Below are 57,671 nucleotides of genomic sequence, written 5' to 3'. Positions count from 1 at the left end.
CCAATGCTTCTTCTGCGCTTCGGTGCCGGACTCAAGGATGTAGTGCGCGACGATATGGCTCAGGCCCAGTCCCAGGCCGCTGCCATTGGCGTTCATGGCGTTGATCACGCACACGTAGTGGCCGATGCTGCCACCGGCGCCGCCGTACTCTTCTGATACATCAGGCAGGATCAAGCCCAGCTCGCCAGCCTTGAGCCAGGCAGAGCGATCGGCATAGTGCTGCTCACGCCATTTCAGCTCATTGGGCTCCATGTATTCCTTGGCGAAGCGCAGGACCATGTCATTGAACGGTTCCAGGTCTTCGGTCATCCAGGGTGAGCGATAGTTTTCCAACATTAAAGATTCCTCGGGTTCTGGGGCCTGTCGACCGACGAGGGTCAACAGGCGCGACAACGCATTGGCCCTGCGTTTCAGGGCAGAAACCGCAACGACCTTAGAAGTTGGAACCTGGACCGCCGCCGCAATAGATGACCTGGCCGGAACAGAAGTTGGATTCCGGCAGGCAGAACATCACCACCGCACCCGCGGCTTCTTCTGGCTTGCCCACACGGCCCAACGGGATGGTGGCAGCGACACCATCAAGGCGTGCCTGTTGCACGCCGACCTTGATTTCGCGACCTTCGATGTTCACGGTCTTGCTGTCATCACCGGCCAGGGCCTGGGTCAAGCGAGTGTCGATCAGGCCGAAAGCCACGGCGTTGACGTTGACCTTCAGACGGCCCCACTCCTTGGACAGGGTCTTGGTCAGGCCCAGGATCCCCGACTTGCCCGAGGAATAGTTGGACTGGCCGACGTTGCCGCCAGCGGCGCCGGAGGAAATGTTCACCACTTTGCGCAGTACTTCGCGGCCTTCGGCGGCCTCTTTCTTGGCCAGGGCACTGATCACGGGTTGCGCGGCACGCAGGATGCGGAATGGCGCGGTCAGGTGGCAGTCGATGACCGCGTACCATTGCTCGTCGCTCATCTTCTGGATCACGTTGTCCCAGGTGAAACCGGCGTTGTTGATGATGATGTCGATCGCGCCATAGTTCTTGACGGCGGTCTGCACGAAACGATCGGCAAAATCAGCGGCGGTCACGCTACCGACGCAAGCCACGGCTTCACCGCCGGCGGCACGGATCTCGCTAACCACGGCCTCAGCCGGCTCGGCGTCCAGGTCGTTGACCACGATCTTGGCGCCGTAGGCTGCCAGCTGCAGGGCGACTTCACGACCGATGCCACGACCGGAACCGGTCACCAGAGCTACTTTGCCTTCAAGCTTTTTCATTGTTGTTTTTCCTGTGAAATAAAGGTTTTGGGGTTAGGCCAGGGCCACGACGGCTTCGCCTGCCAGCTTTTCTTCGCCGTACTGGTTGGCGCAACGAATCGCCAGGCGCACGCGTTTCTCACCGTGTTCTTCGAACTTTTCGGTGATGGTTCCGGTACAGGTCGGGATATGCCCCAGTTGGGTGATGCCGGTAAAACGGATCGACAGGCTGCGCACTTGTTGCTGCGGCACCCATTGGGTCAACAGGCGACCGAGGTAGGCGGCGGACAACATGCCGTGGGCAAACACGTCGGGCATGCGCGACTTGCGAGCGAAATCGATGTCGATATGGATCGGGTTGTGGTCGCCCGAAGCGCCGCAGTACAGCGCCAGGGTGGTGCGGTTGACCGGTTGCAGCTTCAACAACGGGATCTCATCGCCGACCTGGATATCGGAGAACTGCGCGTGGGTGGTGTTGGAGAGCGTCATCGAGATTTCCTCAGCGCTGTACGAGGGACGAGCGGACATCGGCGATGTGCACGCCGTCCTGGTTGGTCACACGCGATTCCATGACCACGAATTGCAGGGCCCCGCCCTTTTTCTCGTAGACATCGGTGATGGCGGCATCGAACGTCAGCACGTCACCGGCGTAGGCCATGGCGTGATAGACGAAGGATTGTTCGGCGTGCAGGATCCGGCCGAGGTCGAAATCGACCAGTTTCAGGAACGTGGTCAAGTCACGACCTTCACCTTCCAGGCACTTGAGAAACGTCGGTGGCACCGGCAGGGTTTTGTGGCCAGCGGCAACAGCAGCCGCTTCGTTGGTGTAGACCGGGTCGGTCTCGCCGATTGCCTTGGCGAAGAAGCGCAAACGGCCCTTCTCCACATCGACGCTGAATTTATCGAGCTTGTGCCCGATCAGACTCTTGTCTGCCATTTGCCTCACTCCTCTTGTTGTTATGCGTGCCGTTCCAGGCACGCGCTTGGAAAGACTCAGTTGCGCCCGTACATCGTGACTACGCAGGCGCCGCCCAGGCCGAGGTTGTGTTGCAGGGCGATGTTCAGGCCTTCGACCTGGCGCTTGTCGGCGGTGCCGCGCAGTTGCTGGGTCAGCTCGTAGCACTGCGCCAGACCGGTGGCGCCCAATGGGTGGCCCTTGGAAAGCAGGCCGCCGGACGGATTGGTCACCACCTGACCGCCGTAGGTGTTGTCACCATCGAGTACGAACTGCTCGCCGCCGCCGACACCGCACAAGCCCAGGCCTTCGTAGGTGAGCAATTCGTTGTGGGCGAAGCAGTCGTGCAGTTCTACCGCGCGAACGTCCTGCGGACCGACGCCCGCCTGCTCGTAGACCAATTGCGCGGCGCGCTGGGTCATGTGGAAACCGGCGTAGGCAATCATCGACGGCGGATCGAACGACTCGACCGGGTCGGTGACCATCGATTGGGCAAGAATCACCACGTCACTGCGCAGGCCATGCTTCTTGGCGAAGGCTGGCGAACAGATAATTGCAGCCGCCGCACCGCAAGTCGGCGGGCAGGCCATCAGGCGAGTCATCACACCCGGCCACAGCACCTGGTCGTTCATCACGTCCTCGGTGGTCAGGACGTTCTTGAACAGTGCCAGTGGGTTGTTCGCAGCGTGGCGGCTGGCCTTGGCGCGGATGGCGGCGAAGGTTTCCATGCGGGTGCCGTACTTCTGCATGTGTTCGCGACCAGCACCGCCGAAGGTTTTCAGCGCGCGCGGCAGGTCGACGTCGCGGGTCAGGCCTTCCATCACGTGAACCACACTGGCGCGGGTCTGCGGACGGTCATCCCAATGCGATTTGAGGGCGCCGGCCTGCATCTGCTCGAAACCCAGCGCCAGCACACACTCGGCCTGGCCGCTCTGCACTGCGGCGCGGGCCAGGTACAAGGCGGTGGAACCAGTGGAGCAGTTGTTGTTGACGTTGACGATCGGGATGCCCGTGCGGCCGACTTCGTAGAGGGCGGTCTGCCCGCAAGTGGAGTCGCCGTAGACATAGCCGGTGAACGCCATTTGCACCTTGTCGTAGCCGATGCCGGCGTCCTTCAGCGCGAGGCGTACAGCTTCGGCGCCCATGTCGGTGTAACTGGGGCTTTTGCCCGGCTTGGAGAAGGGAATCATCCCGACCCCGGCGACGACGACTTTTTCACTCATGGATGAATTTCCTTAGGCATACACGTTCGGTTGTCGTACCTGCCGGCCGGCGGGTTCTTGTGGGATTCATCCTAGGTTTGCCCATCGGCACGCTTCGACCGTCGAAGGGATGAAGTTGCGGAGGTAGTGGGAGGCGTTCCAAGGAACGATTGGAGGGAGTAATGCCGAGGTAGTCAGGCGGGGTCAGCCACAAATCCTTGTGGGAGCGAGCAAGCTCGCCCCCACAGAAAAGCAAAGGCAAACAGGTGTACTCCCCCACGGCATCCTTTCGAACGATCCCGCACCTACTCCGCAGCATCATCCCTTCGGCTCTCGCTGAAAATCCGCACTACGCCCAGCATTGCAAGAGTCCCTGTCCCCTGACCTACCGAGGATTGAAATGAGCGAATACAGACCCGCGTGGCTAACTGAAGACCTGGCGATCTTCCAGGAATCGGTTCGCCGTTTTGCCGCCGAAGAATTGGTACCCCACGAGGAACGCTGGGCGCAGCAGAAGCATGTCGACCGAGAGACGTGGCTGAAGGCTGGCGCAATGGGCTTGCTGTGCCCCGCCATTCCTGAAGAGTACGGCGGCAGCGGCGGCAGCCACGCCCATAACGCAATCATTGGCTATGAGCTGGCCCGCGCGATCGCGACCAGCCTGGGCACCAATGTGCACAGCGCGATCTGTGCTCACTACATCCTGCGTTATGCCTCTGAAGAGCAGAAACTGCGTTGGCTGCCTAAGATGGCCACAGGCGAAATGGTTGCCGCCATCGCCATGACCGAACCGGGCGCAGGCACCGACTTGCAGAGCGTCAAGACCAAGGCCATCCGTGACGGTGATCAATACGTGATCAACGGTTCCAAGACCTTCATCACCAACGGATCCCAAGCCGACCTGGTACTGCTGGTGTGCAAGACCGATCCGAGCCTGGGTGCCAAGGGCATGTCGATCATCGTGCTGGAGGTCAACGATCTTCCGGGCTTCCGGCGTGGTCGGATCCTCGACAAGATCGGCCAGAAAGGCCAGGACACCTCGGAGTTGTTCTTTGATGACGTGCGCGTGCCGGTGGCCAATTTGCTTGGCCCGGAGGAAGGCAAGGGCTTCGTCCAGCTGATGCAGCAATTGCCCGAAGAGCGCATGTTCATCACCATGAACGCCCTGGGGTCCATGGAGCGCGCGGTCGAGGAGACCATCAAGTACACCAATGACCGCAAGCTGTTCGGCAAGCCCTTGCTGGACATGCAGAACACTCGTTTCAAACTGGCGGAAATGCAAACCACCGTGACCATTGCGCGCACATTTGTCTTCGATTGCCTGGACAAAATGGTCAAGCACGAACTCGACCCGACCACTGCCGCCATGGCCAAGTGGTGGTCCTCGACTCAAGCCTGCCAGATCATCGATGAATGCCTGCAACTGCATGGCGGGTACGGCTACATGATGGAGTATCCGATCGCCCGCCTGTACGTCAACACCCGACCGATGCGCATCTATGGCGGCTCCAACGAAGTGATGAAAGAGCTGATTGCCCGCACCCTGTAACTATCCCCAATCCCTGTGGGAGCGGGCTTGCCCGCGATGACGGAATCGCATTCGACATTACTGTTGACTGACACACCGCTATCGCGAGCAAGCTCGCTCCCACAGGTTTTTTTTGCGCCTGTGAAAACGAGCACATGTCCATGAACTCAATCCCCGAACCCTTTGCAGCGGCCACCCACGAGGACCGGCCACCCGCCGGCTTCCTGCCAATGGGCCGCGTCGGTTTCGTCGTACATTGCACCGGCCTGTATGTCCACGAAGAACGCTCGGTGCTGGCCGCACGCATCCGCCCCGAGCACCTCAACCCGCTGGGCATTGCCCACGGCGGTTTCCTCGCTACCCTGGCAGACACGGCATTCGGCCGGGCGCTGAGACTGGCCTCAGCCAGCGAACTGCCGCCAGCGACCATCAACCTGAGCATGGACTACTTGAGCCCGGCCAATCTCGGTGCCTGGGTCGAGGCCCACGTTCAGGTACATCGGGTCGGACGCTCGCTGTCTCACGCTAGCCTGGACCTGCTCGATGGCGAGCGTCTGGTCGCCCGGGGCAAGGCGACGTTTATCGCCAACACCCCAAGCCTGCACGGCAAGCGCCGCCAGGACTGATCAAGGCTGCGGGTTGCCAGGGAGTTGCAGTTCCAGGTCGCGGACTTTGGCGATGGCCTCGTCACGCCCGGTGACGCCCAGCTTGTAGAAGATGTTCTTCATGTGCCATTTCACCGTTTCCGGTGACAGGTTCAGTACCCGGGCGATCTTTTTGTTCGGCAGTGCCTGGGCTACCAGGCTGAGCACATCCAGTTCGCGAACGCTGAGTACGTTTGCGGTGCCTGCTGCAGGGGCCTGCTGGTCGTTGCCGTCGCTGGCGCAGGCAATGTCGAGCAGGCGTTGTGCGTAAAACGTCAGCACCGGATCCAGGACCTTTTCGGCCATCAACGCTTCAAGCATCGATGGCACTCCTGGCCATGCATCCAGCAAGCTGCGAACCAGTCCAAGTCGATGTCCCTGGCGCAACGCCTCGATAAGCTGCTCGCGGGCCTCGGTTGGCCGTCCCCTGCCCTGTTCGATCACGGCCATCTGCACGCGCATGGCCACGACCCGACGCCAACGGCGGTTGCTCTGTGAGACATCGATAAGGTCCGGCAAGCGCTCAGCCGCCGACGAGAAGTCTGCGCGGTGCAGGTGCCGCTCAATCTCGGCCCGACGGGCGATGATCCGCACTTCCAGTGGTGTGCCTGATTGCAGCTCACTCTGATGCTGCGCCGTTTGCAGGATCCGCTGCAGTGCACTTTCAGCGCCGGGCTCATCCGCCGTCAATTGCAACCAACGCATGCGCACCAGCAACGCACAGACCAGCAAGCGGTCCAGGTCATAACGGCTGGCGTATTGTTCCAGGCGATCGAGCCAGCTCAGTGCTTCGGTCTGTCGCCCGGCCAGCCAGTGCGCCATGGCCAGCGTCTGCATGCACTGCAACACCGTGTCGGGGATCGCCACCTGTTCCAGCAGCTTCATCCGCCGCTCAAGTAACAGGCAGGCAGCATCGAAATCGCCTTGTTCATACAATGCGGTGCCGAGCAAACCTGCGGCCATGGTGCTGACCACGAGGTAAGCCACCCCGTGCTTCTCAGCTTCTTCCAGCACTTCACGGTAAAGATGCTCGGCCTGGGTCGCGCGGCCTTCGAGGGCCAGGCTCATGCCGCTCATGCATCGCCCCAGCAGGCTGCGGCGCGGCGAACCAAGGCGCTCGCCACCCTCGAGAATCTCGCGGGCCTTCTCGAACTCGCCCTGGTACATGTACAGCCAGGCCAGGGTGTTACTGCGTCCGGACCAGGCAAAATCGTCGGCATTGGCAGGGATTGCCAACAGTTCGGGCAAGATCGCCAGCATCGCGCTCGTGTCGTCCTGATGGATCGCCTGACTGCCCTTGAGCACGGTCAGTGCGTGACGCTGCCTGTGGTCGAGTTTTGCGTGATGGTCTTGCAGATGCTCCAGGGTCTGGTCCAGTGCCTGGAAGTTGCGCGAGTACAGTTGCAGGTGAGCCATGACGATCTGCAGCCCGAAACGTTCGGCGGTCTGCTCCGGCGGCAAGCCCTTGAGCAATCCGGAGATCTGGCTGAGGTTGCCTTTGGCGAGCAGGTCATAGGCGCAGGCTTCAACGATATCCGCTGCGGCCTCGGAGTCACCCGCGCGCACCGCGTGACGTACCGCTTCATCAAGGTGTTCATGCTCGGTGAACCAGCCTCGTGCGACGGCATGCAGGACCTGTTCCTGCTGCGGTCGCGCCGCCAGTCGCGCACGCAATACGCTGCCCAGCAGCGGGTGCAGGCGATACCAGGTTTCGCGGTCGTGGCTCTTGACCTGGGTGATGAACAGATTGTCGGCATCGAGACGTGCCAGCTGGATCATCATGCCGGCGATGGCGTGCGGCTGGCCGAGCAAGGTTGCGCACAACGAGGCGCAGAAACGTTCACAGATCGAGACGCAGGTGAGCAGGCGCAAATCTTCAGGCTCAAGGCGCACCAGCACTTCACGTTCGAAATAGTCGGCAAACCCGACCGCATCGCGAATCTGTACCCGGTCAAAGCGCGTCATCTGTTTGGCTTTGAGATCAACCGCAAACAGCTGTAGACCAGCGACCCAGCCATCGGTCAGTTCATGCAGCGTCGCGGCGTCACGGGCGTCGATAGCGCCCAGGTGCTCCTGGAGGAAGCGTTCTGATTCGGCGCGTGTGAAGCGCAGGTCGCGCAGATCGAATTCACTGACCTGGTCTTTTGCCCGCAAGCGTGCCAGCGGAAACGGCAAGGCGATCCGCGTGCCGAACACCAGGTGCAGGTTGGGGGGGGCGTAGTCGATCAACCATTGCAACGCCTGGATAATTCGCGGCGCCTGCAAGTGCTGCATGTCATCGAGCATCAGCAGCACTTCACGCGAGTGCTGGGCGATGCCTTGAACCAGGGTGATGACCCAGTGTTCCACGGCCATTTGCTGATTGTCGCGACCGAGCAGCACACCTGCGTCGCGAACCTGCTCGGGCACCACTTCAGCCAGGCTGGCTTGCAGGCAATGGCAGAAGCGCCCGATTTCGTCGTCCTCGGCCGCCAGTGACAGCCAGGCGACCTCGAAATTCATCGCCAGCAATTCCCGGCGCCAGGCCAGCAAGGTGCTGGTTTTGCCACTGCCGGCCGGCCCCTGGATCACCACGCAGCGCTGTCGCCGAACGTCCTGCAGTCGCGCCATCAACCCCTCGCGAGGCACCAGCCGACGAGCCCCGCGTGGCGGGACGAGCTTGGTGTCGGCAATCGACTGATCGGCGTCGATCGAGGAACGAAGATCGGTGTCTTGGATAGGAGGTAACGACATTGGAGAACGCTTCCGGAATGGCGAGCCAGGCGACAAACGATGCGGGACAGACGGTGTCACGACTGCATGATATTTCGCAGTGCATTGTAGGGCTTCAGCGCGTTGGCTGCGATCTTTTGATCTGGGGATTGTGGGCTTATCCGTTGGTGGGGTTGTGGCGGGTAATGGTTCCGCCCTTACGGCGGGTCACTTGGAAAAGCCCCAAGTAACCAAGGGCTCTTTCCCCAGGCGTACGGCCCCTCGCTTAGGCTCGGGGTACCTTCGCTACGGTATCCATCCGGGGGCATCGCCTCCGGTTTGCTGCGCTGCACCTCCTCTCGATGTGTGCGGCTTCGCCGCACGGCGCTACGCGCCTCCCCCCAGATGGATACCTTCGCTCAGCCTGCCGATGGGCGTGTGGATCAAGATCAAAAGCAAGAGCACGGCGACCTGACAGTCGGCCTGAGTGGTAAAAGCGGGCGAGGCGGCCTGACAGTCGGCCTGGCTTTTCCTGGTGTACGAGTTTCCCCTGTGGGAGCGAGCTTGCTCGCGATGGGGGCGGCACAGCCAACATTTATGGTCCCTGACACACCGCCATCCAGAGCAAGCCCAGTTCACAGGGGTGCTGGCCGTACGCAAAATTTACGGGCAGCCAGATTCACTGTGTGGCGAACCTGCTAGCAATAAAGTCAGGCGCGCCGCAGTTATCCAGGATCGCAGATCAGGCCTCGGGCAAGCCCTGTGGCCACAGCAGCCGAACGGCATCGCCATCTTCGCGATAGGCATGGCAGGTGCCAATGACCCACGAGCGCACGGCGACGACCTGTTCGGTGCTTGTGGCCCTGCGGCGGGCTGCCTCGGCCCGGTAGGTTGAAAACATCGTCTGCATGGCGGTGGAAGCCATGCGTTCGAGTAGTTCGGTCATGTGCGTGCAACCGTTCACGCCACCGACGATGGCCTTCATTTTCTGTTTGAAACCCGCGGCGATTTTCAACCCGGTCAGCCGCGAATACGCCGCTGCGGCTTCGCCACAAAACTGGCTGGCACCGGTGGCCGTTATCGCTGCGATGTGCTGGATCACTAGATCGGCATCAAGGGTCATCACCAGGCGCATGTCATGGATCGTGCCACCGCTGGGAACCCGGTGAAACGGCAGGTCGGTGGGTTCATTGGTCAAGTCCTGCAAGCGCCCTTCGATGTCGAACAGGCCATCGCTGCGTTGGTAGCCCTTACAGGTGATTTCACGGGTATGCAGCAAAGTCCGGGTAGGCGAATCAGGGGGCGTGGTGGTCATCGATGAAATCCTTCTTTGAACTACTCGATACGCTCAAGAGAACGCCGCGCCAGGCGCGGCGCTGCAGATCACTCAGTTTTTGCCATAAAGCGTGACGACGCAGGCCCCACCGAGCCCGAGGTTGTGCTGCAAAGCGTGTTGCAGGCCGTCGACCTGACGCGCACCGGCCGTGCCGCGCAGTTGGTGGGTCAGCTCGTAGCACTGCGCCAATCCCGTGGCACCCAGCGGATGGCCTTTGCACAACAGGCCGCCGGACGGGTTGGTCACGACCCGGCCGCCGTAGGTGTTGTCGCCATCGAGGACGAATTTTTCCGCTTCGCCGACCGGGCACAGGCCAAGGGCTTCATAGGTCAGCAATTCGTTGTGGGCGAAGCAGTCGTGCAGCTCCACCACACGAATGTCCTGCGGGCCGACGCCAGCTTTCTCGTACACCGCACCGGCGGCGCGTTCGGCCATGTGCGCGCCGACGAAACCGATCATGGTTTTCGGTTCGAACGACTCCACGGGATCTGTCACCAGTGACTGGGCGAGGATCGCCACGTCGGTGCGCAGACCATGTTTTTTGGCAAACGCCGGCGAGCAAATGATCGCCGCTGCTGCGCCGCAAGTCGGCGGGCACGCCATCATGCGGGTCATCACCCCGTCCCACATCAACTGGTCGTTCATCACCTCTTCAGTGCTGACGATTTTCTTGAACAAGGCCAGCGGGTTGTTGGCCGCGTGACGGCTGGCCTTGGCGCGGATCGCGGCGAAAGTGCTCATTTGCGTGCCGTATTTGCGCATGTGCTCGCGTCCGGCACCGCCGAAGGTGATCAGGTTGCGCGGGATGTCGCCGGCGTCGCCACACAGCTCATCCTGAATCGGCAAGTAATCGCCACGGGGCAATGGTCGATCATCGAAGTTGGAACGGGTCGGGCCTGGGCGCATCTGTTCAAAACCAACTGCCAGGGCGCATTCGACCTGCCCGCTTTCCACTGCAGCACGCGCCAGGAACAAAGCGCTGGAGCCGGTGGCGCAGGCGTTATTGACGTTGAACACCGGAATCCCGGTGCGCCCGACCCGATACAGCACGGCCTGGCCGCAGGTGGTGTCGCCGTAGACGTAACCGGCGAATGCCATCTGCACCTTGTCATAGCTCAGTCCGGCGTCGGCCAGCGCCTGGCGCACCGCTTGGGCGCCCATGTCGATGTAGCTTGGGCTCGCGCCTGGCTTGGTGAAAGGGATCATGCCGACCCCGGCTACTAATGCGTTCTGACTCATGGCTAGGTCCTTACTGGTTTGAGGAGTGTCACAGTGCTTGCGCGATGATTTCGTGCATGGCCTTGCCGGTTACCCCGTGATCAAGCGTGGCGTGGGCAATGGAATGAGTGCGTAAACGGCCTTGGGCGGCGCGCAATCGCGAGAGTTCGTCAGCGCATTTGCGCAGGGCTTTACTGGCGTACAGATTGGCGATTGCCGCGTGTTCGGCGCTCAACGGGTGGCGCATGCGCCGGTCCAGGTAGTGATCGACCAGTACGCGCAACGCGACGGCGCGAGCCTTGATGTCGGCGATTTTGTTGCGGGTGTGCGCCAGCTCCCACGAACAATGGCCGCTGGCATCGGGTTGCCGCAGATGAATCAAGGTCAGGTCCAGCAGGTGTTCGAGGCGACTCGCGGCAGAAATAGCCGCCAACAGGCGCTCCTCGTCGCCTGCCCGGTTCAGGTAGTGAAGGCCCCTGCCCGCTTCACCCAGCAGATTGCTCACCGGCACACGTACGTTGTCGAAGCACAATTGAGCGGCACTCGGTTGCAGACTACTTTGCGGGCTGCGGCTGCGTTGCACGCCAGGGCGGTCGGTTTCGACGATGATCAGGCTGATGCCCGTCTCGCCGTCAGTGTCTTCGGTGCGGCAAGCGAGCAGGACCAGGTTGCCGGTCATGCCATTGCCGACCGCGCTTTTACTGCCGTTGATCAGGTAACCGTCGCCGTCGCGCACGGCCTGGGTTTGGATTCTTTTGAGCCCGCCGCCAGGTTCGTCGACCGCCAGGGCCAGGACCACCCCGCCGCTGCAGATGCCCGGTAGCCAGCGACGCTTCTGCTCATCGGTAGCCAACTGGGCGATGCACGGTGCGATGATGTCCGAGTGCAACGATAACGCCCGGTCGCAGACCCCGACCCGGGCAAATTCTTCACGCAGCACCGCAGCGTGGCCAAAGTCACCTCCGCCACCGAATTGCGCCGGCAGCGTTACACACAACAACCCTTCACGGCCGGCCTTCAACCAAACCCGCCGTTCCACATCTGCGGCATGTTCCCGACCATTGAGCTGAGGCAGGTGTTCGCGCTCGAGAAAGCGTCGCACGGCGCTGCGAAACATTTCATGGTCTTCACGGTAGAGAGTGCGCTCAACGTCCATCCGGAACCTTTGGCCATCGCCCGATTGCATAGGGAAACGGGATAGCCCGCTCCAATTTGTCGAGGCAATCGTTGCATGGGACCGGGTGGATCGAGAGCCACCCTCACAGGGGGGGCGGGTTTGCAAGACACGGTGCGCGCACCATAATCGGCCGAGCTCATTGCATGACACGGCGGCTCAACGGTGCGCCTTGAGGGTTGCGTTAGACCATAGTCTCGGGCAAAGGCCAAACGTGGCACTATGGCCGGATTTACAAGAATAAAAAGGTCACGTTGCCATGCGCTAGCGTAAGGCGAGTGATCCGTAGGGAGGTACTTTCAATGCCAGTTCACTGGGACTACTCAACGGCCGGATCTGCCGGCCCTGGTCTCTCTGCCGCCTCGGGTGAGCCGTCAGCCTCAAGAAGTGGCTCCATCAAGTTCGCCAGTCCGAAGTCGGCCGACAGCCACTTGTCGCGTTCGCGCCTGCTAGAGCAAATGGCCAACGCCGATGCGGCCCGCCTGGTCCTGATTCGCGCCGCCGCCGGCTTCGGTAAAACCACGCTCATGCAGCAATACCGCGAGCATTGCCTGACCCGCGGCAAGCAAGTGCTGTGGATCAACCTGGAACCCGCCGATAACGACCTGCAACGGTTCATCAACCTGTTGGACAAGGGCATCGGCGGCCTACTGCCCATGGCTGGCGAGCAGACGCTGCGCAACGATCCACCCAGCGCCGAGGAAATGCTTGAACAACTGGTCAGCAGCGTTTCGCCATTTGCGATCCTGCTCGATGAAGTCGAAGTCATCCAGAATCCCGAGGTGCTCGATTTTCTCCAGCAGCTAGTAGAACAACTGCCTTCGGGCAGCGTTGTGGTGATGGCCTCGCGTTCCACTCCGGGTATCGGTCTGGGGCGTATTCGGGCTCGCGGGCAATTGCTGGAAATCCGCCCGGGCGACCTGCGTTTCACCCCTGAAGAAGCCATGGAATTCATTCGCGGCAAGCGGCAAATCCCGCTGCATGACGACGAACTGGCCACGCTGTACCGACGCACCGAGGGCTGGATCGCCGGGCTCTACCTGGCCAGCCTGTCGCTCAAGGACCGGGACGATCACAGCGCCTTTATTGCTTCTTTTTCCGGTTCCAATCTGGAACTGGCCGAATACCTCACCGAAGACATCCTGGCGCGACAAAGCGAGGACTGCCGGGTATTTCTGATGCAAACCAGCATCCTCGAGCAGTTTTGCGTGCCGCTTTGCGAAACGGTGACTGGGCGCAAGGACAGCCGCGCGATGATTGATCACCTCGACCGCACCAACCTGTTCCTGGTGCCGGTCGACAGCCAGCAGCAGTGGTTTCGTTATCACCACCTGTTTGCCAGCTTCTTGCGCCACGCCCTGGATCGCCTTTACCCCGGCATGGCGCAAACGCTCCATGAAACCGCCGCACAATGGTTTTTCGACGCTGGGCAACCGATCCCCGGAGTCGAGCACCTGTTCAGCGCCGGGCTTCTCGATGAAGCCGCCGAAGGACTCAATCGCCACCTCGATACCCTGATCGACAGTGGCCGCACGCGCTTGCTGTTGCGTTGGCTGGACCGAATCCCAGAGGCCACTCGCGACCGCTATCCGTCGCTCAATCAAGCCTACGCGTGGCTGCTGGCGAGCACGACCCGCCTCAAGGACGCGATGCAGGTGGCCGAACGTCTGGAGCAACAGTCGGGACCCGCCTATGCCTATGTCCCCCAGGTCGTTCAATGCCTGCGCCTTGGGGTGACCGATCAGGCCGAAGACTGTTGCCGCAGGGGCGTCGAATTGCTCGCGCGCATGCCTGCCGACGAAGTGAATTTGTACATAGTGCTGGCCAACTCGGTCGCGATGAACATGGTTGCCAGCGGTCGCTACGATGAGGCGCGCAACCTGTTGTCCAGCGCGTTGCAACGCGACTCACGGGTTCATTCGAGTTTTCTGCGCCACATCTTCCGCGTCAACGAGAGCACCCTGGACTTGATCCAGGGCCGCTTGAGCAGTGCCCTCGTGCGTATGCAAAGCACGCCGGAGCGCCCGCAAACCAACGGCCAACGCAAACCGCACGAAGCCAAGCTGTCGATGGATATCCTGCATGGCTTGCTGTTGTACGAAAACGGCAACTTTGAACAGGCGCAAAGTCATCTCTCCCGCTGCCTGTTTTTTGCCAAGCAAGTCAGTTCCCCCGAGAACCAGATCGTCACTCACGTACTGACTGCGCGCATCGCTTACAGCCAGGGCGACCGCACCACCTGGACCCGATGCCTGGTGGAACTCGAACAGATTGGCCGCCAGGTTGGCTCGCGGCGTGTCGAGTGCTCGGCATGGCTGGAGCGAGTCCGCGTAGCGCTGCTCGAGCAGCGCCTGGACACTGCGACGCAAGCCCTGCATTCGGCGGACCTGGCCGGCGATTGGGACCGCCCCGACTTCATCCGGCTCGCCAACGACGTAGATACCCCCAGCATCGCGCGACAACGCTTGCGGATTTTCCAGGGTGAAGGCGCGGCGGCAGCCAAGGCCTTGCGCACGGCAATCGAGCAGGCGCGGCACTGGCAACATCACCGCCGTGAACTGAAGCTGCAAATACTTCTGGCATTGGCATTGGACAGCATTCAGCAGCCGCAAGAGGCCTTTCAGGCACTCAACGAAGCACTGCGCCTGGCCAGCCAGGACGGCTTCCTGGCCACGTTCATTGAAGAAGGCGAGCGGATGGCCGGACTCCTGCAACGCTGGGCCACGACCGGCAAGGCACGCTGTAAAGAGCTGGGGATCGAGTGCGGATTCGTCGACACGCTGATGCAACATTTGGGGGTCAGCGACGGCAACATGGAAGATGCCCGTACTGACAACGGTGCCCACGAAGTGCTGACCGTGCGCGAGTATCAGATCCTGCAACTGCTGGCTGCCGGGCATCGTAACCGCGAAATCGCCGAGAAAGTGTTCCTCTCCGAGTTCACGGTCAAATCCCACCTGCAAAAGATCTACGCGAAACTGGAGACCAACGGACGCACCGAAACCCTGGCCATTGCCCGCTCGCGGGGTTGGATTACCTGAAAGCAGCGCTCATCGCGCGATCTACCCGCGATGAGCTGGCCAGCATGACTACGGCTTCGCGCGTTCCTTCAAGTGACTGGCCGGAATGGCTACCAGCAACACCACTGCGCCCAGCACCAACACACCGGCGATCACATCGAATGCCAGGTACAAGTCCCCGGTTGCCGATTTGATCGCACCCACTACGACCTGGCTGATGACCCCGGCCATACCACCGATGCAACTGATCACCGCGATGCCCACCGCCGCTGCCGAGGGGGACAGCAAGGCTGGCGGAATGCTCCAGAACAGCGAGAGCGCGGACATTGCGGCGGCGGCCCCGATGCTCATGAACACCACGGATAACAGCAGATGGTCCTGAACCGGCCCCAGCAGCAAGAAGCAGGTGGCGCTGAGCAAAAGGGTCAGGCTCACATGCCAGCGCCTTTCCAGGCGTTTGTCTGAACTGCGGGCCAGCAAGTACATGCCGATCAAGGCGCACATATACGGCACACTGGCCAGCAGGCCAATGGTTTTAAGGTCATGCACACCAAATCCGCGAATCAATGTCGGCATCCAGTAAGACACCGTATTGGAACCGCTGTAGATGCAAAAAAACACCAGGCCAGCCACGTACACCCGGGGATTACGCAGCACTTGGGCCAGGGTTGCATGGGCTGTGTCCGCCGGGCGCCCCTGTGCCAGGCCGGCTGCCAGCAGGCTTTTTTCCTGCGCGGTGAGCCAGCGCGCATCGTCCGGTTTGTCCACCAGCCAGAACCAGCCGAACAGCCCCAGCAGTATGGCCGGGATGCCTTCCAGTACAAACAGCACCTGCCAGTCGCGCAGCCCCAGCCAGCCATGGAAGTGACTCATGATGGTCCCGGCGAGTGGCCCGCTGATGATGCCGGCGACCATGGCTGACATCAGGAACACAGCGGTGATGCGTGCACGCAGGGCGGCTGGGAACCAGTACGTCAGGTACAGGATGACGCCAGGGAAAAAACCGGCCTCGGCCACGCCGAGCAGGAACCGCGCGACAATCAACTGATTCGCCGTGGTAACAAACGCCGTGGCCACCGTGACCAGGCCCCACAGCACCATGATGCGAGTCAACGTGGCCCGAGCGCCTATGCGTTGCAGATAGATATTGCTGGGGACTTCGAACAGGATGTAACCCAGGTAAAAAATGCCGGCACCAATGCCATAGGCAGCATCCGTCAGCCCGATGTCTTCGGCCATGCGCAACTTGGCGAAAGACACGTTCAGCCGGTCGATGGTGTTGATGGCATAGGCCAGCACCAGGTAAGGCAACAAGCGCAGGATGACCTTGCGATAAACCGCGCGGGTTTGTTCGACGGACGCCGGCAGGTAGTGCTCAGCAGCATGACTCATGCGGCTCTCCTTTCTTATGGGTGATCCCCATCCACTAATGTAGGAGCGAGCGCCCGCTTGCGGCTTGCTCGCGATGGACTCAAGGACAACGCGTTAAACCAGAACAAACGCGTCATCGTTGACGTCCATCGCGAGCAAGCTCGCTCCTACAAGGGGATGTGGTGTTTGTTAGAGGGCCCGTTCCAGTTCCGGGACTGCCTCGAACAGGTCAGCCACCAGGCCGTAGTCCGCCACCTGGAAGATCGGGGCCTCTTCGTCCTTGTTGATGGCGACGATGATTTTCGAGTCCTTCATGCCGGCCAGGTGCTGGATCGCACCGGAGATACCGACGGCGATGTACAACTGTGGTGCGACGATCTTGCCGGTCTGGCCGACCTGCATGTCGTTGGGTACAAAACCGGCATCGACAGCAGCGCGCGAAGCACCGACACCCGCGCCGAGCTTGTCGGCCAGCGAATACAGGTATTGGAAGTTGTCGCCGTTCTGCATGCCACGCCCGCCAGATACCACAATCTTCGCGGCGGTCAGCTCAGGACGATCGGACTTGGCCAGTGCTTCGCTGACGAAACTGGAAATACCGCCATCGTGAACAGCGGCCAAGGCTTCAATGGCGGCCGCCCCACCAACAGCCGCTACCGGGTCGAAACCGGTGGCGCGCACGGTGATCACCTTGACCGCAGCGTTCGACTGAACGGTGGCAATAGCATTCCCGGCATAAATCGGCCGCTTGAACGTATCCGGGCTTTGAACCGCGATGATCTCGGAGATCTGGTCGACGTCCAGCGCAGCGGCAACGCGTGGCAGAACGTTTTTGCCATTGGACGTGGCCGACGCCAGAACGTGGCTGTAGATGGTCTGCTGCGCGATTACCAGGTTGGTAACCAACGGGGCCACGTTTTCCGGCAGTTGGTGAGCGTAGGCGACGTTGTCGGCCAGCAGCACCTTGGCCACACCAGGTATTTTTGTGGCGGCTTCAGCCACGGCGCCAGCGTCAAGACCTGCGACCAGCAGGTGGATCTCACCACCGATTTTCGTCGCAGCCGCAACGGTATTCAGCGTGGCCGTGGCCAGCGAGCGGTTGTCGTGCTCAACGATTACCAAAATAGCCATCAGATCACCTTCGCTTGGTTTTTCAGTTTGTCGACCAGTTCTGCCACCGACTTGACCATGATCCCCGCGCTGCGCGTAGCCGGGGCTTGGACGTTGAGGATCTTGTTGGTGGAGCCCGTAGCAATGCCCAGCGCGGCCGGAGTCAGCACTTCAAGAGGCTTTTTCTTGGCTTTCATGATGTTCGGCAAGGATGCATAACGCGGTTCGTTCAAACGCAGGTCAGTGGTCACGATGGCCGGCAGTTGCAGGGATACGGTCTGCATGCCGCTGTCGACTTCGCGCGCAACGATCACCTTGTCACCGGCAATCTCGACTTTCGAGGCGAAGGTGCCCTGCGCGAACCCGGTCAGCGCAGCGAGCATCTGGCCGGTCTGGTTGTTGTCACTGTCGATGGCTTGCTTGCCGAGGATCACCAGTTGCGGTTGCTCCTGATCGACCACGGCCTTGAGCAGCTTGGCCACCGGCAACGAGCTCAGCTCTTCATTGCACTCGATCAGGATGGCGCGGTCGGCACCCAGTGCCAGCGCGGTGCGCAGTTGCTCCTGAGCGGTGCTCGGACCGACGCTTACCACCACGACTTCAGTGGCAATGCCCTGCTCTTTCAGGCGTACGGCTTCTTCCACGGCAATTTCGCAGAAGGGGTTGAGGGCCATTTTGACGTTGGCCAGGTCGATGCCGGATTGGTCCGCCTTGACGCGGACCTTGACGTTAAAATCGACCACGCGCTTGACGGCTACGAGGACTTTCATCAGAGCACTCCAGAAAATATGGGAATCAGCTGTTTTTGTAGGAGCGAGCTTGCTCGCGAAAAACCTGAGCGCGACGGGTTTATCCAGACAGTACGCGTCATCGTTTACGCCCATCGTCGGAACGCCGCGCGGAGCAGGCTCGCTCCCACAGTTTTTTGTGCAATGGCTGCAATACCTGCGAACCCCTCGCCCACTTGCTCCCTGTGTAACCGCATTGTCCTTGAGTCGTTCGCAAGCAGGCCCCCCCGCAGTGGGTAGCGGCAATCAGTTCGCCGGTGCGGGTTTCTGCAAGCCCATCAGCGCTTTTTTCACTGCCAGGCTCTGGTAGTTGATGTTGCCGGGGTTCAGGCTGACGCCTTCCTGGAACGGGTATTGGCTCAACGTTGCGAGGAACGTCTTGACCTTGTCCTGGACCGGGACCAGTAACCACGCCTGGTCAGCAGCCCAACGCTTGGCCATCGGCGATTCCTTGCGCGCGGTCTGGAACGGGTCGGCCAACAGATTGGTCAGCACCGGCACATTGGTGACCTTGCGTGACGCGCTGGCGAAATCCCCGGTCATTTGCGCAAACGCCAGTCGCCACTCCCGCCAGCGGATCGCATCGAGATCGCCGCCCATGCTGAAATAGAAATACTCCTCGCGCGGACTTTCCTTGACCTCGCCCTTGAAGAACGGCAGGAAGTTATAGCCGTCCAGATGCACGCGGAACTGCTTGCCGTTGAGTTGGGTGCCCTTGGCCAGGTCCGCCACCAGATTCGGTGCGCCCGCCGCGGCAGCCAGTGTCGGCATCCAGTCGTTGTGGGCAATCAGGTTGTTGGCGTGAGTGCCGGGTTTGAGCACCTTGGGCCACTTCACCAGCAACGGAACGCGATGCCCGCCTTCATTGGAAGTACCCTTCTCCCCCGCGAACGGTGACGTGCCGCCATCAGGCCAGGAGAATTTCTCCGCGCCGTTGTCGGTGGTGTAGATCACGATGGTGTTGTCGGCGATGCCCAGGTCATCCAGTTTCTTCAGCAACTGACCAACCTGCCCGTCATGCTCGACCATGCCGTCCGGATACAGGCCGACGCCGGTCTTGCCATCGGACTCAGGCTTGAGGTGGGTCCAGATGTGCATGCGGGTGGCGTTGAACCAGACAAAAAACGGCTTGTCGGCCTTGTGCGCCTTGTCGATGAAGTTGCCGGTGGCCTGCACCAGTTCATCATCGATGGTTTCCATGCGCTTGCGTGTCAGCGGACCGGTGTCTTCGATCTTGCCGTCGGCGTAGGAATGGATCACGCCGCGCGGTCCGTACTGTTTACGGAACGCTGGGTCCTTGGGGTAGTAGTAGGTTTCCGGTTCTTCCTCGGCGTTCATGTGGTACAGGTTGCCGAAGAATTCATCGAAACCATGGTTGGTCGGCAGGTGCTTGTCGCGGTCTCCCAAATGGTTCTTGCCGAACTGGCCGGTGGTATAGCCCTGCTGCTTCATCGCGTCGCCGATGGTCGGTGCCCAATCGGGTATCCCGTGTTCCGAACCGGGCATGCCGATGGTCAGCAGGCCGGTGCGAAACGGGTGTTCGCCCAACGCAAAAGCAGCGCGGCCGGCGGTACAGGACTGTTCGCCGTAGGCATGGGTGAACAGCACACCTTCCTTGGCGATGCGGTCGATGCTCGGCGTTTCATAGCCCATCATGCCCTGGTTGTAGGCGCTGATATTGAAGATGCCGATGTCATCGCCAAAGATGACCAGCACGTTCGGTTTGTCGGCGGCAGAACTGCACAGTGATACGGCCAGCAAGGCACTCGCGACGCTCAGGTCGCGCAGCCGCTGGCATAGCAAACCCCATGATGTAGCCATGACATTGTCTCCCTTATTGTTGTGTGATCAGGTTCGACGAACCTAGGCTTCCTGCATGAGCTCGCTGTACGCCTGCAAATGATGATCATCGTCACCAAACTGGCGGGCGATCATCAGCAGGTGCTTGGCGTGGTGCGACAGCACGTATTCCCAGGTCAGGCCGATACCGCCGTGTAGCTGGATGCCCTGATCGGCGACAAAACGCGCCGCACGGCAAACGACATACTTGGCGGCGGCCAATGTGCGACTGCGTTCCAGGCTGTCCGGCTCGTCGGCGACACACGCGGCAAGCAGGGTCATTGAGGTCGCCTGATCGAGTTCGATGTGCATGTCGACCATGCGGTGCTGCAAGGCCTGGAATTTGCCGATGACCTGGCCGAATTGCTTGCGGGTTTTCAGGTAATCAAGGGTCAACGTGCACGTCGCTTCCAGGCTACCGACCGCTTCTGCGCATTGCGCGGCGATGGCGCGGCCCTGCTGATAGCGCAATGCACCAAGCGCCTTGCCGTGTTCGCCGAGCACCGCGGCGCTGCTGACAAACACCTGGTCCAGGAACACGTCGCAGGCCCGGCGGCCGTCCATGGTCGGGTATTCGCGGACGCTCACGCCCGGGGTCGCCGGATCGACCAGGAACAGACTGATGCCCGCCTCGGCACGGTCATCACCGGACACCCGCGCCGAAACCAGTAGCAAACCGGCGCTCTGCCCGCCCATCACCATCGACTTGCGGCCGCTGAGCGACCAGCCATTACTGACCGCTTGGGCGCGGGTCTGCACATCGTGCAATTGGTAGTGGCTCTGCGGCTCCTCGACGGCTACTGCCAGTTGCAGGCCGGCACTGGCCACTTGCGGCAGCAGTTCGCTTTTTTGCGCAGCGCTGCCGAGTTGATCGATCAAGCCACCGGCGAAAATCACCGATTGCAGCCAAGGCTCCAGGCACAAACCACGGCCGAACTCCTGGGCTACCAGCATCACCTCCACGCCGTTGCCACCGAAACCGCCGAAGTCCTCGGCAAACGGCACCGACGTCAGGCCCAGGTCACCGAGCTGTTGCCAGAACTCGCCACTGAAACCCTTGGCGCTGTCACGAAACTGTTCGCGCTGCTCGAAGCCATAGGCATCACGCACCAGTCGGGCAGCAGTGTCTTGCAGCATTTGCTGCTCTTCTGAAAGTTTGAAGTCCATGATCTGCCCCTTAGAGTTCGAGAATCATCTTGGCGATGATGTTCTTCTGGATTTCAGTGGAGCCGCCGTAAACCGAGGCTTTGCGCATATCCAGGTACTGACAGGTCGACGAGTTGCTGAACTCGCTGTGCAGCAGCTCTCCTTCATAGTCGTAGCCCAACTCCTCCTTGAGGAACGGGTTGGCATAGGCCCCGACCGCCTTGCTCAGCAAATAAGTAATCGCCTGGCGGATCTCGGTGCCCTTGATCTTCAGGATCGAGCTTTCCGAACCCGGCACTCCGCCGTCACGGGCAGAGGCAAGGATGCGCAGGTTGCTCATGCCGATGGCCATCAACTGGATTTCCACGTCGGCGATCTGCGCCCGGAACTGCGGGTCTTCAAGCAACGGCTTGCCGTTGCGTTGTTCAGTACGTGCGACCTGCTTGAGACGCGTGAGCATGGCCTTGGCGATGCCGATCCCGGCGATCGTCGTACGTTCGTGGGTCAACAGGTACTTGGCGCAGGTCCAGCCCTCGTTTTCACGGCCGACCAGGTTGCTGACCGGTACGCGCACGTTATCGAGGAACACTTCGTTGACGTAGTGACCGCCGTCCAGGGTGATGATCGGCCGTACGGTGATACCAGGGGTCTTCATGTCGATCAGCAGGAAAGAGATGCCCCGCTGCTGCTGCGCTTCGGCATCGGTGCGCACCAGGCAGAACATCCAGTCCGCCATGTGTCCGGTGGAGGTCCAGGTCTTCTGCCCATTGACCACGTACTCGTCGCCTTCACGCACCGCGCGGGTGCGCAGGCTCGCCAGGTCGGAACCGGCACCCGGCTCGGAATAGCCCTGGCACCACCAATCGTCGCAGTTGAGAATGCGCGGCAGGTAATGCGCCTTTTGCGCTTCGGTGCCGAACTTGATGATCACCGGCCCGACCATGTTCACGCCGAACGGCACGATTCGTGGGGCGCCGGCAACCGCGCACTCTTCATCGAAGATGTGCTTGTGCACGGCACTCCAGCCTGTGCCGCCGTGCTCCACCGGCCAGCTTGCCGCCAGCCAGCCTTTTTCGTTCAAGGTGCGCATCCACAGCACCTGGTCGGCTTTGCACACCGACTTGCCCTGATTGATCCTGGCCGCGATGTCTTGCGGCAGGTGAGCCTTGAGAAACGCCCGGACTTCCTCGCGAAATGCCACTTCCTCAGGATTGAAATGAATATCCATCTGCTACCTCAATGGTGAGTCGCCAGCCTGTGGCCGGTCTTGTTTGGGGACCGCATGCACAACCCACTCACTGGTCGAAAAGAATGACCGAGCGTGCCAGCTCACCACGGCGCAGTTCGTCGAAGGCCTCGTTGATCTGTTCCAGCTTGATGCGCTGCGAGATCATTTCGTCGAGCTTGAGCCGGCCCTGCATGTAGAAGTCGGTCAGGCGCGGCAAGTCCACCGGGAAGCGGTTGGAGCCCATGAACGAGCCCTGGATACGCCGCTCGTGCAGCATGGCCATCGGGTCCAGCTCCAGTTTTACCCCGGGCTTGATCATGCCGATGATCGTCGCGGTGCCGCCGCGGGCCAGCATGCCGAAAGCCTGCTCGGCGGTTTGCTTGAGGCCGATGCACTCGAACGCGTGATGCACGCCGCCTCGGGTCAACTCCAGGACTTGCGCGACGGCGCTGCCGTCCTTGGCGTTGACCACATCGGTGGCGCCAAACTGCTTGGCCAGTTCCAGCTTCGAATCCAGCATGTCGATGGCAATGATCCGCCCGGCACCGGCCAGCGCCGCGCCGTTGATGGTCGACAGGCCGATACCGCCGCAGCCGATCACCGCCACCGTTTCACCCGGACGCACCTTGGCGGTATTGAACACCGCACCAGTGCCGGTGGTGACCGCGCAACCGAGCAGCGCCGCGCGGTCGAGTGGCATGTCACGACGAATCGCTACCAGCGCGTTTTCGTGCACCAGCATCTGCTCGGCATAGGCCGACAGGTTGATGAACTGGGTCATCGGTTTCTGGACGTAGGTCAGTCGCGACTCTTCATCCGCGCGACGCTTGGTGTCCGGTGACACGCACAACGACAGGTGCCCGGTGACGCAATGCTCGCAGTGGCCGCAATAGGCCGACAGGCACGTCACCACGTGATCGCCCGGCTTGACCGTGCGCACCTCTGAGCCAACTTGTTCGACAATGCCGGACGCTTCGTGACCCAGCACCACCGGCATCGGGTATGGGTAGGCACCATCGACAAAGTGCAGGTCGGAGTGGCAAACGCCCACCGCAACGGTGCGCACCAGCACTTCCCGTGGACCGGGTTTGCTGATACCGACTTCTTCAATGGTCATTGGCGAGCCAGGGGCGTGCAGAACGGCAGCTTTCATATTGTTATTCTCTTGTTAAGCAAGATGTGGAGGACGAAGGCGCACGCAGCCAGCGCGTGCGCTATGCCGGTGGGTATCTCAGCGCTTGATCATCGAACCGAGGAACTGGCGTACCTGTTCGCTGTACGGCGGGCGCATCGCATCCGGTCCGTCGACCGAGCGCAGCACCGATTTACCGTGGCTGAAGGTGCGGAAACCGTCGATCCCGTGGTAGCAACCCATGCCGCTGTTGCCGACTCCACCGAAAGGCAAGGTCTCGACGCCACCGTGGCGCAACACGTCATTGAGGGTGACCCCGCCGGACGTGGTGCGATTGAGCACGAACGACTCCTCCCCGGCATCGTTGCCGAAGTAGTACAAGCCCAGCGGACGCGGGTGCGAGTTGATGTAGCTGACCACTTCGGCGAAAGACTGGTAGGTTTTGAACGGCAACAGCGGACCGAAGATTTCGTCCTGCATCACCTGCAATTCGTCACCGGGATTGCGCAACAGGCTCGGCGCCATTTTATGGTGTGGCTGAGCGCTGAAATCTTCATCGGCCGGGTTCAGTTCGATCAGTTCGACGCCGGCGTTGCGCGCCTCATTCAGGTAACCGTGCAGGCGCTCGAAGTGACGGGCGTTGATCAGCGAGGTGTAGTCGGGGTTTTCCAGCAGAGTCGGGTACAACGTGGCGACCACTTCGCGAGCCGCTGCAACAAACGCTGCTTGTTGCTCCTCGGGGACGAACACATAGTCCGGCGCCAGGCAGATCTGCCCAGCGTTGTGCAACTTGCCGGTGAGGATTTTAGTGACCGCGACTTTAAGGTCGGCGGTGCGCGAAATGATGGTCGGCGACTTGCCGCCCAGTTCCAGGGTCACCGGCACCAGGTTCTCGGCAGCAGCGCGCATGACGTGCTTGCCGATGCTGCTGGCGCCAGTGAACAACAGATGGTCGAACGGTTGCTGGCTGAACGCATGGCCGATGTCCGGGCCACCGGTGATGATCGCGACTTCGTCCTCGGCATAGACCTCGCGGAAGATCCGCGCCAGCAAGGCGGAGGTTTTCGGGTTGTATTCAGACACCTTGATCATCACTCGGTTGCCTGCCGCCAGAGCCCCCGCCAGACCATTGAAGACCATGTTGCCGGGGAAATTCCAGGCGGTGAGAATGCCCACCACGCCCAGTGGCTGATACTGCACCCAGGCCTCGCCACGGTCGGTGGCCCTGTGGTCAGGCTGCATCCATTCGGCAATTTTCGCCTTGGTATACTTCAACGACGCCAATGGCCCCAGGACATCGACCATGCGCGAGAAGTCATGGCTGCGATGACCGAAGTCCGCCGACAGGGCTTCGATGATTTCATGCTGATAGTCGACCAGCAGGCCGATGGCCCGGTCGATCAGTTCGCAGCGCTGTTCGGCCGTCCATGGCTCACTGGCGAGGAACGCGGCACGTTGCTTGTCCAGGATCACGCGAATATCGGCGGCATTCAGATTTTCGTTGGCACTCATGGTGTTCGGACTTCCATGCAAGGGTTGGCGGTCGGGGAGCTGCCAATCCGGTGTCGGCCCGTTACACTGGCGGGCTCGAACCATGAATCGGGTGTCGCTCATGACAGGCGATACTAGAAAGGGCCGCACCGGCGCGACGACAACCAAAGGTAGGATGCATGGAAGGTTTCGAACGTAGTTCCAACGAACCAGCCCAGGGAGTAAAGCCGCCCATTCGTGCGGGTAAATTCCTGGCGCCGGCCAGCCTGCCGGGTCAATTGGAACGTTCGCCTTTGCTTGCCCAACTGCAACCGCGCGATGGCTTGCGGCTGATCCTGATCAGTGCCTGCCCCGGCTACGGCAAGACCACGCTGTTGCAGCAGTACCGCGAACGGTGCCTGGCCGAAGGCCGACGGGTGTTGTGGTGCAACCTCGATGTCCTGGACAACGATCCGCAGCGCTTGAGTCAGGTGTTGCTCAGCGGCTTGCGCGATATCGACCTGATCGATGCCGGCGATAACCCCGTTGCGCACAGTAGTCCCGCGCAATGGGAGGATTGGTTGTTTGAGCGCATCGCCGCTTGCAATGAGACGTTCACCCTGCTGATGGACGAGTTTGAAGTCATCGATCAGTCGCCGGCCCTCGAATTTATCCAGCGCCTGCTCAAGGCGTTGCCGATGGGTGTGACGCTGGCCATCGCTTCGCGCACGACCCCGGATATCAATCTGGGCCGCTTGCGCGCGCGTGGCGAACTGTTGGAAATCAATACCGAATCGCTGGCCCTGAGCCTCGACGAGACTGCAACCTACATCTTGCAAAAGCGCCAGTTGCCTTTGGACCTGAGCGATATCGAGAGCCTGCACGAGCGCACCGAAGGCTGGGTTACCGGGGTTTACCTGGCCAGCCTGTCGCTGCAAAGACACAGCGACCCGGCCGCGTTCATTGGCTCATTCAACGGTTCCAACCCGGCGCTGGCGGAGTACTTCGCCGAAGACGTGCTGGCCCGGCAGACCGCGCAATGCCAGCAATTCCTGTTGCAGACCAGCGTCTTGTCACGATTGTGTCCGGCCTTGTGCGATGCCGTCACGGGGCACAGCGATAGCCAGGCCATGATCGAGGCACTGGAGCGGGCCAATCTGTTCGTGATTGCAATGGACGACCAGCGCCAATGGTTTCGCTATCACCCGCTGTTCGCCGACTTCCTCCTGCAAACCCTCAAGCGACACCCGGAGCAGTTCGAGCAGCAGCATCAACAGGCTTCGGGCTGGTATTTCGCCAATGCCCAGCCGGTCGAGGCCCTTGAGCACCTGTTTGCTGCGCACGCCGTCGACGATGCCGCCACGCAACTGGTATTGCACATCGACGAGTTGGTGGAAAACGGCCATGCCAGCCTGCTGATGCGCTGGCTCTCGCGCATTCCGGTGCAGATACGCGATTTGCATCCCCGGCTGGGCATTGCCTATGCGTGGGCACTGCTGCATGCGCGTCGTCACAAGGATGCCTTGCACGTACTGGAAAACCCGGCGTTGGCGGGAGAACACCACTACGTTCATCCGCTGTTGCTGCTGATCGGCGACCGCGTCGATGAAGCCCTGGTAGCCGCCACCGAGTTGCTGTTGCAGCTCGGCCCTCAGGACAAAATGCAGTATCGGGTCACGGCTTTTGTAGAAATCAGCTCGCTGTTCTATACCGGCCGCTTCGACGAAGCGCGGAAAAAACTTGCCAGCGCCGGAATCCGCGAGGCACAACAAGAGTCGGCCTACCTGCGCGACGTCACCGATGCGCTGGAAGCGATGCTCGACCTGACTCAAGGGCAACTCGACAGCGCCCTGACCCGCGCGGAGACGGCCATGCGCCGCAGCCGCGAGACATTGGCGGGTACGCCACCGGTAGGTTATCCGGTTTTGCAGACCATTCATTGCGTGGTGCTCTACGAAACGGACGCGGTGGACGAAGCACGGCGACGTCTCACTGAGCTGCTGCCCTATGCCAGGGAGCACGCGGCACCGGACTCGCTGATCAGCACCCATGTGCTATTGGCTCGCCTCGCCTACCTGCACGCCGACCGCCCGGCCTGGATGCGTTACCTGGCGGATCTCGATCAACTGGGCCAAGTGTCCGGTTCTACCCGCATCCTCTGCTCCGCCTGGCTGGAGCGAGCGCGTGTCGCCACCCTGGAAAAACGGCTGGACACCGCCGATCACGCGATGCGCGCCGCCGAGCAACTGAGCGACTGGGAGCAACCGGGCGTGACATTGAGCGCCAACGACGTCGACACGCCCTTCATCGCTCGCCAGCGCCTACGTATCGCGCAAGGTGAACAAGGTTGCGTCGAACCGCTGCGTCAGGCCATGGATCAGGCGCTGCAACAACATCAGCATCGCCGGGCTTTGAAACTGCGTTTACTGCTGATCCTCGCACTCGATGGTGCGAAGCAGCACAAAGAAGCCCTGGAACACCTGACGGCGGCTTTGCGCTTTGCCAGCCACGTCGGGTTTGTCCGCACCTTCCTCGATGAAGGCGCGCCGCTGGCAGCGGTGCTGGAGCGCTGGTCGGTGACGTTCCACGGCCAGGAGCAAGCGTTGGGCATTCACGCAGGATTCAGCGCCCGGTTGCTGCGTGGTGAGAGCAGCAGCAAGAAGGCCGAACCCAAGCGCGAAGACGAGGCACCGACCAATCTCTCGATCCGTGAATTGCAGGTGGTGCGCTTGTTGGCGCTGGGTTACCGCAACCGCGAAATCGCGGAAAAAATGTTCCTCTCGGAACTGACGGTGAAATCACACTTGCGCAAGATCAACAGCAAACTCGGTGCCGGCGGCCGCACCGAGGCGGTGTCCATTGCAAGGGCTCAGGGTCTACTGGACTGAACGAGCCCGCTCCTACAAGCTCCGTGTTGACGACAGTGCGTTTTCAATGAAGGCCAGCATCTGCGTGTGCACCAACTCCAGGTCGACGGCCGAAGGGTTCAGCAGCACCTGCAACATCATGCCGCGCAACGTTCCAAGGAATAGCAGCGCGCCCATCAGCGGGTCCACATCCGCGCGGATTTCGCCGCTGTCGATCCCCTGGCGGATATAGCGCGCCAGATGCTTTTGCACCGAAGAATTGTACTCGGCAAGGATTTCCACCGTTTCCGAATCCTGGGTCACGGCTTCGGCCATCAGCGTCAGCAATGCGCGGGTATTGACCCAGTCGCCGTCAGGGCGCGCCAGGTATACGCTGACAAAGCCCTTGAGTGCGTCCATCCCCGGGCGCCATTGCGGTGACCGGGCTTGCACCAGCTCCATGAAGGTTGCATTGACGAAACCCGCCAGGGCACGCAGCAGACCGGCCTTGTTGCCGAAGTGATGCGTCGCCAGGCCACGGCTGTAGCCCGCCTCCTCGCCCACCTCCGATAGCGTCATGCCGACCCAGCCCTTGCGTGCGACGATCTGCCGGGCAGCGATCAACAGACGTTGTTCGGCCTCGGCGCGCCGCTCCAGCTGAGTGCGCCGCGAAGTCGACTGGGAGGTTTTTTCAACGGGTTCCATCGAGCAATTCCTTAGTGTCCTGTAAAAACCGGCGTGCGACGTTCAGCCATGGCGCGAGTGCCTTCGGCAAAATCGGCGCTGACGATCTGCCACTCCTGCTCGGACGCCTCGCGGTCGATGATCCGGTCAACCGCATCGGCCAGCCCCATGCGCAGGGTTTCCCGACTGGACATGACCGCGCCGGGTGCAGACGCGGCGATCTCCTCGGCCAACTCACGGGCTTTGTGGCGCTCCGTGCCCGGTTCTGCCAGTACATCCGCCAAACCGATACGCACCGCTTCACGGCCATCGATGCGCCGTCCGGTGGCGATCAGTAGCGAGGCCATTTGCGGGCCGACCAAACGCGGCATGGTAACCGAAATCCCGAAGCCCTGATGAATCCCCAGCCGGTTGAAATTGGCCGAAAACCGCGCTTTTTCACTGGTCACCCGAAAGTCCGCGACCAGCGCCAAGCCCAGGCCGCCACCAATCGCGGCACCTTCCACCACACAGATCAGCGGCTTGCGATTGCGAAACAGGCGCACCGCAGATTTATAGACACGGCGCGGAAATTGCGGGTCGTGCTGATCGGCACCAGAGAAGTCGGCACCGGCACAAAACACCTTGCCTTCAGCCTGCAGGATGACCACGCGGCACTGCGGCAAGTCATCGAGGTATTGCAGTGCGTCAGCCAGGTCTTTGATCAGTTCGGCATCAAAGAAATTCAGCGGCGGACGACTGAAAACGAGGGTCGCGACATGGCCTTCAAGGCCCAGCGCAAGGCCGCGGCCGGGGGAAAAACAGGTGTGGGTCGACATGGTAGCTCCGGGGCTTTGGCGTTTTTCAAGAGTGGCAGCGGCTTGATCCGTTGCCAAGGTTGCTGGTAGCTTATTTACTTGTTGGGCGTTCAGCAAGTTAGAAAAACAACTCAATCACCCACTCTTCACATGAGCAAATGCCATGCAGGCACTCGATATCCGCCCCTGTCAATTGGACCCCAAGACCCAGGCTTTACGGGCCGAAGTGCGCGAATTCGTCGCCGAGGCATTAAAGGACTACCCGGCCCACGAACGTGCGAAAAACTGGAACGGCGCCGACCCGCAATTCAGCCGCAAGCTGGGCGAGCGCGGCTGGCTGGGCATGACCTGGCCCAAGCGCTACGGCGGACACGAGCGCAGCGCCCTGGAACGCTACGTCGTGCTCGAAGAACTGCTGGCCGCTGGCGCACCGGTCAATGCGCACTGGATCGCCGAGCGTCAATCCGGCCCGCTGCTGATGAAATTCTCTCCCGATGTACTTGCGCCACGGTTGATGCCAGCCATCGCACGCGGTGAGCTGCTGTTCTGCATTGGCATGAGCGAGCCGAATGTCGGTTCTGACCTGGCGTCGGTGCAGACCCGCGCGGTGCAGACCGAGGGCGGCTGGATCGTCAATGGCAGCAAGGTCTGGACCACCGGCGCCCACCGCTGCCACTACATGGTCACCCTGCTGCGCACCGGGCCGAAGGACGCCAGCAACCGCCACGCCGGTCTGTCGCAACTGTTGATCGACATGCACGCCACTGGCGTCACGGTACGCCCGATCTACAACATGCTCGGCGAGCACGACTTCAATGAAGTGTTCCTCGACGACGTGTTCGTTCCCGACGACTTTGTCATCGGCCAGCCCGGTGATGGCTGGAAGCAAGTCGGCGCGGAACTGGCACTGGAACGCAGCGGCCCGGAACGCTACTTGAGCAGCACCCAGTTGTACCTGGAAATGCTCGACGCTGCTGACCCACAGAACGCTCGTCACAGTGTCAGCCTCGGTCGCGTTGCCGCCCGCTACGCAGTGCTGCGCCAGATGTCCCTGGGTGTCGCCGGCATGCTCGCGCGCGGCGACAACCCGGCAACCCCGGCAGCGCTGGTCAAGGATCAAGGCGCCCTGCTCGAACAATCCCTGCCTGACCTCGCCCACGACCTGTTTGGCGGCACCCGCGAGCCCGGTTCCCCACTCGACCAGGTGATGCGTTACCTGACCCAGACCGCCCCGTCGTTTTCCCTGCGTGGCGGCACCCGCGAAATTCTTCGCGGCATCATTGCCAGAGGATTAGGACTGCGATGAACCAGGCCACCCACTATCAAGCGATGGACGACAGCGCGCCATCCGAATTGCAATCGATCATCGCCGACAGCGTCGAGCGCCTGTTCGCCGAACAGATCAGCCCTCAGTTGCTGGCACATTTCGATGCGGGTCATCGCGCGACAACCTTGTGGCAACAGGTGGTCGAGCAAGGTCTGCCCGGCGCCCTGATGGCCGAGGAAGCCGGCGGCAGTGCGGCCAGTTGGCTGGAAGCCAGCCCGGTGTTGCGCGCCGTTGGGTACTGGAGTGCACCGCTGCCGTTGAGCGAGACCATGCTCGCTTCGCTGTTGCTGGCACGCGCCGGCCTGGAGGTACCGGATGAGCCGATTACGCTGATTCAGGCCGGCCGTCTCGGTGACCTTACGTTGACCGCTGACGGCCAACTACACGGCCGTGCATTCAATGTGCCGTGGGCGCGCAGCAGTCAATGGGCGGTGGTAGCCGACGGCACTGGTCACGTGGCGTTGGTGGATCTGCGCCAGGCCACTGTCAGCCTGGAGGCCGGCAGTAATTTTGCTGGCGAGGAACGCGACAGCCTGCACTTCGTCAATGCTCGTGCTCACGCCATCGGCCACCTGCAGATAGCCGATGTGCAGGAGCCTGTCTGGCTGTTCGGCGCGCTGATCCGTGCCTGCATGCTGGTCGGTGCGCTGGAGTCGAGCCTGGACAAGGCCGTCAACTACGCGAACGAGCGTGCCCAGTTCGGCAAGGCAATCGGCAAATTCCAGGCGGTGCAGCAGCAACTGGCGCAAATGGCCGGCGCCATCGGTGCCGCGCGCATGGCGACGCAAGTCGCATTGCGCAGCGCTTGCGAGGCCCAGCAGGCCGAGGCAGGCGCGCGCAGCACGCTGGCGTTCGACGTAGCCGTGGCCAAAATCTGCGCTGGCGAGGCCGCGACCCTGGCCACGTCGGTGGCGCACCAGGTTCACGGGGCGATCGGCTTCACCCACGAACACACCCTGCATTTCACCACCCGCCGCTTGTGGTCGTGGCGCGATGAATTCGGCAGTGATTCCCAGTGGGCCGAAGTGCTTGGGCAGGCGGCAATTGCGGCTGGCGGCAAAGGCTTCTGGGCAGGTTTGACGCAACGCCAATTCTGACACCACAGGCATGAGCCCACAAAAAGGCTCATGCCCCTTCGTAAGGGTCTTTCGAATGTCGTTACCTGCTGTGTTATCCAACCGCCTGCGGCTACCGCTGGTTGCCGCACCGCTGTTCCTGGCTTCCACGCCCAGACTGGTAGAAGCGCAATGCCACGCCGGTATCGTCGGCTCCATGCCGGCACTCAACGCGCGCAGCGCCGAGATGCTCGACGACTGGCTGGCGCAGTTGAGCGAGCGCTTGTGCACTCCCCTCGCGGCGCCGTTTGCGATCAACCAGATTGTCAGTCGCTCCAACCGACGGCAGGAGCAGGACCTGGCGCTGCTGGTCAAGCACAAGGTACCGGTGGTGATCACCAGTGTCGGGGCCCCGGGGGAAGTGGTCGATGCCGTTCACGGTTACGGCGGCATTGTCTTTCACGACGTGATCAGCGTACGGCATGCCGAAAAAGCCGTTGCAGCCGGGGTCGATGGCATTGTCGCCGTGTGCGCGGGTGCCGGCGGCCACGGCGGCACATTAAATCCACTGGCGTTCGTCAACGAGATCCGCCGTTTCTACACCGGCACCGTATTGCTCTCCGGTGGCTTGACCACCGGCAAGGACCTGGTGGCCGCGCAGATCATGGGCGCTGACCTGGGTTACGTCGGCACGCGCTTTCTCGCCACACAAGAATGTGAAATCGACGAGGCCTACAAACAGATGCTGCTCGCGTCCAACGCCGATCAGATCGTCAACACCGCATTATTCAGTGGCCTGCGGGCCAACTACCTCAAGCAAAGCATCGCGCGTGCGGGGCTGGACCCGGACAACCTGCCGCCACCACCGGCGCAGGGCGGTACGGGCGGACACAAAGGCGCGAGGTTATGGAAAGACATCTGGGCTGCGGGCCAAGGCGTCGGGAACATCGATGACATTCCCACCGTGGCGCAATTGATTGCACGTTTCGAAGACGAGTACCACGCCGTGCGGTTGCCCGCACAGCGTGCTGCTGCGGTCTGATCGGGCCGGATTCAACTCACTTTGCGACCGGCCATTGATACAGCGCCGGTTCTTTGCGCAGGAACCGCGCGGTGGCTTGCTCGACATACGAGGAACTCATTGCCACGGCCTGGGCGCTGGCTTCGCAATCGAGTTGCGCCGCCAGATCGGTCTGGAAGGTCCGCGCCAACAGGCGTTTGGTCATGTCGAAGGCAATCATCGACAGGTTGCTCATACTGCGTGCCAATTCTTCTGCCCGCGCACGAAACTGCTCGGCGGGATGTACCTCCAGGGCGATGCCCAGGGTCAGGGCTTCCTGGGCGCTCACTTCACGCGCTGAGTAGATGATTTCCTTGGCTTTTTGCAGGCCAACGATGCGCGGCAAAAGATGCGACGCGCCCATGTCTGGAATCAGCCCGATACGCGCAAACGCCATGCAAAAGCGCGCCCGTTCCGAGGCGATCAGAAAGTCAGCGGCGAGTGCCAGGCTGAAACCGGCACCGAAGGCGACTCCGTCCACCGCAGCAATCACCGGCCGGCTGAAATCCGCCAAAGCGCCAAGCAACTGGTTGCAATGGTCCATGCGCTCGCGAATATCGCTGGCATCGACTCCGCCGCTCATCCTGCTGACGTCGCCGCCGGAGCAGAAATCCTTACCGCTTCCGATCAACAACAGTGCCTTGACCTCTGGGTTGCCACACAACTGATCGAGCGCTTCACGCAACTCCTCGGCCAATTGCCGATTGATCGCATTCTTGCGCTCGGGCCGCATCAAGGTCAGGGTCGCCAGGCCATCTGCTATGGATAAATCAATAGTATTGAACATGTGATCCCATTGAGTGAGCGCGGTCTTGAAGGTCGCACTTGAGCTCTTCGCTATTAGGATGGACTGCTGGCAACGGGTCCCGGGGAGAATTGGAAGCTATGCCAGCCAATGAAGTGCCATCCCACGGTAAGGATCGAACGCCTCGTGCAGTACTCCCTGAAACGGGGGGCAAGGCGTAATGCTGTTCAGTTAAGTGAGCGCAGTACTTTGTAGGAGCGAGCTTGCTCGCGATGGACGCTAACGATGACGCGTATTACCTGAATAAACGGGTGGGATAATCAACTGGCCTCGCACAAAGGCGCCAAGCGGTCTAGTGGCCTGGCGGATTATCCAGCATGGATTGATCGGCGCTTATTCCTCCCCACGCTCCACCAGATGATGATGCATTGCTCTCTCGGCACCCGCTGGGTCATTTGATTTGATAAAACCAAGAATGGTCCCGTGCTCCTTGAGCGTCATCTCGCGGCCTTTGAAACGCAACATGTCCTCGCGGTAGTCGGCCATCCACTCCAGGATTGCGTGAGAAATCGCAATGTAGATCGGGTTCCCGGAGATGCGTGCGATTTCGGCATGAAACTCCATGTCGGCGGGAATAAACTCATCGCTGTCTCGGTACTTGTGCATCTTCGCCAAGGCCGCTTCGAGCCTGACAACATCGGCGGGCGTGGCCTGCTGCGCGGCGATCTTGACCAGCCCGGTCTCAAAAAACTCGCGAGCCTGACGCAGGTGGTCGACGTTTTTCGCCGAGCTGGAAAGCAGATGGCGAGCGGCCAGGTCGATCTGGTTGATCATGGAGTGCATGTCCACACGCCCGACCTTGGCTCGTTCTCCGTGCTGAATGGTGATCATGCCCATGCCCGCCAGCCGCTGCATTGCCTCGCGGACCACTGGGCGACCCACGCCAAAGGTTTCCATCAGCTCGCGTTCCGCCGGCATTTGATCGCCGGGCTGCAGGTTTTCCTCTTGGATGAGTCCGATCAGTTGCTCAAAGACGATGTCAGAAAGCTTCTTGCGTTGAATAGTGCGTTTCTTGATCTCTGACATTAATCGACATCTCTATCGTGAAAGCGTAAATAGCGCCAACGTTAACGTGATTATAAGCCACTCTCAACATTACATTGGCAGTCCAGAACGAGCACGCCATAAGGCGCAATGACAGGCAGGCCGTAGCCAGGGCTGAATCTTCGGTGAATGAAGCCCGGATCGTTCTGTGCGCTGCTACAGGTATCGGCATCCAGGCGAGTGATGCCATCAATGCCCATCCCGGTCAACTCGATGGCCTGCTCACGGCCTGTCAGGTTGGCCACCCATACCTCAATCCCTTTCTCCTCTCGCCAGGCCAGCACGGAAACGGCCGCCGAAGAAGCGCCAATATCCAAGGCGGTTTTACCTCGGCCTCGGTTCAACCCTCGCAAGGCATGAAAGATCGGCCACAACTCGCCGGACTCTGCGACCGCAAAAGGCTGATTGACGGCCCACAGCGCGATGGCGTCGACGCCTGCACGCTGGACGGCGGCGTAGTGCGCCACCGTCCAGGCAGCCGCAAACTGGCCTCGCTGACGTGGGTCCTGGTCGCTGAGGGTCACACGCTCGCGGCGTGGATTGGGCGTCAGTTGGCCGCCGTACGGGTTACGCCAGGCACCGATGGCCGTGGTGGTCAGGCGATAGGGTTTGCCGTGGGCCAGTTGGCGCGCCGAGCGGGCGATATCGCCCAGTGATTGCAGGGACTCCATCACCGACAGGTCATCGGCTGCATGCACAATGGGCGAAGTCGCGTGGGTCAGATAATCGAATCGTTCGGCAGCCGGGCGACAGCGATTCAATTCAGTGAAGTAGGTTGGAACGCCGCCACCGATCAGGTAGCCAGGCAGCAGTTCGGCGGTGAGCGCGGCAATATCGTCGGGGGTTGGGCCGTTTGGCCACTGGCCGTTGGGCTGGTAACTCTCCAGATAGGCTGCCGGCGTGGCCAGAATGCCTCGCGGGACACAGGGCGCGGTTGCCAGCATCCGGGCCAGGTCGCGTATTTGTTTCTCTGGCGTCTGGTCACTGACAATCACCAACAACCAGGCCTCGGTCTGGGTACGCTGACACACCGATAAAGCGTCGCGCAGCTGTTCAAGACTGCCGGGTTGGCGAAGATCGACCAGCAACTCCAGGTGCGCACCACCGAGTTGCTCGATCAGCGTTTGAACGGCGTCCACGTCTTCCAGGTGGTTGACCCACAGACCATGGCCCAGTGCAGGCAACGGATGTGCGGATGTACCTTCGATGGCGATGCGGATGGTGCTCATGGCCGGTAGTCCTGATTGCGTAGCACGGTCAGTTCGATGCGCTGTTCGACGCGCTGACCTGCCTCAATGACGTACGGGCAAGGCAACGCCAGCGGCCGGTTATAAGTCTTGAACGAGGCATCGGACCAATTGCGCTGGTCCTCCATTTCAAACACATCGCCACTCAGGCGCCAGTCCAGCACCAGGCCGGGCGCAGGTGAATGCACCAGGCCGGCGATATCGAAAAAAGGCTGACTCGCACTGATCAGGTCAGGGAAGACGCCCTCTTCTTGCTGGTTATCGCTATGGATCACAGACACCGGTGCTCCGACGACTCCGTCGAGTGGGTGCAGCAGCATCAACCCGGCGCGGCAGGTGGAAAAATCCCGGCGCGCACTCAACTCGGCCTTGATCGATAGCCTGTCGCCACGGATGTCCATCTCCAATCGCCAGTCCAGCACCGGCTTGTCGTCGTTAGAAGCCACTATCCCCTCGACCTTCCTCCACCATTGTCGATGCTCCGAGCGGGTTTCCAGGTGTTGCTGGAGCAGGTGATGCGTCCCCCAGAATTCATCACGTATCACCAGGCCGACACTGCGCATGATCTCCCGTTGGTCGACACAAAAGCGCCGTAACTGCGCACCTTCGGCAACAAAGGTCAGGTCCAGCATCGCTACGTGCTGCCCCTCGGCTGGCGGCTGCGAAGTGCCGTAAAGACGGTAATCCTGGGCTTGCGATGAGCTCATCGACGAGATTCCTGCTCTGGTTATGGTTGGCATCAAGGTAGGACCCAATGCGCACAAGTTTAGGAAAAAGACTCTACCTTGAACTGGTATGATGATGATATATAGTGATGACTGAACCTCCTAACAAGTACAAAAAAATCGCCTTGAGGCGAGGAGATCTGCATGGGCTTGACTGTATCCGGTAAACCTTCGGGGTTTTCCCGAGGCGTCCCAGCTGTTGCGATAGTGGCTGTCGTGGCTGCAGCGCTGGTGGCCACGACGTTGATTGGCGGCCCGCTCGTCAGCCTGCGCCCCCTTGATCCGGCCACCGGCCGAGTCGTACTCAACACGGCGCAGAGCGCCAACGCCAAAGGGCTCAACCAGAAATTCGCGATCAACAGTTTTAATCCCGAGCAGTTTGTCGAGCAGCAATGGGCCAGCGACGTGCAACCGGTGCTGGACAAGGACGCCGTCGACCTGCCAACCGTGCTCGCTGCCATCGCCGCAAACCCTGCTGATGCAGCCACACGTTTCGCCGTTCCCCATCCAGGCGCGACAAAAAACTTCGTGGTCAGCGGCACCGCGCGCGTTGCCGAGGCCAACCTGAAGTCACCCTTGGGGCTGCTCACGCTGGAGTTCCCCGACAACCCTGAGCTGGTCGGGCAAAAGATTCAACTGCTGACCGGCCCGTTAGTCATCAGCACTGCACTGCGCGATGTCGCCAGCAATATGTCGTTGAACGCATTTACCAACCAGACCCAATACGCCGACGTGGCCGCCGCCCTCAACAAGCAAGCATTGGCCCGTGCCTACGGGCAGGTTCCGGCCGTCAGCCTGGCAGGCAAGACGGTCACGTTCAGTGGTGTGTTCAACCTGCAATCGCCCACCACAATCCGCATCGTGCCCGTCAGCCTGACGGTGGAGGAGTAGCCGATGAACGCGCACTCCCCCGCCCTTACGCTAGCCATGCGCCTGAGGCAGATACGCAAGGTGTACCAGGGCACTACCGCGCTCAAAGGCGTGGATTTTGATGTGGTGCATGGCAAGGTCAATGTGCTGATTGGCGAGAACGGCGCCGGCAAATCGACGTTGATGAAAATCCTCGCGGGGATCGAGCAGCCAACTTCCGGGCAGATGTTCGCCGGCGAACAGGCATTGACGCTGAACAGTCCCCGCGAAGCCATGGCCCGTGGCATCGGTATCGTGCATCAGGAGCTCAACCTGTGCCCGAACCTCAGCGTTGCCGAGAACATGTTCATCGGCAAAGAGCGACGCACCCGCTTTGGCCGGGTCTTGCACGGCGAGCAGCGCCAATTGGCGCACGCCACCCTGCAGCGCATGGGCCAAGACATCGACGTCGATGCGCTGGTGCAGGATCTGAGCATCGGTAAGCGGCAGATCGTCGAGATCGCCAAAGTGCTGGTAAGTGATGTGCGGGTGCTGATCCTCGACGAACCCACCTCTTCGCTGAGCGAAGCCGAGGTCGGTATTCTGTTTTCGCTGATCGCCGACCTCAAGCGTCAGGGCGTCTCGATCATCTACATCTCCCATCGCCTGGATGAACTGATCGAGATCGGCGACCACTTCACTGTCCTGCGCGACGGCCATCTGGTGGGCACTGGTGTGCGCGACACCGTCACCATCGACTGGCTGGTGGAACGCATGATCGGCAGCCAGATGAACAGCCAATTGCGCACTGGCACCGACCCTGCGGTGCATCAACTGGCACCTGTCGTACTACGGGTTTGCGACCTGGAAGTGGCGAGCGATCAAGGTTCGCTGTTATTGAACAAGGTTTCGTTCAGCATACGACGCGGCGAGATCGTCGCGTTCTATGGGCTGATGGGCGCAGGCCGCACCGAACTGTTCGAAACCCTGATCGGTCTGCGACGCGCCATCGGCGGACGCATCGAGATCAACGGCCAAACCCTGCCATTGGCGCAGGATATCGCCGGTCGCATACGCGCCGGTATTGCCCTGGTGCCCGAGGACCGGCAGAAGCTCGGGCTGGTTGCCAGCGCCAGCGTGCGCGACAACTTGTTGCTGGCCAATCTAACCCGCTACAGCCGCGCCGACGGTCTGGCTCGCCAGCCGATGGACGACGACGTGGCACGGATGATTCGCGAACTGCACATCAAGGCCGAGCATGCCGACGTCGCGATTTCTTCACTGTCCGGCGGCAACCAGCAGAAAGTCGTGGTGGGCAAGAACCTGCTTACAGAACCCCATGTGTTGCTGCTCGACGAGCCGACCCGCGGGATCGACATCAAGGCCCGGCGCGAGCTGTTCGAGGTGCTGGATAGCCTGGCGAAGAACGGCCTGACAATTCTCTATGCCTCCAGCGACCTGACCGAAATCATCGGTGGCGCAGACCGGGCACTGGTGATGTGTCAGGGCCGCATCACCGCCAATCTAACCCGCCAGCAACTGGACGAACCCACACTGGTGGGCTGGTCGCAAGTCTCGCGCAAGGACTCGACAGCCTTGGCGCCCACTGAAAAGGAAACTGCATGATGGCCGATTCTCTTTCCATGCCTGCCCGAAAATCTACCGCGTTGAACATGCGCTCCCTACCGTTGTTGCTGCTCCGACTGCGCGCCTACCTGGCGCTGGCGCTGCTGGTGGTGCTGTTCTCCTCCATTGCGCCGTCGTTCCTGTCGGCCCGTAACCTGGTCATCGTGACCGAGCAGGTGGCGGTGTTCGCAATCCTGGGTATCGGCATGACGTTCGTCATCCTTGCGGCCGGCATCGACCTGTCCGTTGGCGCAGTGGCGGGACTGGCCGCGATGGTCGCCGGCTACTTGATCACCGAGGGGCTGCGCCTGCCATGGCTGGGCGTCTCGGCGTTTTTCAGCATTCCGGTCGTGTGTATCCTGAGCCTTGCGCTGGGGACCCTGGTGGGCGCGGTCAACGGCTGGTTCATCACGCGCCTGAAAGTCACGCCGTTCATCATGACCCTGGGCATGCTGTACATGGCCCGTGGCGCGGCGCAGCTGGTGTCCGGTGGAGCCACGTATGGCGACCTCACGGGCCAGGCCGAACTGAACAACAGCGGTTTCCTGCTGCTGGGCACTGCGCGGCTGTTGTCAGTACCGGTGTCAATCTGGCTGATGATCCTGTTGACCCTGGTGGCCGTGTACATCAGCCGCAAGACCGTTTTTGGTCGCCAGGTGTTCGCCATTGGCGGCAACGAACGCACCGCCGAGCTGTCGGGTGTGCGGGTCAGTCGGGTGAAGATTGGCACCTACGCTATCTCCGGCTTCTGCGCCGCCCTGGCGGGGCTGATCATTGCCTCGCGCCTGGGCGCCGCCAACCCGGCCATCGCCACCTCCTACGAACTCAACGCTATCGCCGTGGTGGTGCTGGGCGGCGCCTCGCTGTTCGGGGGCGTAGGTACCATTGGCGGCACGATCATCGGTGCCTTTGTCCTCGGGGTGCTAAGCAACGGGATGGTACTGGTGGGTATTTCCGACTTCTGGCAGACCGTTATTACCGGCGCGGTGATCGTACTGGCCGTGGTGGTCGACCAATTGCAACGCCGTGTCGAAAAATCAAGCGCAGAACGCCAGGCCAAAGCCCAGGAAGACCGGGGTACGCCGAGCACCACTGCGTGACTTTCAATCACATAAAGGGATGACTACAACAATGAAAAAACTCTTCTCCCGTCAGTTGCTTTCCCTGGCCATGTTGTCCGCGTCGATGTTGCCGCTGGCGGCCACCGCCGCAGAATTCAAAACCTCGGACCATCTGATCGTGGTCATCACGCCGTCGCACAGCAATGCCTTCTACAAGGCCGAATCCGATACTGCCGTTGCGGCGGCCAAGAAGCTCGGTTATCGCACCAACGCACTGGTGCATCAGGACGATCCGGACATCCAATTACGCCTGGTGCAGACCGCCATCGGCGACAACGCCTCTGCGATCATTCTCGACAACGCCGGTTCCGACGCCTCCATCGCAGCGGTGAAGCGCGCACAGGAAGCGAAGATTCCGGTGTTCCTGATCGATCGGGAAGTCAACGCCAACGGCATTGCCACGGCGCAGATCGTTTCCAACAACTCACAATGCGCGACGTCAGTTGCGGAATACTTCGCCGAGCAGGTCGGGTTCAAGGGTGAATATGTGGAGCTGATCGGGCGCACTTCCGATGTCAACGCCCATGCCCGCTCGGAAGGTTTCCATCGCGTGCTCGACCAGATCCCGGATTTGAAAATGGTCTCGCAGCAGTCAGCCAACTGGGACCAGACCCAGGGCTACAACGTCATGCAATCGATCATCCAGGCTCACCCGAACATCGTCGGCGTCCTGGCCGGCAACGACACCATGGCACTGGGCGCCGCCGCGGCGTTGAAGAACGCCGGCAAGGGTGAAGTGAAAGTCGTCGGCATCGATGGCAACCCCGATGTCGTCCGGCAGATTGCCGGTGACGGCCCGATCATCGCCACCGGCCTGCAACAGGCGACGCAAATGGCGGCGATGGCCATGGAACAGGCCGATCAACTTCTGCGCACCGGCAAGACCGACAAACCCGAGAAGCAATCGGTGGATTGCGTAATGGTCTCCAGAGACAACAGCAAGCAAGTGCGTGAGGGCGGATTCGGCATGCGCTGAGTGGCCAATATCCCCACGCGGTGCGTGGGGACATCCCTGTTCAACCAGCTACAAACCTGGCGGGCACCACCGTGGTTCCTCTGCTCGCAGATTCATACGCAGCCTCCACCAACGCCTGGGTGTTGAAGTTATCCGCACCCGAGGTCTCCGACTCCCGGTTGCCACGTCGATCAGCCAACCACTCACGCTGCAAGCGCAGCACGCTTTCCTGTATCGGCTGCCAGGGGGCATCACTCCAGGTAGGCGCATCCGGCGAGACATCCAGTGTTTCGACATTCCCCTGGGCGTCGTGGATCTGCAAGCGAAAGTCCGCCAGCAGGCGCAACGAGCCGCGATCGCCGTCCACCTCGAGCAGACTCTGCGGGAACGGGTCACTGGCCAGTTGGGTCGCATAGCTGAAGTCCACCACGCTGGTCGCCCCCTGCTCGTGCGCCAGAAGCACCGTCGCGACGTCCTCGCCTACTATTGCGCCATTGACCCGACGGGTCTCGCAAGTCAGTCGCGAGACATCGCCAAACAACGCCCGGGCGATGTCCAGCACATGCACGCCGAGGTCCTCGATGATGAAGCGCGGAGCCTTCGCCAGGTAAGGTTGCAAGCGATAGACATCGAAGCCGCTGCGAAAGCTCACGCGGCCAAAAAAGGCGGTGCCGATCACCCCGCTGCGCAGCTGTTCGATCGCTGCCCGAACCGGCGCCTGCCACCGGAAATTCTCATGCACGGTCAAGCTCACACCCAGGGCCGCACAGGTGTCGATCATCAACCGGGCATCGTCCAGCGTTGCCGCAAACGGCTTCTGGCAGATGATATCGACACCCGCCTCGGCGCCCATCAGCACCAGCGCCTTGTGCGCCGAGGTCGGTGTCGCGATGTCGACAAAATCCAGTTCCAACTCGCCCAGCATGGCCTGCGCATCGGTATAGGTCGCCGCGTCCGGCGCATGCTCGGCGAAGGCCGCTAGCCGTTGCGGGTCGCTGTCGCACAGGGCAACGATCTGCACGCCACTGAGGTCCTGCCAGGCGCGCAGCTGATTGAGGGCGAAAAAGCCACAACCGATCAACGCACCACGCAACGGTGGACGGTCCATTGTTCATCTCCTTGGCTGCAGATAAAAAAAGACGCCCGGAGGTGTTCACCGCCCGGACGTCAAAAAGTACTTGGTTTTCAGTATGGATCAAGCCGCATCGGCTTTGCGCACTGCATCGATTTTCAGCATGCGGGCAATGATCAGGTCGAGTTCTTTCTCGTCGAAGATCTTCTTCCAGTCCGGCTTGATGATCTTCTCGCGGCCATATTCCATGGCAATCATGCAGGCATCGGAGAATGGGTTGGTACTGCGGAAGGACACCGCCAGCGCAATCTGGATATGGCCATAGAGCATGGCCTTGGCCGCCGCTTCAGGGACACCGATGCGGTTGATGGTCTCGTCCAGCGCTTCTTTCATGAAACTACCGACCATGCAGGCGACGGTTTCCACCAGCGTTGGCTCCAGATAGGCCAGTTGCTTGACGGTTACCCAATGCACTTCGCCAACCGGGCCGTACATTACCGCGATGATGTTGGCCAGTTCCGAGCGCTGCTTGTCGTTGCCGGTTTCAAACGCGGCGCAGACATCCTGCACCGCCGCGTTACCGCCGAAGGCATCGGCGTGTTCTTCCTTGGTGTAGCGCTCCAGAAATACCGAGGGATGGCAAGGGTGCGCCACGGCCTGGTGAATGCCATCGCGCTGGGCCAGCAGTCCGGCATAGGACGCCGCCGGGTCGAGGGTCAGCAGGATCGCGCCGCTCTTCATCTGTGGCACGACCTGTGCCGATACGGCTTCGAGGGCCACGTCCGGCACGGCCAAAATCACCACATCGGCCTGCGACACGACATCGTTGGTGGCCGACAGGCTGCGCCCCGCCGCGACAATCTGCTCCTGAGCCTTGGGCGAGTTTTCGCAGTAGGCAACGCTGTAATGGCTGCCTTGCAGGTTTTGCGAGATGCGCATGCCCATCTTGCCGCCGGCACCCACAATCGCAATTTTGTTGAGTTCGTATGTCATGGGGTCATTCCTCGGTTTGCTTTGCATTCAGGTAGTTCAGGTTATGTCGGGTCCACTGGTCTTCGAGCGCGCAGGTGGTGGCCGCGTCGAGTTGCCAGGGGAGCCAGTGTTCGATGATCTGGTTGATATGCCGGCTGTTCGGTCGAACCTTGCCGCGCATGTAGGCGTAGTCCAGCAGGCCCTCGCCCATGGGGCATCCTGCGAAGGTAAAACCGACCCAGCCATCGCGCCGGGAAAAGGCGAAATCCTTGACGTGCAGGTTCAGTACCCGTTCCGCGGTCATGTCGATGACCTCGCGCGGATTTTCCAGCGCTGCCACGCAATTGCCGGGGTCCAGGCAGATACCCAGCCACGGGCTGTCGATACGTTCGACGACATCCAGGACGGTGCGCGTCGGCACTTGCTCGTAGGTCTCCAGGGCCAGCTTGACGTCCTGCTCGACGAACTGCGGCATTACCCTTTGCAGCAGTTCGAAGGCCTGTTCGGACGTCGGTTTCAGGCTGTTGCTGTTGAACATACTGCGCAACACGCGCACATCCAGGGCCTCGGCGATACTCAGGTACTTGCGCAGGTGTTCGGTGTCCAGGCCACGAGTACCCAGTTCCAGCACCAGTCCGAGCTCGTCGGCCTGGCGCCTGAGGTCGGCCAGCTCGCTGGCACTCAATGCTTCAAGCGCCTTGTAGTCGCAGATCTGGAAAACCCCGGCGCCCAGTTCGGCGGTCTGCTGCAGCATTTGCGGCAGATACAGCGGTTGCGGGACTCGCTCGCTGGCACGCCAGAAGAACGAATAGGTACTCAGGCCGATTGCCATGATGCGCCCTCCATTTCACGGGCAGACGTAGGGCCGCAGAGCTTTGCCGCCTCGTCGAGAATCGATTGAAAAGCGCCTGGATCATGGGCGAAGCGCCCCAGGAACAGGCCGTCGACCTGGCCACCCAACTGGCTCAGTAATCCGGGGCCGGCGCTGCCGCCATAAATCACCCGAGTGCCGCTCCCGGCCACGGCATTGCGCAACGCCTGGCACACTTGACCGATGTACTCGGCGGACGCTGGTTGAGCCGCGCCGATGGCCCATTGCGGTTCGTAAGCGAGGATCAGCTCGCCGCTCAGACCGGCCTGGCGGGCCGAGGCCAATGCAGCATCGAGCTGTTGCAGACACACCTGCACCGCATCCTGCACCCGACCGTGACGTTCCTCGCCCAGGCACAGCACCGGGGTCAGGTCATTGCGCCAGGCCGCGGCGGTCTTGTCGGCAATCTGCCGATCGGTCTCGGCGAAGTACCGACGTCGCTCGGCGTGCCCGATCTCGGCGACGCTGCAGCCCATCTCACGCAACATCAGCGGACTGACTTCACCGGTGTAGGCGCCTTGATCTTCCCAGAACAGGTTCTGCGCACCGACCCGGGCCAACCCGTCGAAGATCTCCAGCACAGGCGCCAACGTCGGGTGGCTGGGAATCACGAATACCTCGATCGCTGCGCTGCGCACATCGGCATGGGCGCTCAGTTGCCGGGCAATGGCCTGGCACCATTCCAGGGTTTGGCGATAGCCGAAATACATCTTCAGGCTGACACCGAGCGTGATGACGGGTGCGCTCATCGTGCGCTGACCCGCTCGTAATCGGTCAGGGTCTGGACCTTCTGCGCAGACGCCGAATGCTCGTCGAAGCGATAGGTCAGCCACTCCTTGAGCAGGCGCCGAGCCAACTCCAGGCCAATCACTCGTTGACCGAGCGTCAGCACCTGGGAGTTGTTGCTCAACACCGCGCGCTCCACCGAAAAACTGTCATGGGCGGTCACTGCGCGAACCCCCGGCACCTTGTTGGCGGAGATGGCCATGCCCAGCCCGGTGCCACAGATCAGCAGCGCACGGTCAGCCGCACCGGATGCGACCTTTTCCGCAGCCGCGATGGCCACCAGCGGATACGCGGTGTGGCTCTGGCTGTCGACGCCGACGTCTTCGATCAACTCGACATCCGGGTTGGCAAGCAGGTCGCGCTTGAGCGCTTCCTTGTATTCGTAACCGGCGTCATCCGAGCCGATGACGATGCGCAGTGGGTTATTCATGAACTGTCTCCTCGATACGACGGGGTGCCAGCGTGCCGGCCCGCAGGACGGGCTCGATGGCATTGATGATCAGGGAAAGCGACACGGCGCCGGCATCCGGTGTACCGAGGCTTTTTTCCGCCAGAGGGCGGGCGCGGCCGATACGTGGGCGCAAGTTGGCGGTGGCAGCTGCTGCCTCGGCGGCCACCTGGGCAGCCAGTTGCCAGGCGTGATGCAACTCCAGGCCGCGGGCGGCGGCGTCGCTCAGCGCTGAACTGAACGGCACCAGGACGTCGACCATGGTCTTGTCGCCCACCTGCGCCTTGCCAAAGTGCTGAATGCCGTCGCTCGCCTGGCGAATCCCTTGGGCCACTAACCTCGCGTCTGGATCCAGAACATCCCCAAGCGAGGTGCCAAGCGCCGTCAGGAGTACACCCCAGATCGCCCCCGACGTCCCCCCGGCCTGATCGGCCCAGGCATCGGCGGCCATGCGCAACAAGGTCCCGGCACCCGCGTCCATGGCCAGGACTTCGCGCGCCCTGCCCACTGCGGCGATGATTCCACGCTGCATGCCGATGCCATGATCACCGTCGCCGGCCACCGCATCGATACGGCCGAGTTCATCGACCTGTTCGATCAGCACTTTTTGCGCTGCCTCCAGCGCCTGCATGACGCAATGCGCCGAGCGCCGAGACTTGGTGCTGGAGGGTGGAATCACCGTTACCGCTACCACGGGCGCGTGCTCTTCGCTCAAGCGTTCGGCAACGCTGGTCACGCCCTTGCGATAAGCCGGGGTCGATGTCGGTGCGCACCAAAAGCCTTCCAGCTCCTCGTCCAGCCAGCACAGGGTCAGCGACAAACCCGCCATGTCGAAACTGGTGACCAGTTCACCCACTTCAGGCTCGACCACGGTCAGCCCGCTGGCTTCGAGTAGTTGCGCGACCCGCCGATAGAGCACGAACAGCTCTTCGTACTTGACGCTGCCAAGACCGTTGAGGATGACCGCGACACGCTGCCCGGCCACCTCGGCGATACCTTGCGGCAGCTCCTTGAGCAGCGACGAGACTAAAATCTCGGCTAGTTCATCGGCACTTGGCACCGGGCCTTCGCTAATCCCGGGTTCACCATGAATGCCCATGCCCAGCGCCATCTGGCCCTGCGGCACGTCGAATAACGGATGGTCGGCGCCCGGCAACGTGCAGCCAGAGAACGCCACACCCAGCGAGCGGGTGCGAGCATTGGCATACCGTGCAACACGCACCACAGCATCGAAGTCATATCCCGCCTCGGACGCCGCGGCCGCCGCCTTGAACACCACCAGGTCACCGGCAATGCCACGACGCTTGTGCAGCTCGTCACTGGAAGCGCTGGAGATATCGTCCGTGACCGCGATCACCTCGCAGCGGATGCCTTCGGCGTTAAGTCGATCCTTGGCCAGGCCGAAATGCAGCACGTCCCCGGCATAGTTGCCATACCCCAGCAACACCCCACCGCCGGTCTGCGCGGCACGAGCGACAGCGTAGATCTGCTGCGCGGAGGGCGAGGCGAACAGGTTGCCCATCACTGCCGCGTGGGCCAGGCCCTGGCCAACCAGTCCCGCGAACGCCGGGTAATGCCCCGAGCCACCACCGATCACCACGGCTACCGAACCCTCTTGAGAGCGGGTGCAGCGCATCACTCCGCCGGGCACCTGGCGTACTTTGTCGCGGTGCGCGGCGACAAACCCCTCCACCAGCTCACTGGCGAAGGCTGAAGGCTCATTGAACAAACGGGTCATTTCTTATTCTCCCTGGAGGACCTGTTGCGTAGCGGCCAGCGGTGCTGCATCGACAACCCGCCGCCGCGTGCCGAGCGCCACCATCAGCACAGCGGACATCAGCATCAGTGCGCCGACCACCATCATCGGAACCGCGTAGGTACCGGTGTAATCCTTGAGGGCGCCAGTGATGAAGCCCGCAGAGAAGCCCGCGACGTTGCCGACGGTGTTGATCAGTGCCACAGCAGCCGCAGCCGAGGCCCCGGTGAGGAACTGGGTCGGCAGCGTCCAGAAGTTGGGCAGCGCAGCGAAGATCGAGCAGGCGGTAATCGTCACCACGGCCACGGTGGCTGTCGGCGAGCCCATGGCCATGGCCAGCGGAATGCTCACTGCGCCGGTCAATGCGGGCAGCGCGATGTGCCAGGTGCGGCAGCCACGACGGGTCGCATCACGGGACCAGAGGTAGAGCGCCAGAGCCGCCGGCAGATACGGAATCGCGGTGATCAGGCCCTTCTCGAATACCGTGAACGTGGTGCCGAACTGAGCCTGGAAACCGCCGATGATGGTGGGCAGGAAGAACGACAGCGCATACAGCCCGTAGATAAAGCCGAAATAGATCAGGCACAGCATCCAGACTCGCCCGTTGAGCATTGCCGCGCGCACACCCATGTGGTGTGGGCTGCGACGGACATCGACACGCTCGCGGTCCAGTTCGCCGACCAGCCAGGTTTTTTCATCGGCGTTCAGCCACTTGGCCTGGGACGGGTGATCGACCAGATAGAACCAGGCAATCAAGCCCACCACGATGGCCGGCAGCGACACCCCCAGGAACATTACCCGCCAGCCGGACAGACCGAACAGACCGTCATGGCCGATCAACCACGCGGCCAACGGTGCGCCGATGACGATGGTCAGCGGCTGGGCGAGATAGAACAGCGAGAGGATCTTGCTGCGATAGCGGGCAGGCACCCACAGGCTGAGGAACAGGATCGCTCCAGGGAAGAAGCCCGCTTCCGCGATCCCCAGTAAAAAGCGCAGGGTGTACAAGCCCTCGATACTGCTCACCCAGGTGAACAACAGCGAAACGATGCCCCACGACACCATGATCCGCGCCAGCCACTTACGCGCGCCGAACTTGTGCAGTGCGAGGTTGCTTGGCACTTCCAGCAGGATGTAACCGATGAAAAAGATCCCCGATGCCAGGCCGTACTGGATGACGCTCAGACCAAGGTCCTGATTCATGCCATTGGGTCCGGCGAAGGAAATCGCCGTGCGGTCGAGGAAGTTGATAAAAAACATCAGTGCCACGAAAGGCACCAGGCGCAGCGAGATCTTACGGATAGCCGATTGCTCGGCCGGAGATGCGGAGATGTTCTGCATTGCGGTTCTCCGGCTCATCTACAGGTCCTTTGGCAGGACTGGTGTGATGAGATGACGTTCTTATTAGGACCGCTCAAAGGCGGCGATCCAAACCTGGGCCTGGCTTCATCAACGAAGCTCAAGGGCTTGGGCTAATTTCTAACACGGGGATTTTCATTTGTATACTGTGATGATGGTATGATCTCTATACCAGGCCAAAAAAAGGCCTCATCGCCGCCCTAAGCGTGAGCAGCCAGCGCTATTTTCCGAGCCTTTTGCCATTCATCGGAACAGAGTCAACACGCAACGCCGAGGGTTCGCGCTGACAAAGCGAGCATCTGCCCAGGTGCTATGCACTGGCGTCTACAGAGCCGCGAAGGACCCTAAGGATCTGCGCAACCACCTGCATCGTTGCGACTTCGATCGTTCCTTCATTGCGGCACAAAACCCAGCCGTGATCTGCAATCGCGCGCTCGAACGCCTGGGTACAAGCGACATGTTCTTCCAGCTTATGGATCACGGTACTGCTCAGCCCACGCTGGCGTGCCGCGGCCCTCGCCCATGAAACCTCTGGGTCGGTAACAACCCCGACATGCAGGTCTGGCACTTGCACGCCTCGATCAATGTTCAACTGCAGGATCTCTGCAAACGGGATCTGCCGGCGAAACGCGGCATCGGACGGGTACCAGCGATCGATCAGGATGATGCTGTCCTGTGGCTGTTTAGTCAGCACGTGCTGGGAAATCCAGCGGCGACTATCGGCAAAGCGCTGGCAAACCTCCCACTCCAGATCCCGTATGGGATTTCTGACGAACTGGTTTACCAGGGCCATGGTTTCACCCCTGTAGGGATCGCTTTTACTCTCGCAAAGTCGGATCACCTTTTTGTTGTCTGCCCGCAGTACTTTCGTAACGGCCTCCAACAGTGTGGTTTTACCGGTTCCCTTGGGCCCATCTAGAGAAACAAACAGCGGACGATTCATTCTTCACTAACGATTGATATACGGTTGTTTTGCCCGGTTCGTTCGCTGGAAGCGCTTGGCGCAACTAAAGCGAGTCGAGTGGAGGGAGCATATGAACAGGCGTGGATGAGCACTTTAACCCGGTTTCTGGGTATCTATCGGCTTGTCGTTCGTCATCAGGGGATCGATGCCCCAGTCACCAGGAAGATGCCAATCGTCGCCAAAAAGTTCGGCCGGATGCATCGTACGGTCAGAGCCATTGCCGCAGGCCAGGGACTTCGCCGGGCAATAGCGGTCGCACCCCCAACAGATCCGTTCGGGGTGCTTAGGGTTGATGGGGAAATTCTTGGCCATGCCGATCTCCGGTCATTGGGAGGCGTTCTTCCAACCTACAGCCCTTACGCAAATCCAATCTTGATACGCGTCAAGAATCGACGTCGGTGCCTGCGCGCACCTCCTTCGCAATCCTGGAGCTAAGCTAACGCCTGAATAGACTGGGGACGTCACTCATGCTCAATAAAAATCCTTTGTCAGGCGGTCATCCAACCCTATCGACTTGGGACGACCAGAACGCCGCGACATCTCTCGGTGACGAAGCGTTTACCGCACCGCCCGCCATGACCAACGCCGGTTTGGCGGCCAGCCATTGGTGTTGATTTTCGAACTCCACTTGAGGAACTCAGCGATGTCATCCACCTCCTGGTCACTTAACTTGAACTGAGGCATCGCGCGACGGCCCGGTATTCCCAGTGGCTGCATCTTCATCCAAGCGTGCAGGAAGGGTTTGAAACCCTCCTCTGCGCCGCGTCGCTGGAATACGTTGCCCAACTCGGGAGCAAGCAGGCGCCCTCCCCCAGCAGCGTGTGGCAGCCAATGCAATTGTTTTGCTCCCAGACCTACTTGCCGCGCTCGACCGATTCGGTTAAAAACGCCTCATTGCTGCGCTCTGGAAAGGTCTGTTCCGTGTGATAGGTCTGCCCGATGGCGTTTAATCAACGTGCGGCCTACCACCTTTATTCCTACGCAAATCACTTACAAGATCAGAGCCCTCGACAACCACCCGGTTTAACGGACGCGTCCTACGCTAAATATCGATTCATCTGACTGCGCCAATTTGTAGATCCACGCAAAGTCCCGTGCCTAAAAATAGACACAGGGACATGTGGATGCAAAGCGATGCCAAGCAGGTCGTTTTCAAACTCGACATTGAAGGTTTTCCCCACGATCTTCAGGTACTCGAATTCCGCACCAAGGAGAGGCTCAACCAACCCTATGCAGTCAAACTCGAACTGGTCAGCGAACGCCCGGACCTGGACCTCGAGTCTCTGCTGCATCGCCCAGCTTTCCTGCGCTTGGGTCCTGATAACTCCGGCCTTCACGGGCAGGTCTATCAAATCGCCCAAGGCGATTCAGGCAAGCGCCTGACCCGCTATCAGATGACGTTGGTGCCCCGACTCGCCTACCTCACCCACTGCCACAATCAGCGTATTTTTCAGCACTTGAGCGTGCCGCAGATCATCGCCAGCGTGCTGAAAGACCAGGGAATGCAGCCCGATACCTGGCGCTTCCAGCTAAGCGCCGAGTACCGGCCACGGCTCTATTGCGTGCAGTACGAGGCCGACCTGCATTTCCTGCAAAGGTTGTGCGAGGAAGAAGGTCTGCACTTTCATTTCGAGCATAGTCCCGACGGACATGTGCTGGTGTTCGGTGACGATCAAACCAGCTTCTCGAAACCCTCCCAGTCAACCGCGTACAGGCCAGGCAGTGGCATGGTCGCCGAAGCGCCGTTGATCGATCGTTTCAAGCTGCGACTGGAAACCCGCCCGACCCACGTCAGCCGGCGTGATTACGACTTCGAGAAACCGCGTCTGGAGCTCGACAGCGAGGCCAAAGCCCCGCTGCTGCCGCACCTTGAGGATTATGGTTTCCCAGGGCAGTTCACCCATCGTGAGCGCGGTAAACATCTGTCCAATCGGGCACTGGAACGCCACCGCGCCGATTACCGGCAAGCCGAAGGGCGCGGTGATCAGAGCGCCATGCGCTGTGGTCATTTCGTCGACATATCCGAACACCCCCGCACTGACTGGAATGGCCTGTGGCTTCTGACTGAAGTCGAGCATGTTGGCCTGCAACCCCAAGTGCTTGAGGAGTCGATCATCGACGCCAGTCCGCAGGACGGTTTCAGTCAGGGCTACCGTAACCACTTCGTCGCGACACCTTGGGACGTCCCGTTCAGACCGGCTCTTGAACACGCCAAACCGCGAATAACGGGTAACCAGCATGCCATCGTCACAGGCCCGCCCGGCGAAGAGATCTACTGCGACGAATACGGTCGGGTCAAGGTTCAACTGCCGTGGGATCGCGAGGGTCAACACAACGAACAATCGAGCTGCTGGCTGCGGGTCGCTACCGGTTGGGCCCATGACCGCTATGGCAGCGTGCTGATCCCTCGGGTCGGCATGGAAGTCCTGGTGGGATTCACCGATGGCGACCCCGACAAACCCTTCGTCCTTGGCTGTATGCCCAACGCCTCAACCCCCGTGCCACTGGATCTGCCGGCAGAGCACACCCGCAGCATTTTCCGTAGCCAAAGCAGCCCCGGCGGTGGCGGTTACAATGAGTTGCGCATCGAGGACAGGCAAGGCGCCGAGGAAATTGCCCTGCGTGCCCAGCGCGATTTCGTCCAGCACGTGCTCAACGACGAACGCATTCAAGTCGACAACCAGCGAACCGTGATCATCGGCGGCACCGCCAGCCACGACCTGCGCGGTGAAGAACATCACCTCACCCACGGCAACCGCCTGACGGAACTCAAGCAGGACGATCATCTGTTGGTTTACGGCGACCGCCACGTCCGAACCACCAATCACCTGCTCAATGCCACCCAGCACATTCACCTGAGCGCCGGGCAGCAAGTCGTCATCGATGGCGGAGTGCGCCTGTCACTCCAGGCTGGCGGCCAATGGCTGACGCTGGGGCCGGAAGGCATTTTCAGCAGCGTGCCGATTCTACAGGGCGGCGCCCCGGCCGTGGGTCGACCTGCCGAGCCCCTGATGCCGGGCGCCTTGCCCCTGCTGAAAGTGACCTTCGATGCGGTCCAGCAACGCCATGCGTTGATTTCAAACCGCGCCTCGCGCTGCCTGATATGCGAGGCCGCTCAAGCATGAAGCTTTTGACCTCACTGCCTGAAGACCTGCCCTGGAGCGAGCAACAGGCTTTCCTGTTGCTGGACGGTACGACCTTGGGCGATTTGCCGGAACGCTTGAAACAACTGAGTCCCGGCGCTACCACCGTCGCGCTGTATGACTGCCCGTCGTTTACTGCGCTGCGGGATATCTCACCGCTGTTGGTGGCCGTTCAACAACCTGACGAGCCACTCGTTCAGTTTTATCTGGAGCACGCACACGAGGAATCGGGCGTGCTGTTGTTCAGCCCGGACTCGGCACAAGCCGTCGCTCAGCACTTGCGCAAACTGCTGACAGTTGAATTGCCCGAAGGTCTGCCGGTGGTCCTGCGTTTGGCCGATGCGGCAGTGGCGCAGGCGTTGTTCGGTAGCGGCGATCAGCGTTTGTTCGGTCCCATTGTCTGCGTGGTGATGGCCGACAGCGTCAGCACCGATTGGCAGCGTCATCAACCGCGACTGCCCGACTGCCCGGAGCTGACCACGCCCTATCGCCTGAGCCCTGAACTGAATGCAGCGTTGGACCGGGTTGATCGGCGCCGCGCGTTGCTCGAGCTCGACGCCCATTTGCTCAAATACTTTCCCGATCGCCATGGCGGCGAAACCGTGGCCCAGCGTTGGCCCATGCTCGAACAGCTAGAGGCCGAGGCTGGCGCCTTGGGCTTGAGTAGCCAATCCGAACTTTTCCACTACGCCAACGTCATGGCCTGGCTGGACGGCACAGCGCTCGAACAACATCCATCTATCGCCCATTTGCTCCGCACACCCTCACTGCAACCCCCTGGCGAGCGCGTGGCGCTGGCCGCTGATCTGGCTCAGCGCTGGGCCAGCCAAGGAGTACGCCCATGAGTCACCCTGCGAACCTTGCTGCGGCCGCCGCTTCGAAAACCGCCATCGGCTCCCCCGGTGCCTGCCCTCTGCGCCAAACCCACGTGCAGCTGATGCCCTTGCGTTACGGACTGGTGGAAAAGCCCCTCGACCCGAGTGCCGAACTGAAGCTGCCCTATGCCCTGACGACCCGCCCGCTGGGCATCCGTTTACTACGCGATGGCTGGTTGTACGTCATCGACAGCGTGACCGGCCACCTGCACGAATATCAGGTCCTTAACGGACTGGTCAGCGCCTTGCTGCACAAGGGCGCCAAGGTGGCAGGCGATCAGCGCACGCCCATCGAAGAGCGTCCTGCACTGGTGTTTTCAAGGCGCAGCACCCTGCATGTGACCTTCGCCGAAGTGCAGTGGACGGCGGCCAAATGCACGCAAGTGCTCGACAGCCGCGAGGAACGCGAACACTTCATGCAGGCCGTCGATCTTGGTCCGGTGCATTGCCAAACTGGCGGTGAACACCTGCTGACGGTCGCGCAAGGCAAACAGTGGCTGGCGGAGATTGCGACCGATCCGGCCCGGCAGGCGCAAACCGCCCAAGACCGTGCGGAACAGGAAGCCGAGTCGCCGTCGGACGCCGTTCTATTGCCGACGGTGCACGTCAGCGATGCCCCCGCGCACGAACGTGAACCCTATTTGTGGGAGCAGCCGCGGCGCTTTCGCGAGGCGCATATCGGCGAGTTTCTCGGGCGGGTGCGCCCGGCTTATCAGGACGACACGCTGTTCCTTGTGGTGCAGGACGACCTCGGCGTATTGCGTGATCTGGCCGAATATCAGGACACCGTGGTCGGCTGGGTCGACGACTGGAGCAACGCCGATAACAACGAACGCGATTACTTGCTGGCCAGTTACATCGAATCCCTGAGCCAGCTCAGTCCGGCGGATGTCGGCAATCTGGCCGACGCCAGCGACGATCCGCGAGTCCAGGCACTTTTTGGCGATCTGGAACAGTTGCCCGAGCCGGATCGGGAGCAGACCCGCAAAGCCTTACTGGATTACCTGAACAAAGGCGGCAAGGTCGAGCCTGTCGACGTGCCAGCCCCCCCGGAGCTGGTGCAGCTGCGCAAGGAAGCCCAGGCCGAAGTTCAGGAGATGCTCAAGTATCAGGGGGGCAATCCAGACATCACTGCACACCGGCGCGCCATTGACGACGCGGACCGCAGTTACTACACCCGCCAGCACTTTGCGAGGGCCCCCACCGACTTCGTTGAGCAGCACCTCAAAACCCTGATCAAGCTCGGCAAGGAGCAAAACAAACGCATCATCGATGTGCTCGAAGGCTCCAGCTTCAGTGGCAAACGCGGGGTCAACGATTTCATCGACCGCCCCGCCATGGACGCTGCGCTGTTTCAGCACCGCGACGACCTCGGGCGCTGGAACCGCCTGCTCGAGCGCATCACCGCCGACCGCACGATGCTGGTGAATGCCGGTCACTTCCATCGTTCGGCCTGGTATTACGACGCGCAGGATCAACAGCAACTCCACCAGGCGTTCGCCGCCGAATACGCCTGCCTCAAGGACATCTGCCGCAGCGATCACGCCAGCGAAATTCTCCTCGGTTATCTGGAGAAACACCCGGAACTGACCCGGCCGCTGTTCTACACCTTGCCGCTGCGTCTTCAGCCAGAACGGGCCGCGCAATACACCACATTGTTCAACGCCGGCATGGGGGTGTTCAACAACCTGCCGCACTGGTTGGGCGAGTTAAAGAAAATCGAACAGCCGCACCTGCCGGCCCTCGATGATTTACCCGAACACACCCGCGCCGTCGCGGACGCGGCGCAGCACAGTCTCAGCCCGGCGCTGAACCTGGGCCTGAGCCGGGCGCTGGAAGGGTTCGATCTGGCGGGAGGGAAAATCCCCGACCTCGACGAACTGTTCCGACGCCTGCCCAAGGCCTTGTCGGGGCGGATTCTCGATGCGGCAAAAACCACCGGCGTGACCTTTACTGTCGCCAGCCCGGCGGAACACGCGGCGCTGCAAACCAACCTCAAGGAACTGCTCAGTGAACGCGATTACCTCAGGACGCTGACCCGCGAACGTAACCTGTTCACCCACAACAAAAACCGGGCGGGGCACAAGACGCCCCGGGCGGTGGAATTACAGGGCGAGATCGTGCGGGTGCGCGGGCAGTTGACGCAACTTGAAGGCCGACTGGCCGGGGCGCTGAGCCCGATTGCGGAACTGCCGGATCAGTCTGTTCGGCTGTATGGCGCGACGCCGGCTCGGGCGGGGGTGACGGTGGTGTTTCCGCCGGCGCAGCAGTTGGAGGTGCGCAGTTTGTTGAAGGATATTCGGTTGGGGGTTCAAGGCGTGCCGAATACGAAGTTGATTCGGAGCGAGGGGATGGGGTTGTTGGTGTTTTTGGTGCAGGGGGTGAATTTGGTTTCGGTGTATCGGGAGATGATGAATCAAACCAAAAATCCCAAGAAACGGGCCGAGTTCTTTGCCGCGTTTGCCGCTACGGGTGCCGCGGGATTTACGGCGGCGCAAAGTCTGGCGGATACCGCTCTGAAGGCGCGTAGCACGGAACTCGTTGCCGGACTTCAACACCATGCTTTGCAGAATGTGCAGGTGCAAATGGGCAAGATGCATGTTGGACTGGGTTTCTTTACTTACCTTTTTGGTTTTGTGTCATCTCTGTCCAGCTTCAATTCCCAACAGCAGAAATGGCAGCAGGCGACGCGTACCGGAGATCGCTCGGCACAAACTAGTGCGGCGCTTGCCACATTGGGTGCGGGGGGCATGACGGCGGCTAATGCCTATGGCTTTGGTCACACCTTGCACGCGGGGTATACCGTAGCGATTGCCAGAAACGCTGCAGCAAGAACGGCTGCTTGGGCTGCTGCGGGGACAAGGCTATCCACCGTATTCTTCCGGTTCAATCTAGCCGGCGCCCTGTTCACCATTTTGGAATTGGGCGGAACCTGGCTGTACAACCGCTACAACATCAGTGCCCATGATAAATGGCTGAAAACCACACCCTGGAGCCTGGACACTGATCATCGTGGCGACCATACCCTGGATGAATATCAGCGTTATCTGGCCTATTTGCTGAACGCCCCGTACGCGCAACTTGGCCCGAATGAGCATGACTCGTGGCTGAAAAATTTGTTGCTAAAAGCCAGGCCCAGCGACATTCACCTGGTGCTGCCAAGGCTCAAGCTCAATGATTTACAGCCACCGTTGAGCGGTCAACCGGCTCATCGTCTTGGGATCGGCGCCCACCGTCTTTCCGTTCCCCTCCACAATCGTGGTGTACCCCGAGAGCGTAAGGACGTCATCAGCGAAGAAGTGGTGAACAGCCTGCGCATCGTGCAAACAGGACCGGACCGGCTGGTGTTATGCCTGCAATACCCGCTGGACCTTGATGCTGAATTTACCCCGGCGTCCGAAACGTTGGAGCTGGCGGTCTGCATACAGACCTTGAACGCCAAGGGGGTGTGGGAATCGCTGACTGACGTTATTCACCTCAACCCGCGCGGTAGGGACCATTTTCCTGCGTTGCCCCGTCAATCCGTTACCGAGCATCCACCGCTGTTATTGGTTGAAACCCATCTGCTGGAGTTGGCCGACCATGCCCACCAAGATTGAAAGCTCCCTGCCTGGACCGCACCTTGAGCAATCCCGCAAAGCCGGCGATGTCGAACCGTTTTCCAGTGGGAGAATCACCTATCTCGCGCCGTTGCCATTGCCGACACCGCTGCCGCCGCTTGGCCCTCATATCGGGGAACTAAATGAGGTGTACATGGACTTCGGATTGGGATCGCCGCAGGTGTTTATGTGGCAAGTAACATTAGGTGGACCATTCAGCGGTACTTTAATGCTCGCTTTTCTACCTCCAATGCTTGCTGCGTTCCTCGGGGTTGTGTTCGGTTACAGCCAAGTAGAAATCTGGGACTCTGTACTCGGCGTGTTTGATGAAAGCTATGGCTACGCGCTAATAGGTGGCTTTTGCTCTTTACTCATCGGCCTCGGCGTCTGGCACCACAACCACAAAAAACGCCTCCACATCATCCCCACCCGCTTCAACCGCCAACGTCGCGAAGTCTGTTTCATGCCCGAAGACGCCACCGAACCCGTCTTCGTCCCCTGGGAATCCCTCTCCGCCTGGGTCATCGAAGCCCAAGGCGCCACTCAATACGGCATCCACCGCCAATACGGCATGGGCATCGGGTTCC

The 57,671-nt window shown here is 61.0% G+C and carries 46 protein-coding genes and 2 pseudogenes (1 of these 48 running past the window's edge); 15 read left to right on the top strand and 33 right to left on the bottom strand.

Annotated elements, in window-relative coordinates; genetic code table 11:
• The 5 genes from CKW24_RS20945 to CKW24_RS20925 form a co-directional block, all read right to left on the bottom strand.
• A protein-coding gene (locus tag CKW24_RS20945) for an acyl-CoA dehydrogenase family protein (protein WP_095170073.1) crosses the window boundary here: on the bottom strand, window positions 1-336 show its 5' end (the start). It extends 807 nt beyond the left edge of the window; 336 of the gene's 1,143 nt are visible here — the first part of the coding sequence; the start codon lies at window positions 334-336; the stop codon falls past the left edge of the window.
• A gap of 97 nt (window positions 337-433) precedes the next feature.
• On the bottom strand, window positions 434-1,267 hold the full coding sequence (locus CKW24_RS20940; RefSeq protein WP_095170072.1) for an SDR family NAD(P)-dependent oxidoreductase: 834 nt from the start codon (window positions 1,265-1,267) through the stop codon (window positions 434-436).
• A gap of 33 nt (window positions 1,268-1,300) precedes the next feature.
• Window positions 1,301-1,735: a MaoC family dehydratase gene (locus CKW24_RS20935; protein WP_095170071.1), complete on the bottom strand. Its 435-nt coding sequence runs from the start codon at window positions 1,733-1,735 to the stop codon at window positions 1,301-1,303.
• Window positions 1,736-1,745: 10 nt separating this feature from the next.
• Entirely contained in the window at window positions 1,746-2,183 is a 438-nt protein-coding gene (locus tag CKW24_RS20930) for a MaoC family dehydratase N-terminal domain-containing protein (RefSeq protein ID WP_095170070.1), read from the bottom strand.
• Window positions 2,184-2,239: 56 nt separating this feature from the next.
• A complete protein-coding gene (locus CKW24_RS20925; protein WP_095170069.1) occupies window positions 2,240-3,424 on the bottom strand; it encodes a lipid-transfer protein in 1,185 nt (394 codons plus the stop codon).
• Window positions 3,425-3,803: 379 nt separating this feature from the next.
• Between CKW24_RS20925 and CKW24_RS20920 the strand changes: the two genes are divergently transcribed.
• Window positions 3,804-4,952 (top strand): acyl-CoA dehydrogenase family protein, encoded by a 1,149-nt coding sequence (locus CKW24_RS20920; protein ID WP_095170068.1) that lies wholly within the window; start codon window positions 3,804-3,806, stop codon window positions 4,950-4,952.
• Window positions 4,953-5,092: 140 nt separating this feature from the next.
• The gene (locus tag CKW24_RS20910; protein WP_159987321.1) at window positions 5,093-5,557 is read left to right on the top strand and encodes a PaaI family thioesterase; all 465 of its coding nucleotides are present in this window, start codon (window positions 5,093-5,095) and stop codon (window positions 5,555-5,557) included.
• Here the strand turns inward: CKW24_RS20910 and CKW24_RS20905 are convergent, their stop codons facing one another.
• From CKW24_RS20905 to CKW24_RS20890, 4 genes are all read right to left on the bottom strand, one after another.
• The gene (locus CKW24_RS20905) at window positions 5,558-8,308 is read right to left on the bottom strand and encodes a LuxR C-terminal-related transcriptional regulator (RefSeq protein ID WP_095170065.1); all 2,751 of its coding nucleotides are present in this window, start codon (window positions 8,306-8,308) and stop codon (window positions 5,558-5,560) included. It lies immediately after the preceding gene.
• 700 nt (window positions 8,309-9,008) lie between these two features.
• Window positions 9,009-9,581 carry a DUF2889 domain-containing protein gene (locus CKW24_RS20900; protein WP_095170064.1) on the bottom strand — a complete coding sequence of 191 codons (573 nt, stop codon included), beginning with the start codon at window positions 9,579-9,581 and terminating at the stop codon, window positions 9,009-9,011.
• A 72-nt stretch (window positions 9,582-9,653) separates the two neighbouring features.
• Window positions 9,654-10,841 (bottom strand): lipid-transfer protein, encoded by a 1,188-nt coding sequence (locus CKW24_RS20895; RefSeq protein ID WP_095170063.1) that lies wholly within the window; start codon window positions 10,839-10,841, stop codon window positions 9,654-9,656.
• A gap of 28 nt (window positions 10,842-10,869) precedes the next feature.
• Window positions 10,870-11,976, bottom strand: a complete 1,107-nt coding sequence (locus tag CKW24_RS20890; RefSeq protein ID WP_095170062.1) for an acyl-CoA dehydrogenase family protein — start codon at window positions 11,974-11,976, stop codon at window positions 10,870-10,872.
• A gap of 320 nt (window positions 11,977-12,296) precedes the next feature.
• Here CKW24_RS20890 and CKW24_RS20885 point away from each other — a divergent pair, with 320 nt between their 5' ends.
• A complete protein-coding gene (locus tag CKW24_RS20885; RefSeq protein ID WP_095170061.1) occupies window positions 12,297-15,035 on the top strand; it encodes a LuxR C-terminal-related transcriptional regulator in 2,739 nt (912 codons plus the stop codon).
• 48 nt (window positions 15,036-15,083) lie between these two features.
• On the opposite strand, the gene CKW24_RS20880 is transcribed toward CKW24_RS20885, so the two are convergent.
• The 8 genes from CKW24_RS20880 to CKW24_RS20845 all read right to left on the bottom strand — a co-directional run bounded on the left by CKW24_RS20880 (window position 15,084) and on the right by CKW24_RS20845 (window position 25,140).
• The gene (locus CKW24_RS20880) at window positions 15,084-16,406 is read right to left on the bottom strand and encodes an MFS transporter (RefSeq protein ID WP_095170060.1); all 1,323 of its coding nucleotides are present in this window, start codon (window positions 16,404-16,406) and stop codon (window positions 15,084-15,086) included.
• A gap of 168 nt (window positions 16,407-16,574) precedes the next feature.
• Window positions 16,575-17,516 (bottom strand): electron transfer flavoprotein subunit alpha/FixB family protein, encoded by a 942-nt coding sequence (locus CKW24_RS20875; RefSeq protein WP_095170059.1) that lies wholly within the window; start codon window positions 17,514-17,516, stop codon window positions 16,575-16,577.
• The gene (locus CKW24_RS20870; protein WP_095170058.1) at window positions 17,516-18,265 is read right to left on the bottom strand and encodes an electron transfer flavoprotein subunit beta/FixA family protein; all 750 of its coding nucleotides are present in this window, start codon (window positions 18,263-18,265) and stop codon (window positions 17,516-17,518) included. Before CKW24_RS20870 ends, CKW24_RS20875 begins: the two co-directional genes overlap by 1 nt.
• A gap of 264 nt (window positions 18,266-18,529) precedes the next feature.
• Window positions 18,530-20,104, bottom strand: a complete 1,575-nt coding sequence (locus tag CKW24_RS20865) for an arylsulfatase (RefSeq protein ID WP_095170057.1) — start codon at window positions 20,102-20,104, stop codon at window positions 18,530-18,532.
• A gap of 42 nt (window positions 20,105-20,146) precedes the next feature.
• Window positions 20,147-21,289, bottom strand: a complete 1,143-nt coding sequence (locus CKW24_RS20860; RefSeq protein ID WP_095170056.1) for an acyl-CoA dehydrogenase family protein — start codon at window positions 21,287-21,289, stop codon at window positions 20,147-20,149.
• Window positions 21,290-21,299: 10 nt separating this feature from the next.
• Window positions 21,300-22,496: an acyl-CoA dehydrogenase family protein gene (locus CKW24_RS20855; protein WP_095170055.1), complete on the bottom strand. Its 1,197-nt coding sequence runs from the start codon at window positions 22,494-22,496 to the stop codon at window positions 21,300-21,302.
• 67 nt (window positions 22,497-22,563) lie between these two features.
• Window positions 22,564-23,649: a Zn-dependent alcohol dehydrogenase gene (locus tag CKW24_RS20850; protein WP_095170054.1), complete on the bottom strand. Its 1,086-nt coding sequence runs from the start codon at window positions 23,647-23,649 to the stop codon at window positions 22,564-22,566.
• Between the two features lie 78 nt (window positions 23,650-23,727).
• On the bottom strand, window positions 23,728-25,140 hold the full coding sequence (locus CKW24_RS20845; RefSeq protein WP_095170053.1) for a coniferyl aldehyde dehydrogenase: 1,413 nt from the start codon (window positions 25,138-25,140) through the stop codon (window positions 23,728-23,730).
• A gap of 158 nt (window positions 25,141-25,298) precedes the next feature.
• Between CKW24_RS20845 and CKW24_RS20840 the strand changes: the two genes are divergently transcribed.
• Entirely contained in the window at window positions 25,299-27,986 is a 2,688-nt protein-coding gene (locus tag CKW24_RS20840; protein WP_095170052.1) for a LuxR C-terminal-related transcriptional regulator, read from the top strand.
• A gap of 12 nt (window positions 27,987-27,998) precedes the next feature.
• Here CKW24_RS20840 and CKW24_RS20835 read toward each other — a convergent pair whose 3' ends face one another.
• Together CKW24_RS20835 and CKW24_RS20830 are read right to left on the bottom strand one after the other, a co-directional pair.
• Window positions 27,999-28,649: a TetR/AcrR family transcriptional regulator gene (locus CKW24_RS20835; protein ID WP_095170051.1), complete on the bottom strand. Its 651-nt coding sequence runs from the start codon at window positions 28,647-28,649 to the stop codon at window positions 27,999-28,001.
• Between the two features lie 11 nt (window positions 28,650-28,660).
• Complete coding sequence (locus tag CKW24_RS20830; protein ID WP_095170050.1) at window positions 28,661-29,446, bottom strand: enoyl-CoA hydratase/isomerase family protein; 786 nt, start codon at window positions 29,444-29,446, stop codon at window positions 28,661-28,663.
• A 142-nt stretch (window positions 29,447-29,588) separates the two neighbouring features.
• Between CKW24_RS20830 and CKW24_RS20825 the strand changes: the two genes are divergently transcribed.
• The 3 genes from CKW24_RS20825 to CKW24_RS20815 are packed head-to-tail and all read left to right on the top strand — an operon-like array spanning window position 29,589 to window position 32,849.
• Complete coding sequence (locus CKW24_RS20825; protein ID WP_095170049.1) at window positions 29,589-30,731, top strand: acyl-CoA dehydrogenase family protein; 1,143 nt, start codon at window positions 29,589-29,591, stop codon at window positions 30,729-30,731.
• Entirely contained in the window at window positions 30,728-31,849 is a 1,122-nt protein-coding gene (locus tag CKW24_RS20820) for an acyl-CoA dehydrogenase family protein (RefSeq protein WP_095170048.1), read from the top strand. Before CKW24_RS20825 ends, CKW24_RS20820 begins: the two co-directional genes overlap by 4 nt.
• Before the next feature lie 55 nt (window positions 31,850-31,904).
• On the top strand, window positions 31,905-32,849 hold the full coding sequence (locus tag CKW24_RS20815; protein WP_095170047.1) for a nitronate monooxygenase family protein: 945 nt from the start codon (window positions 31,905-31,907) through the stop codon (window positions 32,847-32,849).
• A 16-nt stretch (window positions 32,850-32,865) separates the two neighbouring features.
• Here CKW24_RS20815 and CKW24_RS20810 read toward each other — a convergent pair whose 3' ends face one another.
• The 4 genes from CKW24_RS20810 to CKW24_RS20795 all read right to left on the bottom strand — a co-directional run bounded on the left by CKW24_RS20810 (window position 32,866) and on the right by CKW24_RS20795 (window position 36,670).
• Entirely contained in the window at window positions 32,866-33,654 is a 789-nt protein-coding gene (locus CKW24_RS20810; protein WP_095170046.1) for an enoyl-CoA hydratase/isomerase family protein, read from the bottom strand.
• A 351-nt stretch (window positions 33,655-34,005) separates the two neighbouring features.
• The gene (gene nanR / locus CKW24_RS20805; protein WP_095170045.1) at window positions 34,006-34,698 is read right to left on the bottom strand and encodes a transcriptional regulator NanR; all 693 of its coding nucleotides are present in this window, start codon (window positions 34,696-34,698) and stop codon (window positions 34,006-34,008) included.
• Between the two features lie 50 nt (window positions 34,699-34,748).
• Window positions 34,749-35,945: a hypothetical protein gene (locus CKW24_RS20800; protein WP_095170044.1), complete on the bottom strand. Its 1,197-nt coding sequence runs from the start codon at window positions 35,943-35,945 to the stop codon at window positions 34,749-34,751.
• A complete protein-coding gene (locus CKW24_RS20795; RefSeq protein ID WP_095170043.1) occupies window positions 35,942-36,670 on the bottom strand; it encodes a hypothetical protein in 729 nt (242 codons plus the stop codon). Before CKW24_RS20795 ends, CKW24_RS20800 begins: the two co-directional genes overlap by 4 nt.
• Before the next feature lie 162 nt (window positions 36,671-36,832).
• Between CKW24_RS20795 and CKW24_RS20790 the strand changes: the two genes are divergently transcribed.
• Genes CKW24_RS20790 through CKW24_RS20775 form a run of 4 tightly spaced genes read left to right on the top strand, consistent with a single transcriptional unit; the run spans window position 36,833 to window position 41,260 of the window.
• On the top strand, window positions 36,833-37,579 hold the full coding sequence (locus CKW24_RS20790; RefSeq protein ID WP_095170042.1) for a DUF2291 family protein: 747 nt from the start codon (window positions 36,833-36,835) through the stop codon (window positions 37,577-37,579).
• A 3-nt stretch (window positions 37,580-37,582) separates the two neighbouring features.
• A complete protein-coding gene (locus CKW24_RS20785) occupies window positions 37,583-39,163 on the top strand; it encodes a sugar ABC transporter ATP-binding protein (protein ID WP_095170041.1) in 1,581 nt (526 codons plus the stop codon).
• Window positions 39,163-40,263 (top strand): ABC transporter permease, encoded by a 1,101-nt coding sequence (locus CKW24_RS20780; protein WP_177440686.1) that lies wholly within the window; start codon window positions 39,163-39,165, stop codon window positions 40,261-40,263. The genes CKW24_RS20785 and CKW24_RS20780 overlap by 1 nt, the downstream gene beginning before the upstream one ends.
• Before the next feature lie 31 nt (window positions 40,264-40,294).
• Complete coding sequence (locus CKW24_RS20775) at window positions 40,295-41,260, top strand: D-ribose ABC transporter substrate-binding protein (RefSeq protein WP_095170039.1); 966 nt, start codon at window positions 40,295-40,297, stop codon at window positions 41,258-41,260.
• Window positions 41,261-41,300: 40 nt separating this feature from the next.
• Here CKW24_RS20775 and CKW24_RS20770 read toward each other — a convergent pair whose 3' ends face one another.
• From CKW24_RS20770 to CKW24_RS20725, 10 genes and pseudogenes are all read right to left on the bottom strand, one after another.
• Complete coding sequence (locus CKW24_RS20770) at window positions 41,301-42,347, bottom strand: Gfo/Idh/MocA family protein (RefSeq protein WP_095170038.1); 1,047 nt, start codon at window positions 42,345-42,347, stop codon at window positions 41,301-41,303.
• 87 nt (window positions 42,348-42,434) lie between these two features.
• Window positions 42,435-43,304 carry a phosphogluconate dehydrogenase C-terminal domain-containing protein gene (locus CKW24_RS20765; RefSeq protein WP_095170037.1) on the bottom strand — a complete coding sequence of 290 codons (870 nt, stop codon included), beginning with the start codon at window positions 43,302-43,304 and terminating at the stop codon, window positions 42,435-42,437.
• A 4-nt stretch (window positions 43,305-43,308) separates the two neighbouring features.
• Window positions 43,309-44,115, bottom strand: a complete 807-nt coding sequence (locus CKW24_RS20760; RefSeq protein WP_095170036.1) for a sugar phosphate isomerase/epimerase — start codon at window positions 44,113-44,115, stop codon at window positions 43,309-43,311.
• Window positions 44,100-44,903 (bottom strand): triose-phosphate isomerase family protein, encoded by an 804-nt coding sequence (locus CKW24_RS20755; protein WP_095170035.1) that lies wholly within the window; start codon window positions 44,901-44,903, stop codon window positions 44,100-44,102. Before CKW24_RS20755 ends, CKW24_RS20760 begins: the two co-directional genes overlap by 16 nt.
• Window positions 44,900-45,370 carry a ribose-5-phosphate isomerase gene (locus CKW24_RS20750; RefSeq protein ID WP_095170034.1) on the bottom strand — a complete coding sequence of 157 codons (471 nt, stop codon included), beginning with the start codon at window positions 45,368-45,370 and terminating at the stop codon, window positions 44,900-44,902. Before CKW24_RS20750 ends, CKW24_RS20755 begins: the two co-directional genes overlap by 4 nt.
• Window positions 45,363-47,126, bottom strand: coding sequence for a dihydroxyacetone kinase family protein (locus CKW24_RS20745; protein WP_095170033.1), 1,764 nt, complete (start codon window positions 47,124-47,126; stop codon window positions 45,363-45,365). The genes CKW24_RS20750 and CKW24_RS20745 overlap by 8 nt, the downstream gene beginning before the upstream one ends.
• 3 nt (window positions 47,127-47,129) lie before the next feature.
• On the bottom strand, window positions 47,130-48,503 hold the full coding sequence (locus CKW24_RS20740; RefSeq protein ID WP_256585519.1) for an MFS transporter: 1,374 nt from the start codon (window positions 48,501-48,503) through the stop codon (window positions 47,130-47,132).
• Between the two features lie 310 nt (window positions 48,504-48,813).
• Window positions 48,814-49,446, bottom strand: coding sequence for a dTMP kinase (locus CKW24_RS20735; RefSeq protein WP_095170031.1), 633 nt, complete (start codon window positions 49,444-49,446; stop codon window positions 48,814-48,816).
• 114 nt (window positions 49,447-49,560) lie between these two features.
• Entirely contained in the window at window positions 49,561-49,779 is a 219-nt protein-coding gene (locus tag CKW24_RS20730; protein ID WP_095170030.1) for a DUF3079 domain-containing protein, read from the bottom strand.
• Between the two features lie 246 nt (window positions 49,780-50,025).
• A pseudogene (locus tag CKW24_RS20725) lies at window positions 50,026-50,408 on the bottom strand (cytochrome c).
• 183 nt (window positions 50,409-50,591) lie between these two features.
• On the opposite strand from CKW24_RS20725, the gene CKW24_RS20720 reads away from it, so the two are divergent.
• From CKW24_RS20720 to CKW24_RS20705, 4 genes and pseudogenes are all read left to right on the top strand, one after another.
• Window positions 50,592-52,592 carry a type VI secretion system tip protein VgrG gene (locus CKW24_RS20720; protein ID WP_095170095.1) on the top strand — a complete coding sequence of 667 codons (2,001 nt, stop codon included), beginning with the start codon at window positions 50,592-50,594 and terminating at the stop codon, window positions 52,590-52,592.
• On the top strand, window positions 52,589-53,455 hold the full coding sequence (locus CKW24_RS20715; RefSeq protein ID WP_095170029.1) for a DUF4123 domain-containing protein: 867 nt from the start codon (window positions 52,589-52,591) through the stop codon (window positions 53,453-53,455). The genes CKW24_RS20720 and CKW24_RS20715 overlap by 4 nt, the downstream gene beginning before the upstream one ends.
• Window positions 53,452-57,084: a toxin VasX gene (locus tag CKW24_RS20710; protein ID WP_095170028.1), complete on the top strand. Its 3,633-nt coding sequence runs from the start codon at window positions 53,452-53,454 to the stop codon at window positions 57,082-57,084. The genes CKW24_RS20715 and CKW24_RS20710 overlap by 4 nt, the downstream gene beginning before the upstream one ends.
• Window positions 57,068-57,671: pseudogene (locus CKW24_RS20705) on the top strand (hypothetical protein); the annotation flags it as partial. The gene CKW24_RS20710 and the pseudogene CKW24_RS20705, both read left to right, overlap by 17 nt.

The organism is Pseudomonas sp. Irchel 3H3, assembly GCF_900187635.1.
Lineage (GTDB): Bacteria > Pseudomonadota > Gammaproteobacteria > Pseudomonadales > Pseudomonadaceae > Aquipseudomonas.
The sequence above is the reverse complement of the archived record's forward strand: the minus strand, read 5'-3'. Positions and strand labels throughout refer to the sequence as shown.

What these genes read in the sequence shown, in the direction of transcription:
- CKW24_RS20845 (WP_095170053.1), bottom strand. Translation starts at nt 25,140, where the DNA reads ATGAGTGCCAACGAAAATCTGAATGCCGCCGATATTCGCGTGATCCTG.
- CKW24_RS20905 (WP_095170065.1), bottom strand. Translation starts at nt 8,308, where the DNA reads ATGTCGTTACCTCCTATCCAAGACACCGATCTTCGTTCCTCGATCGAC.
- CKW24_RS20910 (WP_159987321.1), top strand. Translation starts at nt 5,093, where the DNA reads ATGAACTCAATCCCCGAACCCTTTGCAGCGGCCACCCACGAGGACCGG.
- CKW24_RS20850 (WP_095170054.1), bottom strand. Translation starts at nt 23,649, where the DNA reads ATGAAAGCTGCCGTTCTGCACGCCCCTGGCTCGCCAATGACCATTGAA.
- CKW24_RS20895 (WP_095170063.1), bottom strand. Translation starts at nt 10,841, where the DNA reads ATGAGTCAGAACGCATTAGTAGCCGGGGTCGGCATGATCCCTTTCACC.
- nanR (WP_095170045.1), bottom strand. Translation starts at nt 34,698, where the DNA reads ATGTCAGAGATCAAGAAACGCACTATTCAACGCAAGAAGCTTTCTGAC.
- CKW24_RS20815 (WP_095170047.1), top strand. Translation starts at nt 31,905, where the DNA reads ATGTCGTTACCTGCTGTGTTATCCAACCGCCTGCGGCTACCGCTGGTT.
- CKW24_RS20745 (WP_095170033.1), bottom strand. Translation starts at nt 47,126, where the DNA reads ATGACCCGTTTGTTCAATGAGCCTTCAGCCTTCGCCAGTGAGCTGGTG.
- CKW24_RS20920 (WP_095170068.1), top strand. Translation starts at nt 3,804, where the DNA reads ATGAGCGAATACAGACCCGCGTGGCTAACTGAAGACCTGGCGATCTTC.
- CKW24_RS20740 (WP_256585519.1), bottom strand. Translation starts at nt 48,503, where the DNA reads ATGAGCCGGAGAACCGCAATGCAGAACATCTCCGCATCTCCGGCCGAG.
- CKW24_RS20925 (WP_095170069.1), bottom strand. Translation starts at nt 3,424, where the DNA reads ATGAGTGAAAAAGTCGTCGTCGCCGGGGTCGGGATGATTCCCTTCTCC.
- CKW24_RS20765 (WP_095170037.1), bottom strand. Translation starts at nt 43,304, where the DNA reads ATGACATACGAACTCAACAAAATTGCGATTGTGGGTGCCGGCGGCAAG.
- CKW24_RS20935 (WP_095170071.1), bottom strand. Translation starts at nt 1,735, where the DNA reads ATGACGCTCTCCAACACCACCCACGCGCAGTTCTCCGATATCCAGGTC.
- CKW24_RS20890 (WP_095170062.1), bottom strand. Translation starts at nt 11,976, where the DNA reads ATGGACGTTGAGCGCACTCTCTACCGTGAAGACCATGAAATGTTTCGC.
- CKW24_RS20865 (WP_095170057.1), bottom strand. Translation starts at nt 20,104, where the DNA reads ATGGCTACATCATGGGGTTTGCTATGCCAGCGGCTGCGCGACCTGAGC.
- CKW24_RS20780 (WP_177440686.1), top strand. Translation starts at nt 39,163, where the DNA reads ATGGCCGATTCTCTTTCCATGCCTGCCCGAAAATCTACCGCGTTGAAC.
- CKW24_RS20840 (WP_095170052.1), top strand. Translation starts at nt 25,299, where the DNA reads ATGGAAGGTTTCGAACGTAGTTCCAACGAACCAGCCCAGGGAGTAAAG.
- CKW24_RS20750 (WP_095170034.1), bottom strand. Translation starts at nt 45,370, where the DNA reads ATGAATAACCCACTGCGCATCGTCATCGGCTCGGATGACGCCGGTTAC.
- CKW24_RS20770 (WP_095170038.1), bottom strand. Translation starts at nt 42,347, where the DNA reads ATGGACCGTCCACCGTTGCGTGGTGCGTTGATCGGTTGTGGCTTTTTC.
- CKW24_RS20720 (WP_095170095.1), top strand. Translation starts at nt 50,592, where the DNA reads ATGCAAAGCGATGCCAAGCAGGTCGTTTTCAAACTCGACATTGAAGGT.
- CKW24_RS20800 (WP_095170044.1), bottom strand. Translation starts at nt 35,945, where the DNA reads ATGAGCACCATCCGCATCGCCATCGAAGGTACATCCGCACATCCGTTG.
- CKW24_RS20785 (WP_095170041.1), top strand. Translation starts at nt 37,583, where the DNA reads ATGAACGCGCACTCCCCCGCCCTTACGCTAGCCATGCGCCTGAGGCAG.
- CKW24_RS20730 (WP_095170030.1), bottom strand. Translation starts at nt 49,779, where the DNA reads ATGGCCAAGAATTTCCCCATCAACCCTAAGCACCCCGAACGGATCTGT.
- CKW24_RS20825 (WP_095170049.1), top strand. Translation starts at nt 29,589, where the DNA reads ATGCAGGCACTCGATATCCGCCCCTGTCAATTGGACCCCAAGACCCAG.
- CKW24_RS20760 (WP_095170036.1), bottom strand. Translation starts at nt 44,115, where the DNA reads ATGGCAATCGGCCTGAGTACCTATTCGTTCTTCTGGCGTGCCAGCGAG.
- CKW24_RS20875 (WP_095170059.1), bottom strand. Translation starts at nt 17,516, where the DNA reads ATGGCTATTTTGGTAATCGTTGAGCACGACAACCGCTCGCTGGCCACG.
- CKW24_RS20940 (WP_095170072.1), bottom strand. Translation starts at nt 1,267, where the DNA reads ATGAAAAAGCTTGAAGGCAAAGTAGCTCTGGTGACCGGTTCCGGTCGT.
- CKW24_RS20835 (WP_095170051.1), bottom strand. Translation starts at nt 28,649, where the DNA reads ATGGAACCCGTTGAAAAAACCTCCCAGTCGACTTCGCGGCGCACTCAG.
- CKW24_RS20930 (WP_095170070.1), bottom strand. Translation starts at nt 2,183, where the DNA reads ATGGCAGACAAGAGTCTGATCGGGCACAAGCTCGATAAATTCAGCGTC.
- CKW24_RS20900 (WP_095170064.1), bottom strand. Translation starts at nt 9,581, where the DNA reads ATGACCACCACGCCCCCTGATTCGCCTACCCGGACTTTGCTGCATACC.
- CKW24_RS20810 (WP_095170046.1), bottom strand. Translation starts at nt 33,654, where the DNA reads ATGTTCAATACTATTGATTTATCCATAGCAGATGGCCTGGCGACCCTG.
- CKW24_RS20880 (WP_095170060.1), bottom strand. Translation starts at nt 16,406, where the DNA reads ATGAGTCATGCTGCTGAGCACTACCTGCCGGCGTCCGTCGAACAAACC.
- CKW24_RS20855 (WP_095170055.1), bottom strand. Translation starts at nt 22,496, where the DNA reads ATGGATATTCATTTCAATCCTGAGGAAGTGGCATTTCGCGAGGAAGTC.
- CKW24_RS20715 (WP_095170029.1), top strand. Translation starts at nt 52,589, where the DNA reads ATGAAGCTTTTGACCTCACTGCCTGAAGACCTGCCCTGGAGCGAGCAA.
- CKW24_RS20885 (WP_095170061.1), top strand. Translation starts at nt 12,297, where the DNA reads ATGCCAGTTCACTGGGACTACTCAACGGCCGGATCTGCCGGCCCTGGT.
- CKW24_RS20790 (WP_095170042.1), top strand. Translation starts at nt 36,833, where the DNA reads ATGGGCTTGACTGTATCCGGTAAACCTTCGGGGTTTTCCCGAGGCGTC.
- CKW24_RS20820 (WP_095170048.1), top strand. Translation starts at nt 30,728, where the DNA reads ATGAACCAGGCCACCCACTATCAAGCGATGGACGACAGCGCGCCATCC.
- CKW24_RS20870 (WP_095170058.1), bottom strand. Translation starts at nt 18,265, where the DNA reads ATGAAAGTCCTCGTAGCCGTCAAGCGCGTGGTCGATTTTAACGTCAAG.
- CKW24_RS20830 (WP_095170050.1), bottom strand. Translation starts at nt 29,446, where the DNA reads ATGTCGACCCACACCTGTTTTTCCCCCGGCCGCGGCCTTGCGCTGGGC.
- CKW24_RS20755 (WP_095170035.1), bottom strand. Translation starts at nt 44,903, where the DNA reads ATGAGCGCACCCGTCATCACGCTCGGTGTCAGCCTGAAGATGTATTTC.
- CKW24_RS20710 (WP_095170028.1), top strand. Translation starts at nt 53,452, where the DNA reads ATGAGTCACCCTGCGAACCTTGCTGCGGCCGCCGCTTCGAAAACCGCC.
- CKW24_RS20860 (WP_095170056.1), bottom strand. Translation starts at nt 21,289, where the DNA reads ATGGACTTCAAACTTTCAGAAGAGCAGCAAATGCTGCAAGACACTGCT.
- CKW24_RS20795 (WP_095170043.1), bottom strand. Translation starts at nt 36,670, where the DNA reads ATGAGCTCATCGCAAGCCCAGGATTACCGTCTTTACGGCACTTCGCAG.
- CKW24_RS20775 (WP_095170039.1), top strand. Translation starts at nt 40,295, where the DNA reads ATGAAAAAACTCTTCTCCCGTCAGTTGCTTTCCCTGGCCATGTTGTCC.
- CKW24_RS20735 (WP_095170031.1), bottom strand. Translation starts at nt 49,446, where the DNA reads ATGAATCGTCCGCTGTTTGTTTCTCTAGATGGGCCCAAGGGAACCGGT.